Here is a 42,753-nt window from a genome sequence, read left to right as displayed (position 1 = left end):
GGCCTGTTTGGCGTGATTGGTTACCTGTTCATCAAGCTGGGCACAGAACCTGCTCCGCTGCTGCTGGGCTTTATCCTGGGGCCGATGATGGAAGAGTACTTGCGCCGTGCACTGCTGCTCAGCCGTGGGGACTGGAGTGTGTTCCTCACACGCCCCCTGTCAGCCAGTCTGCTGGCCGCGGCCGTGCTGTTGCTGGTCGTGGTGCTGATGCCTTCCATCAAGGCCAAGCGCGAAGAGGCGTTTGTTGAAGATTAATTTTTGAGTCCGTCCTTCCCTTGAACATCCAAACCGCGCAGCACCCACAACGCCTCTCGCTTCACAACGAAGTTCACGCCCGCCCGCCCGAGTCCATGGCTTCGCCCATGGCGCTCTCGCATGTGGTCATGGTCTGCAATGCCGAGCAGAGAGAGGCTAGCCGCGCGCACATTGCCGCCTTGGCGCGCGACCACCATCTGGCCGCGCCGGATGCGGATTCCATTCATATCCGCATGGACCTGGGCTTGTACCGGCTGCGCTGGGAGCTGCACACCGAGTTTGTGACCTGGACCTTCATGCGCCCGATCAGTAACCAGGTGGGCACGGACCGAGAGCCCGAGCTGGCGCTGAACGCCGTGCCCCAGCAGTGGCTGGCCAACCTGCCGGGCGGCTGCCTGGCCAGCCTGCACCTGTGGGTGTTGTCCACCAACGAGGTGGACACGGGTCCCTGGATACGCCAGCTGCTGCACGAGGACACGCTGGTGGCTTCCACGGTGGCCGATGGCTTTGGCGAGGTGTACACCGACTTTGCGGTGCATGCGGACGGTTTTTCTCGCATGGTGCTGCTGGCCGGTGGTGTCACACCGCGGCGCCTGGGGCGCCTGGTGCAGTGCCTGCTGGAGATCGAGACTTATCGCATGGCGGCCCTGCTGGGTTTGCCCGCGGCACGCGATGCTTCGGTGGTGCTGGCATCGGCGGAGCGCGAACTGGCAGAGCTGGCCGAGGCCATTCGCAGTGCCACGCGCGATGACGAGCCCATGCTGCTGGATCGGCTGACACGCCTTGCGGGGCAGGTAGAAAGCCAGCATGCGGCCACGCATTCCCGTTTTTCAGCGAGTGCGGCCTACTTTGAGCTGGTGGACAAACGCATTGAAGACATTGCCGAGTCGCGCCTGGCCGGTATGCAAACCATTGGCGAGTTCATGGAGCGCCGGCTGACCCCTGCGCGCAGCACCTGCGCCTGGTCCAGCCGCCGCCAGGATGCGCTGTCGCAGCGCGTATCGCGCATCAGCAACTTGCTGCGCACGCGGGTGGAGATCGAGCAGCAGCAGAGCAGCCAGGCCCTGCTGGCGACCATGAACAGCCGCCAGGACATGCAGCTCAAGCTGCAGTCCACGGTGGAGGGACTGTCTGTAGCGGCCATTACCTATTACATCGTCGGCTTGGCTAGCTACTGGGCGAAGGCCGCGCAGCACTGGGGCTGGCCCTGGAGTCCGGAGCTGACGGCTGCGGCCGCCATTCCGGTGGTGGCGGGCACCGTGTGGTGGTCCCTGCGTCGCCTGCACCACCGGGTGTTTCGGGCGTCATAGGCAAAGTCAATCCGGTTCATTGGATCAATCAAACCAAAACATGGTGTGTAGGCTCTAAGATTCAGGCTGTTCATGTTCAGAACAGCAACTTCTAGAGGAAAACCACCATGTCATTGATCAACACCCAAGTCGTCCCATTCAAGAACGAAGCTTTCCACAACGGCAAGTTTGTGACCGTGACCAACGAGACCCTCAAGGGCAAGTGGAACGTGTTCATCTTCATGCCCGCAGCGTTCACCTTCAACTGCCCTACCGAAGTGGAAGACGCCGCTGAGCACTACGCAGAATTCCAAAAGGCCGGTGCCGAGGTCTACATCGTGACCACCGACACCCACTTCGCCCACAAGGTGTGGCACGAAACCTCTCCCGCCGTGGGCAAGGCCAAGTTCCCCCTGATTGGCGACCCCACCCACGCCCTGACACGCGGTTTTGACGTGCACATCGACGAAGAAGGCCTGGCGCTGCGCGGCACTTTCATCATTGACCCCACTGGCACCATCAAGACGCTGGAAATCCATTCCAACGAAATCGCCCGTGACGTCAAGGAAACTGTGCGCAAGCTGAAGGCTGCCCAGTACACCGCCGCCCACCCCGGCCAAGTGTGCCCCGCCAAGTGGAACGAAGGCGCCAAGACCATTACGCCTTCCCTGGATCTGGTCGGCAAGATCTAAGCCCATCCGGCAAGACGGCAGAGCGCCTTGAGCGCTCACTAGCCGGACAGCGTCCTGGTGCGTGTGCGCCAGGCCGTCCGGCTTTTTTATGCCCAAATTGGGCTGTAGCCCGCGTGTAGTGTGTGCAAGCAGCTACCAAATGAATAGCAAAAGGAATCACCATGCTCGACGACACCCTCAAATCCCAACTCGGCGCCTACCTGGAGCGCGTGACGCTGCCGATCGAGATCGTGGCGTCCCTCGGTGAGGACGACAACTCGGTGGAAATGCGCGACCTGCTGCAAACCATCCAGAGCCTGCGCACCGACAAGATCACCGTCGCCTATGACGGACAGGACGCTCGCAAGCCTTCTTTCACCCTGAAGCGTGCTGGTACTGCCACCAGCTTGCGCTTTGCCGGCCTGCCTCTGGGCCACGAGTTCACCTCGCTAGTGCTGGCCCTGCTGTGGAGCGGCGGCCATCCCCCCAAGGTGGAGCAGGACGTGATCGACCAGATCAAAGCCTTGTCCCCCGCGGATGGCGGTGACTTCAATTTCGAGGTCTACATGAGCCTGACTTGCCACAACTGCCCGGACGTGGTGCAGGCCCTAAGCCTCATGGCCATTCTCAACCCCAAAGTGAAGACGACCGTCATCGAAGGCGGTGCCTTCCAGGACGAAATCAACGCCCGCGAAATCATGGCCGTGCCCAGCGTCTACCTGAATGGCGCACTGTTTGGCAACGGCCGCATGCTGGTCGAAGAAATTGTGGCCAAGCTGGATACTGGCGCTGCTGACAAAGACGCGGCCAAGCTGTCTGCCAAAGACCCGTACGATGTGCTCATCGTCGGCGGTGGCCCTGCGGGGGCCGCTGCAGCCGTGTACGCCGCCCGCAAGGGCATCCGCGTGGGTGTGGCGGCCGAGCGCTTCGGTGGCCAGGTAAACGACACCATGGCCATTGAGAACTACATCTCGGTGCAGGAGACCGACGGCCCCAAGTTTGCTGCCGCACTGGAAGCCCAAACGCGCTCCTACGGCGTGGACATCATGAACCTGCAGCGCGCCGACAAGATCGTGCCCGCAGCCCAGCCTGGCGGCCTGACCGAAGTGGTGCTGGCCAACGGCGGTTCGCTCAAGGCCAAGACAGTCATCCTGTCCACCGGTGCGCGCTGGCGCAATGTCAATGTGCCCGGCGAACAGGAGTACAAGAACAAGGGCGTGGCCTACTGCCCGCACTGCGACGGCCCGCTGTTCAAGGGCAAGCGCACCGCGGTCATCGGCGGCGGCAACTCAGGCATCGAAGCCGCCATTGATCTGGCTGGCATCGTGGCCCACGTCACCGTCATCGAGTTTGCCGACCAGTTGAAGGCCGACGCCGTGCTCGTGAAGAAGCTCAACAGCCTGCCCAATGTGACCGTGCACACCAACGCCCAGACCACCGAAATCACCGGTGCCGATGGCAAGGTGAACGGCCTCAAGTACAAGGACCGCGCCACCGGCGTGGAACACCTAGTGGAACTGGAAGGCGTGTTCGTGCAAATCGGCCTGGTGCCCAACACCGAATGGCTCAAGGGCACGATTGAACTCAGCAAGTTCGGCGAGATCATCGTGGACGCCAAGGGCCACACCAACGCATCCGGCGTGTTTGCGGCGGGCGACTGCACCACCGTGCCGTTCAAGCAGATCGTGATCGCGGCGGGCGAGGGATCGAAGGCGGCGTTGAGTGCGTTTGACCATTTGATTCGGCAATAAGCGGATCACTTGCCCCGTTGACGCTGAGCTTTTTGAGGCGTTGGGTTTGAATGAGAAAGGGCGCTGCGGCGCCCTTTCTCATTGCGCGAGCAGCTATGGTTTTTGTAGCGTATTGATTGGCGACATCGTTGATAAGCTGTCAAGCGGACTTGTTGTGCCTCCGGCAGCCACCGTCAGCACGGGCTTGCTTGTTGCATCGACGCCATGAACGGCAAAGACGTTCTTTGCCAGATCGATTCCAGCCGTTACGATTGCGATGACATCCTCTCTCGGACAAGTTGATGAAAAGTTCGCACTTCCCACCATGGCACTCAGTTGCCGTTAACCGCAACCCTGACGGGTCGCGGCTTGCACGGGACGGGGAAGTCCCTTTCATTCGTTAGGCCGCGCATGAATAACCTGCCTCTCGATCAGTTGCTCTTCGAAATCGAGGACGTTCTGCGAGCGATGCCTCCTTCGCAGAGCCTGGGCAACGACGACTCAGATGTGCTTGCTTGGCTCGGTCGAGCTTCAGCAGCGGTTCATGCATGGAACCCCGCGAAAGCGACTATGTTCTTCGATGGCTACGTCGGGCGCCTGAGCTCCTCAATGGCTCGAGACTACACGCCCGCTATGCGCGGAGTGCTGGTGATGCTGCACCAAGCTCGTCATGACCTTCGAATGAAGACTACCGGCCCGCTCTCGGTGGTTGTAGCAAAAGGCGGTGTCTTTGAGTACTTTGATGAGCTTCGCCGTGTCGTCGAACTTGCACGAACCGACGTGCTCTTTGTTGACCCCTACCTCGACGCTGAGTTCGTCCCCCGCTACTTGCCCTTCGTCGCGAAGGGAGCAGCGGTGAGGTTGCTTGGTAGGGAGAAGATTCCGGCCTTAGTTGCAGCGGTTGGGCTCTTTGCAGCACAACATGGTTTGTCTGCGGCGGTGCGCTCGTCTGGTGGGCTGCACGATCGCTACGTGCTCATCGATGGCTCTGAGTGCTATCAGTCAGGGGCTTCCTTCAAGGACGGTGCGAAGAAGGCCGGGACGACCCTTACTCAGATTACAGACGCTTTCGCAGGGGTGCGCGACACATATGAGGCGCTTTGGACCAGCGGAACAGTTCACCTGTAGCGCAGCGGTACTCTTTGCCGTGCTGAGTGGCCCGGCCGCTTTTGCGGTGTCAGGGGCTGAGTGCGTCGGCGACCAAAAACCTTTTGCGGAGCTGCAGGCTGACAAAAGCTTCACCGTTGAAGGCCCGTTCACGGTTGCGGATATTGAAGCCAAGCACATGATTCAGATTCGAGAGACGGGCAAGCTTGTGCCGTTTGGCAATGCGCAGGAGCGATGGAATACCTTCAAGGGCACAATGCTGGACGGCGATCAGTTCTTCAGTCTGGCTTTTCGTGTCGACCGCTATCAGATGGACGGGCTGGCTCTGATTCACGCTGGCTGCCTCGTGAAATTTCTTTTGGTCAATGCTGATTATTGATCCGGCCCCATGAAGTTTGAACTGCTCTATCACCGCCGACCAGTACGCATCGTTCTTGCAACGGTCATCAGTTATCTGCTGGCCGGTGCCGCAGTCGTTTTATACATAAAGTGGCCGCACTACGAAGGCCATTCTCATGTGCCGTTCAGCGGCTTTCCCGCGTTCTTCGTTTGGTCGCCCGTTGTACCGTATGCCGTTTTGAGCGATCTGTTGGCAGCGCCGCCCAAAAGTCTGGACGCTTGCATCTTATTCTCTGTAGTTTTTTGTACGCTACTTTGGTGTTCAATCAGGCTTTCCCAACCAAGTGCTGCGGCCAAACGGCGCTAAATTCTGTCGCTATGCAGCGCCCGTCAAATCTTTGCCACGACATAAGATGAAGCATCGCCGTCTGTATACCTTTCTTGCTGCCATCGCTTTGCTGCTAGGCATTGGCTTCGCCATTCCTGAGGAACCCCGCATTCCTGTAGCGGGCGCCACCTCGAAAGACTGGAATCCAAAGTCATTCTGGTATGAGCCATGGGGAATTTCCGGCGTGCATAAAGGTATTGATGTGTTCGCACACCAAGGTAGAAATGTTGTATCCGCCGTCCCAGGTGTTGTCCTCTATCAAGGTCGCCTCGGTATTGGTGGCAACGTGGTTGCGGTCCTAGGGCCGAAATGGAGAGTGCACTACTACGCACACTTGGCCGATGCCGATCCGTCGCCCCGCTTCCTTGCCAAGGGGGCGGTGCTAGGTTTGGTTGGAACTAGCGGAAACGCCGCAGGCAAGCCGCCACATCTGCACTATTCAGTTGTGTCGCTCATCCCTCTGCCATGGCGCTTTAGTTCAGAGACACAAGGGTGGAAGAAAATGTTCTTCCTAGATCCAGGTGCTCTGCTGCAAGCTGGCGCCTAATCGTTAGGCCGCAATGGCAACCATGTTTTCAATCCGACCCTTTCAATCCCCGGACTGGCCGTCCCTCTGGCCGATCCTACAATCGGTCTTCGCAACCGGAGACACCTATGCCTTCTCTCCGACTAGTACCGAGGCCGAGATTCACAACACATGGGTCACACTTCCTCAGGCTACCTTCGTTGCCACAACTGCCGCTGGCACTGTCATTGGCACATACATCCTCAAGCCAAACCAACCGGGGCTTGGCAGTCACGTCTGCAACTGCGGCTATGTTGTCGCTGAGTCCGCGCGCGGCCACGGTGTCGCTGCGGCGCTTTGCGAACACTCACAAGCGCAGGCGCGCGCGCTGGGCTACCGATCCATGCAGTTCAACTTGGTCGTTTCCACCAACGTAGTTGCTGTGCGTCTGTGGCAGAAACTTGGTTTTTCCATCGTCGGCACACTACCTGGCGCCTTCAAGCACAGCCGCATGGGCTACGTTGACGCTTATGTCATGCACAAAAGTCTCGTTGTGGACTAACACCTCGAACGCTAACCCGCAGAAGCAAAGCTCTCCCGGAGAGCACTACCATCATTCAAACGACCTTGTTCGTTGGACAGGTTTCACGCATCTATTAAGGTAAGTGCTGCAATCAACACCCGGAGTCAGTTCTCATGAAGTTTTTCCTTTCGTCCGTTTTCGTCGCCGCAATCTTGGCCGTACCTGGTGTCGGCTACAGCCAGGTTGCGGTGTCCCCGAATCCCAACCACGAGCAATTGCTGGCCAGCAGCGACACCAAGTCGGCCGCGAACAAGCGATTGGTTTATGACTTTTGGCGTGAGGTTTTTGAAGGCGGGCACATGGAGCTTGCGGACAAATACATGGCCGAGTCCTACATTCAGCACAACCCGGACGTACCGACGGGCCGAGCCGCTTTTGTCGAGTTCTTTCAGAAGTTCAGCAAACCAAAGGCTATTGAGGCGAAAGTGAAGGCGCCGCTGGTTTCGATCGTTGCAGATGGCGACTTCGTGGTCCTGTCTTTTGTGCGCGAACTGCCCGACCCGAAGGACTCCACGAAGAAGTACACGACGACTTGGTTCGACATGTTCCGTATTGAAAACGGAAAGATTGCCGAGCACTGGGATCCTGCGACCAAACGCTGAGCAATAGATGTCGCATCGAGAGGCGCCATGAATCGCCAGATATTTTTTAAGTTGCTATCTGAGCAACTTTTTCCGCTTCAGAGAGCCGCGTTGAATTCATTGCTAGGTATGGGGCTTTTCCAAATAGTTTCCTGGCATTGGCTGACGAAGTCGACCCCGCTTCTTTAAATCCCCGAGGGGCACTGCACCTCGCACGTATTGCGCATTACCTCGGCAAGACCGCGAAAGCTTTGGGCTTTGCGCGCTCGGGGTTCACCAGGTCGGCCGAAGCCGCAATAAACTTGCGTGTTGATCTCATGGAAGTCATCCGCAATGCGGGTGGCTCCTAACCTCCTCATGGGCCGGACACGCTCCATGGGGCCATCGCCTGTCTGCAGCATCTACATCCATTTCCGTGCCTGTCCGTATCTACCTCGCCCCCATGGAAGGGCTTCTCGACTTTGTCCTGCGTGACATCCTGACCCGCGTGGGCGGGGTGGAGAAGTGCGTGTCGGAGTTCATTCGCATCACGCACTCGCTGATGTCGGAGAAGGCTTTGCTACGCACGGTGCCCGAGCTGGCCCATGGTGCGCGCACCTTTGCCGGCGTGCCGGTGTGGCCGCAGTTGCTGGGGTCGGATGCGGTGTGTATGGCTGAGAACGCAGCCCGCCTGGCCGAGATGGGTTCGCCCGGCATTGACCTCAATTTTGGCTGCCCGGCCAAGGTGGTGAACCGGCATGGTGGCGGTGCCACGCTGCTGCAAGACCCGGAGATCCTGCACACCATCGTGGCCGCGGTGCGCGCGGCCGTGCCGGCCCACCTTCCCGTCACCGCCAAGATGCGACTGGGCTACAACGACGACAGCTTGGCGCTGGACTGCGCGCGGGCGCTGGAGGCCGGTGGTGCAGCCGAGATTGTGGTGCACGCGCGCACGAAGGCGCAGGGTTACCGCCCCCCGGCCTACTGGGACCGTGTGGCCGATGTGCGCGAAGCGGTGCGGGTGCCGGTGGCGGTGAACGGAGAAATCTGGACCGTGGAAGACGCACAGGCGGCCGTGGCGCAAAGCGGTTGCAGCATCGTCATGCTGGGTCGCGGCATCGTGGCGCGCCCCGCGCTGGCGCGCAGTGTTCTGACTGCCATGGGCACGGTAGATGGCAGCATCGCCCAGCCTGGCGATGACTGGAGCTGGGAGCAAATGGGCCCGCTGATGCACGCCTTCTGGCAAATAGCGACGACCCATCTGGAGAAAAAACAGCAGGCCGGGCGCGTGAAACAATGGCTCAACTTGCTGCGCCGCCACTACCCGCAGGCGCAGACGGCGTTTGACGAGATGCGCACCTTGGTCAAACCCAGCGATGTGGAAGCTTGGATGCGCGTAAGAATCCCCCAGCCATGAACATTCACCTCGGTTACCGCCCCAGCTGCATTGGCCGCATCGTCGAGCTACACGCCAGCTACTACGCCCGCACCGCAGGCTTTGGTGTGTCGTTTGAAGCCAAGGTGGCGTCCGGTCTGGCGGCGTTTTGCCTGGACTACCAGCCGGACCGCGACGGCCTGTGGTTGGCGGAACAAGACGGCGTGATCCATGGCTCCATTGCCATTGATGGATCGCACGCTGCAGAGTCCGGCGCGCACCTGCGCTGGTTCATCACCTCAGACGCCTCACGCGGCCAGGGCGTGGGCTCACAGTTGCTGGAAGCTGCCCTGGCGTTTTGCCGGGCGCGTGGCTACCGGCAGGTGCACCTATGGACGTTTGATGGCCTGCACGCGGCACGGCACCTGTACGAAAAGCATGGCTTCACGCTGACCCGCAGCCAACAGGGCACGCAGTGGGGCAAAGAGGTGACAGAGCAGCTGTTTACATGCCAAATAGGCCTCTAGCCCCCGTCGATATTGCGCGAGCAGCTCCTGAATTCGTAGCAAGCGGCGCCGGACGCTAGGCCCACAAGCTCTCCAGTCCCTCTACTGGCACAAAGCGTTTGTTGCGGATAGCCAGCCGCGTGGGGCCGGGCAGGGCGCGTGCGGGCACCGAGTGCCGCGGGTCGCCGGGGTAGCAGAGGATGACCTCGCCGTTGTCGCTGAAGTTCTCCGGGCAGACGCAGGGCGGTGTCTGTTGCCGTGCGGTGTACAGTGCCTCGGCGGCACTGGCATAGCGCGCCAGGTGTGCCAGGCTCATGATCTGCGGCGGCGCCATTTCAATCTCGCCACGGTGGTAGCGCAGCAGCGCTTCCTTGGGGGTAAGCCAGATGCTGGCCGTGGTCTCGAAGTTGTCGTGGCTGGCCTCCTGGTCCGCGGGCGCCCGCGCCAGAAAGAAGCGGGTGTCAAAGCGCTTTTTGCTCAGAGCCGCCATGCGCGGTGTGATCCAGCGACTCCAGGGCACCAGTGCACTGGCTTGTAGCATGGGGCCCGATGCTGCCACCCAGGCTTGCCAGTCTTGGGGCTCAGGGCTCGCCGGGCGCGTGGTACCAGCGGCCAATAGCACGCCAGCCTCTTCAAACAGCTCGCGCAGCGCTGCCACATAGAGGCCGGCCGCAATGCCACCACCAACTTCAGGTTCGCTCAGCTGCTGGGCGAGCACTTCGGCGGACATATCCAGAGCACTCACGGCGGCGGGGGAACTGTCATGCGCGTCCAGCTTGCCGCCGGGAAACACATAGGCCTCACCAAAGGTGTCTGAGAGGCCGCTGCGTTTCATCAAAAACACTTCCAGGCCTGCTGGGCCATCGCGCAGCAGCACCACGGTGGAGGCATCGCGCGGCGCGCCAGTGGCGGGTTCAAGCATGTCATGCATGGGACTGTCTTTTCTCTTGTGTTTTTTAGTGAGCGATTGCTTGAATTAAAGTACGTGCAGCTGGCAGGGGCTATACGCACAAGCCCCTAGCCTGATCCAACAACCCGAGGAGACAAGCAATGCATCTGGATTTCAAAGGCCGTGTGGCCATCGTAACGGGCGCGGGCGGCGGTTTGGGCCGCCAGCATGCGCTGGCCCTGGCCGCCCGCGGTGCCAAGGTGGTGGTGAATGACCTGGGCGGTGCACGTGATGGCTCGGGCGGCTCATTGTCGGCGGCCGAAGCGGTGGTGGCCGAAATACGGGCGGCCGGTGGCGAAGCCATGGCCAATGGTGCGTCCGTCACCGACTTTGAGGCGGTGCAGGCCATGGTGAAGCAGGCAGTGGACGCCTGGGGCCGTGTGGACATTCTGGTGAACAACGCAGGTATCTTGCGCGACAAAAGCTTCTCCAAAATGGAGGTGAGCGACTTCCGCCTGGTGGTGGACGTGCACCTGATGGGCGCCGTGCACTGCTGCAAGGCCGTGTGGCCCTATATGAACGAACAAAAGTACGGGCGCATCCTGATGACCACGTCGTCGTCGGGCCTGTATGGAAACTTTGGCCAGAGCAACTACGGCGCGGCCAAGCTGGCGCTGGTGGGGCTGATGCAAACCCTGTCGATTGAAGGCGCCAAGAACAACATCCGCGTGAACAGCCTGGCCCCCACAGCCGCCACACGCATGACCGAAGACCTGATGCCGCCCGCCGTGCTGGAGGCGCTCATGCCCGAAGCCGTGGTACCCGCCATGCTGGTGCTGGTGAGTGAGGATGCGCCCACCCGCACCACGCTGTGTGCCGGTGCCGGCAGTGTGGAAGCGGCCCACATCACGCTGACCCAGGGCACCTGGATCGGCCTGGATGCGCAAAGCCCGGAGCGTCTGGCCGCCCAGCTGTCGGAGGCGCTGGATCGCAATGGCGAAGCCGTGCCGCAAAGCGGTGCAGCGCAGGGCGCACAAGAGGTGAGCAGGGCGTCCGCGCGACTGGCGCGTTGACCTACAGCGCACCTGCTGCGGTGGGCGCCGCCTCTTCCGGCACGCGTGTGGCGCCTGACTGCGCCAGCGCGCGCCGCTCGGCCACATCCATCACGGCCGTGGGGTCGGTTTCCAAAGCACTTTTGTGGGCAATGCCAATGCCGAAGCGCGGCTGGAAGGTGTGGTTGGCATCTTTGATGCCCAAAATCTTCAGCGGCCGGGTCAGCACGGCGCGCAGCCGTAGCACCATGCGCTCCACTTCCTGCGCGTTCTTCACGGCAGAAATCACCACCACAAAGCAGCGCGGGTGGTACAACCCGACCACGTAGCGAAAGCCCACCGCACGCCGGATACGCGCCGTCATGGCTTGCAGGATTTGTTGCTCCACGCCGTGCCCGGCGGACTCACCCAGCTCATACAAATTGCCCAGATGCAGGCACACCACCGCGCATTCCCGCTTCAGGCGGGCGCTGCGCCAAAAGGCATCGTCTACCTTGGATACGAGGACCGAACCGGTGTGCAGGCCCGTGGCCGGGTCGGTGCCGGAGGCTTTTTTGGTCAGGCGAATCAGCTGCTTGTTGACGCGGTTGCGCTTTACGGTGAGGCCCGTGATCAGCAAGAAGTGGCACAGCGTGCAAAACGCGATCAATGCCGTCAGGGGCCAGCTCAGCGCGCCGGGCGACAAAGCCTGCCCGAACATGCCCACCACCATGGCCACCAGGAACAGGCAGGCCAACACCATCCAGCGTGCCAGATCGTCACCCAGCAGGGCTGCGCGGATGGTGATCACCAGCCCCACCAAGGCGCCCAGTGTGCTCAACATGCCGGCGACCAGCAGGGGCGACGTGCTATGGGGGTCGTCCCCATACAAGACATACGCCGTAGCCACCACCGCGGTCGCAATCAGGCCCAGGGAGACGAAGACCATGCTGCGGTAGACCGCGCGGTCGTCGCGCTTCACCCCCAGCCAGAGGCCCAGGTAGGTCAGCGCCAGCGCACCGCTCAGCGGCGCCATGCTGACTTTCATCACCTCCATGGTCAGTTCAGGAATCTCAGGAAACAGCTGACCCGCCAGGCCCGACATGATCACGCAGCTCCAGCCGGTCAGCAATACAAAGACCAGCGCGCGCCAGGCACCCACGGTGGGATTGATCACCAGGTCGGACAGGGCCACGATGGTCAGGGTGAGAAATCCCCCCAACATGCAGGACCAGACAATGAGTTCCGAGGTATCCATCGGCGGCATTATTCCATCCGCGAGCAATAAATGGCGGCCTGTGGTACCTTTGCGCCCCACAGAAAGAGGAAGGGCCCCTAGGCATGGACAGTAATCAAGTGGCCTTGAGCGCCCTGACAGCACAGCGTTTGCGCGGTATCCGCCGGGGCGTGGAAAAGGAAAGCCTGCGTGCGCTGCCCAGCGGCCTGCTGGCCATGACGTCGCACCCCCAGGCCCTGGGCTCGGCACTTACCCACCCGCACATCACCACCGACTTCAGCGAATCCCAGGTGGAGCTGATCACCAGTGTGCACGCCGACCCCGATGCCTGTGTGGAGCAGCTCACCCAGATCCAGCAGTTCACGCTGCGTGCCATGGGCGATGAGCGCCTGTGGGTGTCCAGCATGCCCTGTTGTTTGCCCGAAGACGATGCCATCCCTATTGGCCAGTACGGCAGCTCCAACGTAGGGCAATCCAAGAGCGTGTACCGCATGGGTCTGGGCCACCGTTACGGCCGACGCATGCAAACCATCTCGGGCATCCACTACAACTGGTCGCTGCCTGATGTGTCCAGCGAGCAGTACTTTGGGCTGATTCGCAACTTCCGCCGCCACGCCTTTTTGCTGCTGTACCTGTTTGGCGCTTCACCCGCCGTGTGTTCGTCCTTTGTGGCCGGGCGCCAACACCAGTTGCAGCCCCTGAGCAGCGGCACCATGTACCTGCCCTATGCCACCTCGTTGCGCATGGGGCGCCTGGGTTATCAGAGTGATGCGCAGTCGTCCCTGGCCGTGAGTTACAACAGCCTGGAGGGCTATGCCCACTCGCTGCACGGTGCCCTGACAAAGCCTTACGCACCCTACGAAGCCATTGGCGTGAAGGCTGCGGACGGCAGCTACAACCAGCTGGCCACCACCCTGCTGCAGATCGAGAACGAGTTCTACGGCACCATCCGCCCCAAGCGCGTCACCTTTGCGGGCGAGCGCCCGCTGCATGCGCTGCGCGAGCGCGGTGTGGAGTACGTGGAAGTGCGCCTGATGGATCTGGACCCGTTCGAGGTGGTGGGCATCAACAGCCAGACCATGCGCTTTCTGGATGTGTTTTTGTTGCACTGCCTGTCGTCGGTCAGCGCGCCTGATACGCCGCAGGAAATTGCTGCCGTCGCGCGCAACCAGCATGCGGTGGCCGAGCGGGGCCGCGAGCCTGGTTTGCAACTGCAGCGCGGCGATGCCATGGTGGAGTTGAAGGCCTGGGGCGAAGAGCTGTTGAGCGGCATGCTGCCCTACGCGCAGGCGCTGGACGCAACCCATGGCGGCAGCCAGTACCAGGACGCCTTGCGCGCTGCAGAGCACGGCCTGCAGCACCCCGACACCTTACCCTCAGCCCGCGTGTTGCGCGAGATCACGGAGCGCCATGAGGGCTCGTTCGTGTCCTTTGTGCGGGCGCAGTCGGAGCAGACGCGTGCGGCCATGCTGCAAGCGCCGGTGGCGGCGGACGCAGCGGCCGGCTTTGCTGCAGAGTCACAGAAATCGTGGGATGCGCAACGCGCGATTGAGGCGGCCGACACCATGCCCTTTGGCATCTACCTGCAGGAGTATTTGGCTCCGCGCAGGTTGCAGGCCCAGTCGATCAAGGCCGTGCTGGCCTGATCGACTTTCGCCGCCGCTGAATTAGGCGGCTTTGCGAGCGCGTGTGGCCGTCTTGGCCACGGCGCGTTTTGCAGACGCCACTTTGGCCTTGGTCTTGGAGCCGGCAATCTTGCTCACCAGCGCGCCACTCTTGGCTTCGATCTTGGACGCCACGTTGTTCACGGCCACAGCTGCGGGCACAGCGGCTACTGCAATGGTGTTCAGGGTGGTCAGACCGGTGGATTTTTCAAAGCGGCTGGCGTTGGCTGCCATTTGTTCCAGGCCCTTGCCGGCCAGTGCCACAGCCTTGTTCACCGCAGTGTCGGCACCGTCAGTGGTCAGGGTCACGCCCTGGGTGTACAGCGAGGTGACTTTCTTCTGGGCAGCCAAGGCATTGGTGCGCACTTCGGTGCTGATGCGATTGCCGGCCTTCTTGACGGCAGCGGCCCAGGACTGGTCCACATAACCCACGGCGCGGGCATTGCCCACGCGGTAGGCGTTGATCACGTTCTTGGCGGTGTTGCCGTAGGACTCGATCAGTTCGTTGGTGACGGTGGACAGCTTTTTGTTGGCCATGGAAAACTCCTGCAAGGTAGGTTGAATAGAAAGCACTGCCTTGCATTCTCCAAAGGCCGCCTAGTGAAGGCACCTTAAATCCTGCGTCTATCCTAGAGCTAGCTGCCTAAGTTGCGCAGCTCTTCAGCCTGCCGCGTGGCCACTGAGACAACCGGCGACGTCCGCGCCCGGCATGGGTTTGCCATGCAGATAGCCCTGGATCTCCTCGCAGCCCATGTCCTGCAGCAGTGTGTGCTGGGCCTGGGTTTCCACGCCCTCGGCAATCACGCTGAGGCCCAGGCTGTGTGCCAGCGAGATGATGGCCTGGGCAATCACCTGGTCGTCGCGGTCGGTACAAATCTGGCGCACAAACGACTGGTCGATCTTCAACACGTCCAGCGGAAAGCGCTTGAGGTAGGCCAGGCTCGAATAGCCGGTGCCAAAGTCGTCAATCGCCAATTTCAGGCCCATAGCCTTGAAGCGGCGCAGCAACTCCAGCGTGTGGTGCAGGTCCAGCATGGCTGTGCCCTCGGTGATTTCCAGCTCCAGTTGCTGTGCGGGCAGGCCCGAGTTTTCCAGCGCCGCCTCCACGTGGCGGAACAGCTGCGGGTCACCAAACTGGCGCAGCGACAGGTTGACAGCCACACGCAGCGGTGGCGCTCCTGAAGGTCGCAGCGCCTGCCAGGCCACGGCCTGTTGGCAGGCCTGCTGCAGCATCCAGGCGCCCATGCCCACGATCTGGCCGTTGTCCTCGGCAATGGGGATGAACTTGGCGGGCGACACCAGGCCTAGCGTGGGGTGCTGCCAGCGCATCAGCGCCTCAAAACCCTTGACCGCACCGCCCTGTGCCAGCACCTGGGGCTGGAAGAAAGCGGCCAGTTCTTGCCGGTCCACCGCGCGGTGCAGGTCGTTGTGCAGGCGAAAGGCCGAGCTCAGGTCGGGTGCGGCGCTGGCGTCGTGCACAGCAATGTGCTGGCCCGGTTGCGCACGCGCAGCGGCCAGCGCCAGGTCCAGCCGCGCCAGCACCACCTCGGGCCGGTCGTCGGTGGCAATTTGCGTGCACACGGCCACCGAGATGGTGGGGAAGTGCTCATCGCCCGCCACCGATACAGACTGTGCCATGGCGCCCAGCAGGTGGTTGGCGATGACGGAGTGCGACAAACCCTCAGGCCAGCGCGGGGCCAGCACAGCCAGCCGGTCGTCACCCAGGCGCGCCAGCACGCAGCGCCCGGCCTGGGCCATGGGGGCGGTTTGGGTGAGTGCAGCCAGTCGCCGTGCCAGAGCACCCACGCACGCATCCAGCGGGCCGGCGCCCAGCACCTGGGCCATCTGCGCCAGGTTGTCCAGTCCCACAACCAGCAGCACCAGTGCCTCCTGCGGCTCTGGCGGGGCGCTCAGCGCATCGTTAAGCAGCAGCAGAAAGTGCGCGCGGTTGGGCAGGTCGGTGGCGGGGTCGTAGTGCAGCAGGTGGTGGGCCTGTTCCACACGCCGTTTGCTGGCCGTCTGTTGGGCCGCGGCTTTGTCCAGTTGCGCCTGAATGCAGGTCAGCAGCTCGTCGCGCTGGAAAGGCTTGGTCAGGTAGTCGTCGGCACCCAGATTCATGCCCTGGCGCACATCGCCGCGGTCGGCCTTGGCGGTCAGCAGCACGACGGGTATGTGTGCCACGGCTGCATCGGCGCGCAGGGCGCGCACCAGCTCGTGGCCGGTCATCTCGGGCATCATCACATCGCTGAGCACGATGTCGGGCAGCTCCGTCCGAATCAGTTCCAGCGCCTCCCGTCCGTTGGGGGCGGCGAACACGGTAAAGCCCTCCATGCGCAGCAGCAGGCTCAGGTTGTTGCGGATGTCGGTCTCGTCTTCCGCAATCACAATTCTGGCGCTCATGCAGACGGCCCTTCGGCGCCACCGGAATGGCCCAGGCGCACAGTGAAACTGGTGCCCTGGCCCGCCGCACTGGCCACTTGGATGCTGCCACCGTGCAGATCCACCGAGTTCTTGACGATGGCCAGGCCCAGGCCCGTGCCCTGGATCTCGCCCACATTGCTGGCGCGGTGGAAGGATTCGAACAGGTGCGGTATTTCCTCGGTCGGAATGCCAATGCCCTGGTCGGACACCTGCATCACCACCTGATCGGCCTCGCGCCGCATGGTGAAGCGCACCTCGCCGCCCTGGGGGGAGTACTTCATGGCGTTGGACAACAGGTTGCCAAAAATATGGCCCAGCAACTTCTCGTCATACAGGCCGGTGGCGGGCTGCACATCAAAGTCGGTGACCAGGGTGCAGCGGCAGTCGGGGTGCTGGGTTTTGGCGTCTTCCACCAAGGTGTGGCCCAGGGCCACCAGGTCCAGCAGCGTGGGTTTGAATTCCAGCATCTGGGCCTCGGCCTTGCCCAGCAGCAGCACACGGTCCAGCATGCGCGTCATGCGCTGCACGCCGTTCTCGATGGTCTGGATCACGTCGATCTTGTCGGACGCCGGCATGCGGTCACCGTAGTACTTCAGCAGCTCGGCCGACGACAGGATGGTGGCCAGCGGCGTGCGGAACTCATGGCTGGTCATGGCCACGAAGCGGCTGCGCAGCTCGTTGAGTTCCTTCTGCTGCTCCAGCGCGAAGCGCGTGCTCTGCTCTGCCTTGATGCGCTCGGTAATGTCCAGCAGGGTCCAGATCACGCCCGAGTCGGGGTCGGCCGCACGCACGCGGCTGCCCGCCATCTGCACCCAAAACACCTCGCCGTTACGCCGCTTGAGCTGGCGCTCGTTGGAGAAGCTGCCGGTGGCCTGCAGGGCCACGCGTTGCTCTTCGCCCCAGCGCGCCCAGGCTTCCAGGTCGGTGTGCACCATGGCGGTGGACTGGCCCAGCAGTTCTTCGCGGGTGTAGCCCACCATCTCGGCGTACTTGTCGTTCACCCACTGGTGCTTGCGGTCCACCGACAGCACGATGCCGACCAGCGCGCTGTGCAAAATGGCCTCGCGTTCAGAGGACGTGCGTTGCAGGTCCACCTCGGCCTGCTTGCGCTCGGTGATATCAGAGAAAAAGGTGAGTGTGCCCGGCGTGCCATCCCAGGGCACGACGGTCACGCCGATGTCGATCCATCGCACCACGTTGTCGGGCAGCAGCAGGCGGATCTCGTAGCGGTTGGGCACGTCTTCACCGGCCAGGCGGCGCTTGCGGCGGTCGTCCACCAGGGCGCGGTCGTCGGGGTGGATGCGGTGCAGGTAGCCTTCACGCAGCATGTCCTCGCGCGTCATCTGTACCAGCTCGGCGGCGCGGTGGTTGGCAAACACAAAGCGACCATCCTGCACGACCAGCATGCCTTCGCCCGAGTGCTCGATCACTGCACGGTAGCGCTCTTCCGACCGCTGCAAGGCCTCGGCGATTTGCTTGCTCTCGGTGATTTCCGAGAAGAAAGTCAGCGTCGCCATGCCGCCTTCCCAGGCTACGGGCGTGGGGCGGATGTTGAGCCAGCGCACCACCCCATCGTGGCCGATGTGGCGTGCCTCGTAGTGGCGGGCAATCTCCTGGCCGCTGGCCAGGCGCTGGCGCAGCTCCAGCACATCGGCTTGGTCGTCGGGGTGGATCCACTCCACCGGGTCGGAGCCAATGATTTTCTCGTTGGGCACGCGCAGGATCTGGCTGGCCTGCTGGTTGGCAAACACGATGCGGTTGTACTGCGCCACAAACATGCCTTCGCCCAGGTGTTCCACCACCGAGCGGTAGCGCTCCTCGGAATTGCGCAGTGACTCTTGGGCCTTGCGGCGCTCCGTCACGTCGCGGATGGAGGCGCCAAAGCCCTGGCCGCGTTCGTTGTTGATGTTCCATATTGACAGCTCGATGGGGAACAGGTGGCCGTCCTTGTGCAAGGCTTCGATCTCGATGATGCGGTTCAGCACCTGGGCATGGCCGGTCTGCAGAAACCGGCGCATGCCGTTCTCGTGTGCATCACGAAAACGATGCGGAATGACGAGTTCGGACATGCGCCGGCCCACGGCCTCGTCACGTGTCCAGCCCAGCACGCGCTCGGCGCCGGGGTTCCAGTCGGTCACAAAACCCTCGGTGTCCATGCCCAAGATCGAATCAGGCGCTGATCCCAGCAGGCCCTGCAGGTGGCTTTCGCTTGCCTGCAGTTGGCGCAGGGTTTCGCTCAGTACCTCGGGGGTCAGCGGCGCGCTGCTGTCAGGGGCGTGGGGCAGGCTCATGGGCTGGGTACCGGTGGCAGGCCCAGCGCGTGGTGCACGCGCCGCTCCAGCAGCGCCGCGGTAAAGGGCTTGAGGATGAAGTCGGTCACGCCACCGTCGATCGCGCTTTTGACAAAGCTTTGCGCGTTTTCGCCGGTGATCATGATGAAGGGCAGCAGGGCGTAGGTGGGCTCCTGGCGCACCCGCTCCAGCAGCTCGCGCCCGGACATCTTGGGCATGTTCCAGTCGCACAGCACCAGGTCGAACGACTGCGCCTGGATCAGTCGCCAGGCTTCTTCGCCATTGCGTGCCAGCGTGATGTTGGTGAACCCCATGGCGCCGAGCAATCGGCGCACGATGTTGCGCATCTCTTCCATGTCTTCCACCAGCAGCAGGCTGGCGCTTAAAAGTGAATTCACGTGCGGACGCCCCCTGATTCCTCTTGTTCGGCAAAGTGTAGCCTGCTCCCCCGCTCGGCGGAATGCGGGTTGGCCCCCAATCTGCCCGACAATCCTGCCCTGACCCTTCACCTACACAAGAAAGAACGCGCGCATGGCCATTCAGTGGTTTCCCGGGCATATGCACCTGACCCGCAAGGCGATCCAGGACCGCATCAAGGCCATTGACGTGGTGATCGAGCTGCTGGATGCCCGCCTGCCCGGTTCCAGCGCCAACCCCATGCTGGCCGAGATGACCGCCGGCAAACCCGCGCTCAAGGTGCTCAACAAACAAGACCTGGCCGACCCCGCGCGCACGGCGCTCTGGCTGGCGCACTACAACGCCATGCCCGGCGTGCGCGCGCTCCCGTTGGACGCAAGCATGACCACGCCCGCACGTGCGTTGGTGGCCGCCTGCCACGAGCTGGCCCCGAACCGCGGCGGCATGGCCAAGCCCATGCGCGTGCTGATCTGCGGTATTCCTAACGTGGGCAAGTCCACCCTCATCAACACGCTGAAGGGCAAGCGCGCGGCCAAAACCGGCGACGAGGCCGGCGTGACCAAGCTGGAGCAGCGCATCACCATTGCGGACGACTTCTACCTGTACGACACGCCCGGCGTGCTGTGGCCGCGCATCATCGTGGCCAAGAGCGGCTACAACCTGGCGGCCAGCGGCGCCATCGGCAAGAACGCGTTTGACGAAGAAGAGGTGGCCCTCGAATTGCTGGACTACCTGCGCCAGCACTACGCGGCCGAGCTGGAGGCACGCTACAAGCTGACCGGCGTGGCGGAACAGAGCGACGAGCAACTGCTGGAGGCCGTGGGCCGCAAGCGTGGCGCGCTGCAAAGTGGCGGCAAGATCAACCTGCAAAAAGCTGCCGAGATCGTTATCCACGACTTCCGCGCCGCCGTGCTGGGCCGTGTCAGCCTGGAGACGCCTGAGGAATTCGCCCAATGGCTGGCCGCGGGCCAGAAGCTGGACGCCGAGCGCCAGCTGAAGAAAGACGCCATCGAGCTGGACCGCCAGATCCGCTTCAAGAAAGTCCCCCGGCCGCCCAAGGCGAAGGATGAGGATGAAAGTGGCCTCTAGCCCTCGTGGAATATGCGCGAACAGCTCCTGAATTTATAGCAAACCCATGTGCATCAACTTCCAGCCTGCTGCCAATCCGGCCTTTATGACCGAGCGCCTGGGGCCGCTGGAGCCGCCTGTGGGGCAGTGGCCGCAAGATATTTACCCCGGCTATGTGGCCCCCGTGGCGGTACGCCGCCGCCAAGGTGCCAGCACGGCGGCGCTGCGCCTGGCCCAGTTTGGCCTGGTGCCGCACTGGTGTTCTGACGCTGCGCAAGCGCGCGACATCAGCCGCAAGACCTACAACGCACGCAGCGAGACGGCCGCTAGCAAGCCCAGCTTTCGCAGCGCCTGGGCAGCCGGCCAGTGGGTGCTGGTGCCGATGGAATGCTTTTTTGAGCCTTGCTGGGAGGACGCGCCCGCCAACGGCGGCCGCCCCACACGCTGGCGTATAGGCCGCGCCGATGGCCAGCCCTTTGCCGTGGCCGGCCTGTGGGACCGCTGGACCGACCCCGCCTCGGACGCGCAGTCGGGCAGCTTCACGGTGCTCACGGTCAATGCCGATGGCCATGCCGTCACCGGCCGCATGCACCGCCCCGACGAAGAAAAGCGTATGCCCGTGATCGTGCCGCCCGCGCACTACGCCGATTGGCTGAACGCCAGCCCGGCGCAGGCCCTGGACCTGATGCGCGCCGCGCCTGCCAGCGAGTTGACGGCCGCACCTGCGCCGCTGAACCCTGATATTCCCGCCCCACCGCAAACCCTGCCGCTTTTTTAGGAAAGGCTCTCCATGCCCCAGTCCCTCACGCCCAGCACCGATTGGAAAGAACAAATCGCGCCCAACGAAGACCAGCTCTACGCGGGCTACGGCCAGCAGTTTGCCGAGCTGCAGGCGCGCAAGTCCAAACAATACGGCAACGGCCGCGCCCTGCACCGCAAGCAGTTGCTCGCGGTGCAGGGAGAGCTCGAAGTGCTGAACGGCTTGCCCGCGTTTGCGCAGCAGGGCCTGTTTGCCAAGGCGGCCAGCTACCCCGTATGGGTGCGCCTGTCCAATGGCGGCATGGACCGTGCCAGCGACCGCAAGCCCGACATTCGCGGGTTTTCCATCCGGGTGCTGGGTGTGCAGGGTGAGTCGGCCCTGGGCGGCCCTTGCAAGAGCCAGGACTTCGCCTTGATCAACCAGGAGGTGTTTGCATTTCCCAAAAGCGGCGAATTCGTGGACTTTGTGGTGGCGGCCTCGAAAGGCGGTGGTGCCCTGATCAAGCACCTGTTTGCACGCTATGGCGTGCTGGGCGGGCCTGCGCGATTGCTGAAAACCATCAAGACCTTTACCAAGCCCTTTGGCGGCTTTGCGGCGCAGACCATGTTCAGCGCGGCGCCTATCGCTTGCGGGCCCTTTGCCGTGCGCGTGCGCCTGGTGCCCGCCGCAGCCAACGGTGCGGGCGTGCAGGGCACGCAAGACGATTGGGGTGCCGAGTTTTCCGGTCGGCTCCAGCAGAAGGCGCTGCAGTGGGACCTGCAACTGCAGCCTTATGTGAACGAGACGCTGACGCCGATTGAGGATGCTTCGGTCAACTGGCCCACGCCGTACACCACCGTGGCGCGCCTGACGCTGCCGATGCAAGACACGGGTGGCGCCGTGGCCCAGGCCTTTGCCAAAGAGGTGGAGTCTGCCGTGTTCGACCCCTGGCAGGCCATGGCCGCGCACCGCCCCCTGGGCGATGTGATGCGCGCCCGCAAGGCCGTGTACTTCGTCAGCCAGCAGGGCCGCGGCGCGGTTTAGCCTATGTATACCGAAGACGATTTGCTGTCGGCCGTGCAAGCGGGTGCACTGAGTGCCGACGCGGCCGATGCCTTGCGCACGCATGCAGCCAGCCGCCGCCGAACACCGATAGTGGACGAAGAACATTTCCGCCTAGTCACCGGTTTTAACGACGTTTTTGTGGTGATCGCCTGCGTGCTGATGCTGGTCTCGGTGGCCTGGATCGGCAATGCGGCAGCCCATTGGGTGGGCAGTCTGGCGGTGGCCGCTTGCGCCTGGGGACTGGCCGAATTCTTCGTGCGCAAGCGCCACATGGCCTTGCCCGCCATCGTGCTGCTGGTGGCGTTTGTGGGCGGCTTGTTCAACTCTATATTTGGCGTGGCCGGCGATGGACAGGGTCTCATGGTGGCCGCCGGCGCCTTGCTGGCAGCCGTGGGCGCGTGGCTGCATTGGCAGCGGTTTCATGTCCCAATTACGGTGGCCGCAGGCTGCGCGGCTTTGGTCGGCGCAGTGTGGGCACTGCTGTTGAAATCTTTCCCGGCACTCTTTTCCTGGATGTCGCTGGTGATTCTGGCGGGCGGTGTTGTCGTGTTCATCGTGGCATTGCGCTGGGATGCCTGCGACACCCAGCGCAAGACCCGCCGGGCGGACGTGGCGTTCTGGCTGCATCTGCTGGCCGCGCCGCTTCTGGTGCACCCGCTGTTTGCCATGTTGTCCATTGCAGGGGGCACCATTGCCCTGTGGCAGGCCCTCGTCGTGTTACTGGCCTATGGGGTCATTGCCGTGGTGTCGCTGGTGATTGACCGACGCGCGCTGATGGTGTCGGCCTTGGGCTATGTGCTCTACACCTTCAGTGCTTTGCTCAAGCAGTATGGCAATGTGGGTCTGGGCTTTGCCATCACCGCGCTGGCGTTGGGCGCGGCCTTGCTACTGCTGTCTGCGTTCTGGCACCGCACGCGCAGCGCGCTGCTGCGCAAAGTGCCCCTGGCGGTGCAGCGCTACATTGCGCCGTTGCAGTAAAGACCTGCCGCCCCAGTTTAGCCGGCTGTTGGCGTCGACGTCACCAGCCAGGCCAGCACTTGGGCCTGCAGTGCGGCGGCGCGGTCCACCATCACCCAGTGGCCGCAGGCATAGTCCTGCACGGTGCTGCCCGGCGTGGTGCTCAGGGTGTGCAGCCACTCGGGTGAATGGAACATGAAGAGCTTGCGCGTGCCATAGACATACAGCATGGGGCAGTGCGGCCGCACTGGTGCCGTGCGGCGCAACCCGCCGGCCACACCCAGCCATACCATGGCGTAAGGGGCGTTCATGTGCCAGCCAATGTTGGCCTGCGGCGCGGGGCAGCGCATGGCGCGTGCCATCCAGCGGGTCATGCGGTTGGCCAGACCGGTGGCGCCCAGTATGCCCACGCCCCATGCCAGCGCCAGCCAGAACTGGTAGGTCAGAACCTGCATTTTTTGCCCGCCCGAGAGCGAGCGCCGGAAAGCTCCGCTGTTGTGGTCGCCAATGTCGATGCCCACGATGCGCGCCACCCGCTGCGGGTGGCGCGCGGCCAGCTCGTAGCCGAAGATGCAGCCCCAGTCGTGCAGCAGAAGCGTCACCGGTTGGCCCGGGCTGACTGCATCGACGATGGCCAGCAGCTGCGCCGTCATCTGGGCCAGCGAGCGTGTGACACCCGTCGGTGGCGTCTCAAAGCCGGGCAGAGTGAAGCGCACACAACGGTAGTGCGGTGTCAGTGCCGCCACCATGCCGTCCCACAGGCGGTAGGTGTCGGGCCAGCCGTGGATCATCACGATGGTGTGCGGGCCGGTGCCCTCCACAAAGACTTCCGTGCCGTGAATCTGGAGCGTGCTGTGTGCCATGGATGAACTGCCTTGCTATTGAATGAGGAGCATCTTGCGCATATTTCTAGAGGGCTGCAGCCCGAAAGAATGCCACACGCGCGGCGTCGGAGGGGTGGGAGGAAAACGCGATGCCCAGCCAGGGGTCTTCCACGCTGGGCTTTTCGGCTTCCTTGTCCGTATCGCCCTGGTGGGGTTTGCCGGGGTTGCGCTGTGCCTCCAGCTTGTCAAACAGGGTCACCATGAGCGCAGGCGACAGGGCGGCAGATTTGAGAAAGCGCACGGCGTGCACATCGGCCTCGTGCTCGGCCTGGCGCGAGTAGGCGGCCTGGCCCATGAGCACGGGAACAGCGGCCAGCAGCGAGCTGAAGTCTCCCCACACCAGCGCCCCCAGACTGCCCAGCACCCCGGCCTGCACCACCATGCGCATGCCATGGCGGTGTTGCACATGGCCCAGTTCGTGGGCCAACACGGCGGTCAGCACGGCCGCGTCGCCGTCCACCAACTTCACCATTTCATCGGTCAGCAGAATGGTGCCGCCGGGCAGGGCCAGGGCGTTGGCGCCAATGCGCTGGCCATGGCGGAACTCCAGCTTCCAGGCCGGCACGCTGCCCGCGGGTTGGCGTGCCACGGCCTGGGCGAAGGCGTCGCGGATGCGTTGCTGGTCTGCCAGCGGCAGTTGGGCGGATGACATTAGTCCGTCCAGCGCTTGCAACGTAGAGTCGCCAATGGCCGCATCCACGCTTTGCGGCGTGGCGGCCACTACAGCCTGGGCCACCAGCGGCAGGCCCCATTGCTGCAGCCCTACCACCAGCGCCATGAGCACGGCCACGCTGCCCGCCACCCAGCGCCAGTTCTGCTGCATTTTCACAACGATGGATTCGCCCAGCCCCTGGGCTTGGGCCCAGGCGTCCCAGGCTACGCTGTCTTCGCTTTGCACCAGGCCGCCACTGGCCAGGTGCGCCACGCGCATGCCGTGGCGCGTGCGCTCGGGCCAGTCCACCGACTGGGCGGGCACGCTTAGCGTAATACCTGCACCTTCGATGTGCAGCTGGCCCGCCACCACGCGGATGCGCACCGGGTGCGCACGGCCACTGTGGCCATCAAAATAGGTGGCGTCCAGCTCCATGCTTTATAGGCCGACGTCCAGGCCGAAAAAGTCACCCGCAGCGTCGCCCGCGGCTTCCACGTTGGACGCCTGTGCATCGGCCACCAGCAGTGCGGGGTCGATGCGGGTTTTGACTGTCACTGCCTCCAGCCGCAGGCGGGTCACGGCCACCATGGCGAATGGCCAGTACAGGCCCAGCGTGATGATGATCAGGAAACAGTTTTTTAGGTTCAACCACAGCATGGATTTGAAGCCGAGTGCGCTGACAAAGCGCAACTGGACATTGCCGGTGCGGGTCCACACCAGGTTTTGCAGGCGCGAGATGCTGTAGGGTTGAATGCAGAGCATGGCCACGACCGCGAACAGAAAGCCCGCGATGACAAGCGCGATGATCGCGCCAATCTCCGCTTGCTTGAACGAGGGGGCCAAGCCGAAGACCAGCACGCCGACCAGTGCGGCAGGCAGGGAGAAAACCAGCAGGCCGATCCCCATCACTTTCAGTGCGAGCAGGTAGAACGAACCCACACTGGCTTTGAAGGTGGTTTGCAGGTTGCCCAGTGCGTAGTGGTTGTGTTGGTACTGCTTGATGTTCCAGAAAATCCAGGGGGCGACCAGCAGGCCACTCAGACCCACAATGCCCGCCACCAGTAGGTAGGTTTGGACGTTGTGGACCTCATCAACACCCATGGCCCTCGCTCCTACCAGCACCATGCCAGGGATGAAAATAGGCAGCATGGCCCGGTAAGCCCCCGCCAGCGAACCGCGAAAACTGAAGCGCAGCCCGCGCCAACTGGTGTTGGCCAGGCGGAACTGGAGGGATGACTTGAACAGTGCAGGCCACAGCAAGGCCACCACGATCAGCGCCACAAAGCCTGCCGTGGCCGAAAACTTGCCGGCCACCGAATACAGCCCGAACAGCACGCACACCAGCACATACCCCTTAAACATCTTCAGCGGCTTGCCGTGAAACCCCAGCGGCTGGTCGTCTACCAGCGTGTTGCCCATGAAGTAGCGCAGCTTGCGTGCACGCGCCCACGGCAGGTAGAGCGTGAGCGTGACAATGGTGAGCAGCAGGTTGACGATCCAGATGCGGAAGTATTCGCTTCCAGAGCCTGTGAAGCGCAGGCGCAGCAGGTTGGTAGAAGGTGGCGCGGCCACCAGGGTGTCTTGGGCGTCCAGTGCATCGATGGCATCAGGCGCGTCCAGGCCGTTGGGTTGTGTCATGGGAGTCCTCCTTGAAAGTGAATGGGGCCTGTGGCGGCCCTCTGTTTTCCAGGGGGATCATATAGCGGCTCGGGGAGCGGCTCAGGGACGGGATTTCAGCTCCGCATCCAGGGTGTCCCACAGTTCACGTTCGGTCAGCGGTGTCTCCGGAGGTAGGTAGGGGTTGGTCAGGTCAAACACGCGCCGACCCGCCAGGTTCAGGTCGTTGAGCAGTGATTTTTTGAAGGTCTGGTAGCGGCGTTCAAACTTGCCGTTTTTCATCAGCAGGCGCAGGCCTTCCTCCACGCGTTGTGACAACCGGTCGCCCTCGGGGTTACGGGCAAAAAAGTAATAGCGCGGAAGCGGGTAGTACAGCAGCAGCTTGTTCTCGATGGCCAGGCCGGGGAACACCTTGCTGCCCGCGGCGAACTCGGGGCCGACTTCATTCACACCGCGCCCTGGCCAATGCTGAAAGTTTGCAGCTGCGCCTGGGTGCGCACCGTGTCCAGCCGATGCTGGGTGCTGGCCTTGATCAGGAACAGGCGGTAGCCGGTCAGCCCCTTGTCCAGCGGAATGCGGATGGGGTTCAGCACCTGCTCACGCGCCACGCTGGTGGTGCGCGTCATCACCGTGATCTCGCTGCCGTTGGTCAGCAGGATCTCGGCGCGCCCCGCGTTCATTTGCCGCGCGTAGGGTGTCAGGGTGTAGGGCCCCCACTTGTGCGCCGTCTCATCCAGCGCGGCTTGCAGCAGCTCCCAGTAGTAGTTCATGCGCACATCTGCGCCGCTCTCGGGGGGCGGGTAGACATAGCGCATGGGCTCTGCCGCAGCCGCCAGCAGCGGCAAGGCCAAGGCCAGCAGCGCGTTGGCCACGCGCGATCGCAACGACGGAATCATTCTTCGGTCTCGGGTGCCGCATTCGAACCAGTGTAGGCCAGAAGCAGGGCGCCGCGCTAGCGGGAATACGCCTTGCGCGAACCGTCTTCAAACAACTCGTCGTCGCTGACCTGTTTGCCAGCCTCGTCCCAGAGGCGCTGGCGCTTCACGTTGCCCTTGTCGTCGTAGTGTTCTTCCAGTTCGAGCTTGCCGCTGTCAAAGTAGGACTTATGCACACCCACGGGGCGTTCGCCATAGCGCCCATCCAGCGCGTAGCGGCCTTGGGCGCGCAACAGGCCCTTGTCGGAGAAGCGCTGGCTGTCGCGCATCTCGGTATTGCCTTCCAGTGTGTAGACGTCTTTGCTTTGCGGCTGGCCATTCAGGTAGAAGCTGGCTTCGCTGGCCAGGCGGCTGCGCCTGCGCCCGCCCATGTCCACCAGCGTGTAGAGACGCTCGCGCACCAGAGTGCCGCTGGCGTGGTATTCGGATTCGCGCAGCAGTGCGGCAGGTTTCTCGGCCTCGCTCCACAGCTTCTCGCGGCGCTTGCTGCCGTCGTTATCAAAAAAGCGCTCGATGCGGTTGTTGCCTTGGCGTTCTTCTTCATCCTGGGGCTTGCCGTTGCTGTAGAAGCTGGTGGCTTTTTGTACCACGCCGGCCAGCAGGGTTTGGGTGCTGCGCACCTTGCCTTCGTCGCTGTAGGTGGACACGGTGCTGGCCTTGCCACCAAAGCCGCACAGCGCGGCGTCATCCACCTGCGGGGCCAGCAGTGGTTTGGGGCCGCAGCGCAGGGCGGCCAGTTGCTTGGCAGGCGTGTACTGCACCGAGGCGCTTTCGCGCTCGTTCTCCGCCACCCAGTCCACGCGCTTGAGCGTGCCGTCGTCGTACCAGGCGCGGCGCAGGCCGCGCGCGTTGCCGTTCACATTGGTGAATTCCAGCACCAGTTTGCCGTTGGTGGCCCATTCGCGTTCCAGGCCCTCGTGCGGGCCGTTGGCGGTGATGGTGAATTCCTTGTAGAGCTGGCCTTTACGGTAGTAGCGCGACAGGCCCACGGAGTCACCGTTGCGCAGTTCGTACTCGCGCTCCATCTCGCCGGTGTCGCGGTCTTTGCAGCGCAGCATGCCGCTCAGGCCTTTGGTCGCGTTGCCGTTGTTGGTGTCGATGGGTTTGCCGTTGAATTCGCAGTCTTGCACGGCCAGTGCCATGGTGCCTTGGGCCAGAAGGGCGGCCGTCAGCAGGCCGCGCAGGAGGGAGGTTTTCATGTGGACGATTTGTAACAAAAAAGGAATTGTGGCCCCCGCAGTATGTGCGACAGCCGCTGTACAAATGGTAGTAGGAAGTTAGGGTGAACATGTCTCTTGCTTCGCTGACCCAGATCAAAGACCATATTGCAGCCGGGTTGCAGCATGGAGGCTTGTTTCAAACTTACCTTGCGAGGCTCTTATGTTCAAACATATTCTTTTGGCGACGGACGGATCGACGTCTTCCGCCCATGCGGCTGCACTAGCGGTGGGCCTGGCCCGTACCCATGGCGCCAGGTTGACTGCGCTGTATGTGGCCGACCCCTACCCGTACATGGGTGTGGGAGAGATCAACCCCATGGGCCTGCAGGCGTACACGGCAGCAGGCCAGCAACTGGCGGCCCAAGCCCACGCGCAGGTGGATGCGCTGTGCCGCAGTGGCGGTGCGCCGGTGGCACTGCAGGCCCGTTTGGTGGAAGACTCCACTGCCGTGAATGGCATTGTGCAAACGGCGCAGACCGAGGGGGCGGACTTGATCGTGGTGGGCTCCCACGGCCGCTCTGGTGTAGCGCGCCTGGTGCTGGGCAGTGTGGCCGGCAAAGTGGTGGCGCAAAGCCCGGTGCCAGTGCTGGTGGCGCGCTAAGCACCTGCGCTTGAAAAAGGCCGCAGGGCCTCCAGTTACAGGCTTACACCAACGCCTGTGATCGGAGCCCTGTGGCCTTTTTTGTGTTTTGCCTTGCCGCTGCGCTGCTGCTGGCGGGCCTATTGGGTTATCCGCGCTGGCAGCGTTGGCGCCGTTACCGCCTGCAGCAACAGCCGTTTCCCCCGCACTGGCGCAAGGTGCTGCGCCGCCGCGTGCCGCTGGTGGCGCGCCTGCCGGCAGACCTGCAGTTGCAGCTGAAAAAGCACATGCAGGTGTTTGTGGCCGAAAAAACCTTCATTGGTTGCGCCGGTCTGCAGGTGACCGAAGACATGCGCGTGGTGGTGGCCGCACAGGCTTGTCTGCTGCTGCTCAACCGCCCGGGCGCGGCCAGCTACTTTCCCCAAGTACGGCAAATCCTTATGTACCCCGGCCCTTTTGTAGTGAACCGCAGCCACACCGATGGGGCCGGTGTGCAGCAGGAGCAGCGCCAGGCGCTGGCCGGGGAGTCGTGGTCGCAAGGGCAGGTGATTCTGTCGTGGCAGGACACACTGGAGGGCGCGGCCACGCCCGACGACGGCCGCAACGTGGTGATCCACGAGTTTGCCCACCAGTTGGACCAGGAAAACGGCCAGGCCATAGGCGCACCCTTGCCCGCCTGGGGCGACGCCCAGCACAATGCCAGGCGTTGGAAACAGGTGTTCTCGGACGCGTACGAGCACCTGCGCGGCCAGGCTTTCATGCACGAGCAGGGCCTGCTGAGCCACTATGGGGCGCAAGACCCGGCGGAGTTCTTTGCCGTGGTGACCGAGGTGTTTTTCGAGCAGGGCCGCGCGCTGGCTGCCGAGTACCCGGCGCTGTACGCCGAACTGCGTGGTTATTTCAAGGTTGACCCCGCGACCTGGTAGTTCCTTGGGTGGGGCGGCACAATGCTTGCTCCATGCCCGACATGAACACCCTTACCACCCCGGTGCACACGCATACGCTGTTTGAAGACGCGCAGGCCATCTTCACCGGCACGCTGTTCGTCAGCCTGGCGCTGATTCTGTTTGGCCAGGCGGGCCTGTTGACCGGTGGCACGGCGGGCGTGGCCTTTGTGCTGCACTACGCCACGGGCGTGAGCCTGGGCAAGCTGTTCTTCCTCATCAACCTGCCGTTCTATTGGTTTGCCTGGCAGCGCATGGGGCGCGAGTTCACGCTCAAGACCTTTGTGGCCATTACCTTTCTGTCGGCCATGGCCGAGTGGTCGCCACGCCTGTTTGCCATCGAGCGGCTGCACCCGGCCTATGCCGCGGTGCTGGGCGGGCTGCTGTTGGGCTCGGGCTGCCTGTTTCTGGCGCGGCACCGCGCCAGCCTTGGCGGCGCCACCATCGTGTCGCTGTACCTGCAGCAGTCGCGCGGCTGGCGCGCCGGCATGGTGCAAATGGGCATGGACTGCACCATCGTGTTGCTGGCCCTGACCGTGGTGGACCCGGTACGTGTGGCCTATTCGGTGCTGGCCGCCGTGGTGATGAACCTGTTCATCGCCGTCAACCACCGGCCCGGGCGCTACGCGGTGCTGTAGCGCCAGTTTCCATTTACCTGGCTGGCAACTGGGTCTGCAGCAGGCGCAGCACATTGCCGCCCATGAGGTCGGCCACATCGTTCTCTGAGAATCCTGCCTCCAGCAGGCCCTGGGTAATGAGCACCAATCCCGTGGTGTCGAACGCGGTTTTGGTGGCGCCGTCAAAGTCCGAGCCCAGGGCCACATGCTTCACACCGGCCATGTTCACCGCGTAGCGGATGGCTTTCACGATGGCCGTGGTGTCCAGCCCGCAGACCGCGCCCTCAAAGTAGCCAATGCCGATGACGCCGCCCGTAGCGCCAATGGCCTTGATGTGGGCATCGCTGAGGTTGCGCGGGCCGGGGCAGGTGCCTTGTACGCCCGTGTGCGACACCAGCACTGGGCGCCGGGTCATGGCCAGCACGTCGTCAATCACCTTGGGCGAGGCGTGGGCCAGGTCCACCAGCATGCTTTTCTCCTGCAGCCGCGCCACCACCTGCTTGCCAAAGGGTGTGAGCCCGCCTTTTTCCAGTCCGTGGGCGGAGCCACCCACCTCGTTGTCGAAGAAGTGCGTCAGGCCCATGATGCGAAAGCCCGCGTCGTACATGGTGTCGATGGCTTCCAGCTTGCCTTCAAGCGGGTGCAGTCCTTCGGTAGCCAGCACGGCGATGAGCTTGCCGCCCGCAGGCGCTGCACCCTGGGTGAGGGCGGCCAGTTCCGCCTGGCTATGCACCACTTGCATGGCGCCCTGGCTATTGGCGGCGGCCCGGTGCAGCTTCTGGCTCTGGTACAGCGCGCGCTGCAGCAGGCTGTTCCAGGTGGCCGGTGGCCAGCGCTGGGCCATGGCCAGTATGGTGATGCTGTCTGTGTCCGAGCCGTTGCGCTCAAAGTTCAGCCCCTTGGGGGACTTGGTCACCGTGCTGAAAACCTGCAGGCTCACCTTGCCCTCCTGCAGGCGTGGCAGGTCGGAATGGCCATAGCGGTAGCGGGTCAGCAGATCGCGTGACCACAGCAGCGCATCGTCGTGCAGGTCGGCCACAAACAGCCGGTTGTGCAGCGCTACTGCGCGTGCGCTGGCCGTGTACGGCGCTGCCAGGGCCACGCCGTTCATGCGCTGGTCCACTATGCGGGGCAGGGTGAAGAAAATGCCCGCACCCAGGGCGAGCAATACGGCAATAGTGAGGAAAAGTTTGCGTTTCACGGTATCTCCTGTGTTTTCTTCTTGAGTCTGGATTGTTGCGTGCGTACACTCGCAGCTCCAGATAAAAACAAACACACTGGACTAGACAGGGAGTCGACCATGAAAAAGATCAAACCAGGGCTGGGGCAAGCCCTTTTGGCAATGTGTCTGGCTGGGGCGTGCGCTCTGGCCCATGCGACGGAGGCTGTGCCCGCTACCGTTCGCCAGGATGTAGGCACCCTGCTGCCCTTGTTTGCCCCCACTCGCGTAGAAGCCCACTTGGCCAAAACCCCGGGGGTGGTGGTGGTGCAACTCACCTCATTCGAGACCACCTGCTCGTTCTGCATCCGCGGCAACCCGACCTTTGAGGCCCTGGCCAAAGACAGCGTGAACGACGCCCAATTCATCCGCGTGATTTACCGCCCTTGGACCGGCGTGGGCCAAGACCCGTTTGCCAAGGCCCTGGGCGTGGGCGGCCTGCCGGTGTATTTGACCTACCAGGACGGCAAGCTGCTGCGTCGGCACGACGGCATTGGCACCCAGGCCGAACTGCAAAAGGACTTGCTGGAAGGCCTGCGCTAGGCAGGCCTTCACGGCTTAGTTAGCGCCCACAAAGGCGGCCAGTGCCGCGGTGTCCATCGCACCGGTGTTGCTGACCACGGTGCCTGTCTTGCTGTTTTTTGCCACCACATAGGGGACCGACTCCACCGCCAGGCTGTTGAACAGCACGGTGTTGGCCTTGATGGTGGCTTCCAGCTCGGGCGCCACGCTGGCGGGCAGCGGCGCACCGCCCGTACCCGCGAGGATGGAGGCCTCATGCGCCGACATGAATTCGGCCGGACTGCTGGCGCTCAGGATGGCGGCGCCCTGCGGCGCGCTCTTGCCGTTCAGAAACGACACCGGCACCCACACAAATTTCACCTTGCCAAGCAGCGGCTGTGATGCCTGCCACAAGTGGCCGCAGTGCGGGCACTGGGGGTCAAACAGCACATACACCGGGTTGGCGCTCATCAGCGCGCCCACGGTGAAGCCCTTGCCCTCGGCCGCAATCTTGTCGTAGGCCTGCGCCGCTGGCATGCCGCCGGCCGCCGCTTTGGCGGGGGCGTTGTCTTGTTGCGAGCAGGCTGCCAGGCCCAGAGCCAAGGCAGCGGCCAGGGGCAGGGCCATGAGGTTGCGGCGGGACAGGTGGGCGGTGGTGTGGTGCATAGGGTGACGGTAAAAGAAATCAACAAGTATGGAGTGTGCCCGGGCGCAGAAGGTTCCCCGGTTGGTCATTTCGCAGGCACGGCCTGCAAACCCAGCATTGGCGCGGGTTTTATGGCTTGTGAACATAGTTATCCACAAAGTGGCACACAGTCTGGGTGGGTAACTTGTGGCCCATGGAAAACGACTTCTCCACATACACAAATTTGTAATGATTGATACCACAAATTTTTCTGCCATTGGCAAATACGCCAACTATTTGCGGCGCTGCATCATGAAGTGCCTAATATTTGGGCGTCGTGTTGAAAGCCCCAACTGGCGCGGCTCCCAGCAGTTGTGCGGTGGGTTATCCACAACGTGGCCCACATGAACACGGGGTAAGTTTTTTAGTCGTCAAACAGGCCCGGCCCGCCAAACTGGGCCCGCTCGGCCAGCAGCATGCGCAGTTTGGTGGACACGCCGCCCGGGGCCGAAAAACCGCCCGCACCACTGTGCGCCGCCAGGATGCGGTGGCAGGGCACCACGGGCGCAAACGGGTTGGCGCCCAACGCCTGGCCCACGGCGCGGGCCGCACCGGGCTCACCCAGTAGCCGGGCCAGCTCGCCATAGGTCAAAGTCTCGCCTGGGGGAATGCGGCGCGCCAGTTCGTACACGCGTTGGTGGAACGGCGGCACGCCCGTCATGTCCAGAGGCAAGTGAGACAGATCGGTGGGCTCGGTGGGGTGGCCCTCCAGCAGGGCCACGATGGCGTCGATGGCGGTTTGCACCTCGGCGGGGGCAGCGGCCTCGGCACAGTCGGGGAAGCGCTGTGCCATGCGGGCCCGGGTGGCGGCCTCGTCCGCCTCGGGCAGTTGCACCCCGGTCAACCCGGCCGCACCCCAGGCAATGCCGCAGGTGCCCAACGGGGTGGGAAACACGGCATAGGCGAGGGTGGCCATGGACGGGAAGTGCTAAATACCCTGGCTTTGCAGCGTGACCAGGCCCTTGGGGGTTTTCAAAGTGGCGGTCAGGTTGGCCGGGCCGGTGGCGATGTCGATGCCCGTCAGGCCCATGGCGTCATAGGCGGCTTGCAGCTTGTTGGCCGTAGGGTGGGTGATGGCAATGCTTTGCAGCGTGACGCCCGAGCGCGGCAGGCTGTTGCGCGGGTGCAGGCGCAGCGGCTCGGCGTCGTCCGGCTTGCCCCACTGGATCAGGCTGGGGAGCGTGCCGTTGAACAGGCGCTGCCCGTCTTCGCGCACGGTGATCTGCCACTGCAGCAGGCCGCGGCGCGAGTGGCGGCTGGCGGGCATGGCGGGGCCGCGGTCAATCTCCAACACTTTCAGCGCGGCGCGTGCGGCGCGCATGTCGTCGGTGTTGGCCACAAAGTGCACCAGGCGCGGCTCGGTGGCTACGGCGGCTTGCAGGGCGGCGTCGTCCAGGTCAAACCAGCGGCGGGTGGGCGCGTTGGCCGGGCGCTTGGCGCCGGGGTCGATAGCGATGATTTCAAAGTAGGCCAGCGGGTGCGCGGGCGTGGCGATTTTGAAGAGGCGGTTGTGGGTTCCGTACTGCGGGTGTTCGCCGCCCGGGGCAGGGGTGATGCCCAGCGTGGCTTCGCACCACGCCACGCCCTGTTCCAACGAGGCGGCGGCGACTACCAGATGATCGATTTGTGTTTTCATGGTTTGACCATACCACCTCGCCCCTCAATTATTTCAGTTCCACTTGAGGTACACCCAGGCCGTGAGGATGAGCCCAATGCCCCACAGCAGCCAGGTTTCCTGCGCGGCGTAGGGGTAGAGCATCAGGGCAATACCAGTCCAGACCAGCACCGGCTGCGTGGTCTTGCGGCCACGCCGAAACGCGATGTAGCCCACGATGCCAAACAGCAGCGCGCCCACCAGGTAGGCGGGGCTCGGCAGCACCAGGCCCATGGATTCGAGCGCCTTCAGTTCTTCATTCATGCCGCATTTTCACCCCGGCGCCGCGCACCTCCAAGCGCACTTCGTCCAGCACCTGGCCCTTGGCATCGGTAATCTGCACCACATGGCGCCCAGGCCACAGGGCCCACTGCGCGGTGTTGCCCTTGGCCAGCGGCTTGCCGTCCATCAGCCAGCGCAGGTTGCTGCCTTCGGCCTGCAGCGTCAGGCGCTGGCGGTTGGGGGGGATGTCGGGGTCCAGCGCGATGATGGTGCCGGTGGTGGGCGCGGTGATGCGGGCCGTGGGCGCAGCGCCATTCTTTAAGACTTTTTGGCCTCTAGCCCCCGTAGCCATTGCGCGAGCAGCTCCTGAATCCATAGCAAACGCAGTCTGCTGCGTGCCCTCCACAAACCACTCGGTGCGCGCGGCCTCCAGGCTCGGCGCGTTGTCAGCGCTGGCAAACTGCACGGCTTTTTGCACCACGCCTGTGGGCGGCTTGGGCGCGCGGCTGGGCTGTTTGGCGTGCAGAAAATTCATTACCGCGGCCCAGATCGGCGCCGCACCCGTGGTGCCGCTCACGTCCCACATGGGCGCGCCGCTGGCGTTGCCCACCCACACGCCTACGGTGTAGCGCTGCGAGTAGCCCAGCGCCCAGTTGTCGCGCATGTCTTTGCTGGTGCCGGTTTTTACGGCGGTCCAGAAGCGCGTGGCCAGCACGCTGTCGGTGCCGAAGGTGCGGGCGCGTGCCAGCGGGTCACTCATCACGTCACCCACGATGAAGGCTGCGCGCGGGTCCAGTGCCTGGGTGGCGGGCGCTGCTTTGCCGGGCAGCAGGGTGGTGGGGCTGATGCGGCCCCCAGTGCCCAGCGCGCGGTAAGCATTGGTGAGGTTCAGCAGCGAAACCTCGGCGCTGCCCAGCGCCAGGCTGTAGCCGTAGTAGTCGCCACTTTCTTTGAGCGGCAGGCCCAGGCGCACCAGCTGTTTCTGGAAGGCGTCGGGCGACACCATCACCAGCGTGCGCACCGCGGGCACGTTGAGCGATGCACCCAGCGCCGTGCGGGCCGACACCCAGCCCTTGAAATGCCGGTCGTAGTTCTGCGGGATGTAGAGGCCGCCCGTGGTCTGGATCTGCGTGGCCGAGTCTTCTAACAGCGAGGCGGCCGTGATGCGCCGTTCGGCAATGGCCTGCGCGTACAAGAAAGGTTTGAGCGTGGAGCCGGGTTGGCGCAGCGCGGTGACCGCGTCCACATCGGCCGCGTTGCTGAGTGGCCCGCTGGACCCCACCCAGGCCAGTACCTCGCCCGTGGCGTTGTCCAGCACCAGCAGGGCCGCGTCTTCCACATGGCGGCCCGCCAGTTCGCGTACATGGGTTTGCAGCGTTTGCACTGCAAAGCGCTGCAGCGGCGCGCGCAGTGTGGTGGTGATGCGGTGGGCGTTGTTGGCGCCGGACCGGGCCAACTGGCTGGCCACATGCGGCGCAATGCCTTCACTGGCCGCGTAGTCGCGCCGCTGCAAGGCGCCGGCTACAAACAGATCCATGGCGTCGCAGTTGGCGTTGCCGGCGGGCTCCAAGGTCTTCATCACGCTGCAGGCACGCTGCACCACTTGTGGCTCTTTGGCGTTGGGCGCGCGCACCAGGGCGGCGGCCACGGCGGCCTCGCGGTTGTCCAGGCCGTGGGCGGCCTTGCCAAACAGGGTCTGGCTCAGCGCGTCCATGCCGACCAGCTCGCCGCGAAACGGCACCAGGTTCAGGTAGGCCTCCAGGATCTGGTCCTTGCGCCATCCACGCTCCAGGCTTTGCGCCGAAAAGGTTTGGCCCAGCTTCTGCGCCACGCTGCGCCCACCGCTGCCGCGCTTCAGGTCCTCGTCCATCAGGCCCGCCAGCTGCATGGTGATGGTGGAGGCACCGCGCGTCTTGGTGTTCCACAAATTGCCCCAGGCCGCTGCGGACACGGCGCGCCAGTCCACCCCGCTGTGTTCGTAAAAGCGCTTGTCCTCCGACAGCACCAGTGCCGTGCGCAGGGCAGGGGATACATCGGCCAGCGCCACCCACTGGCCGCGCCGCACGGTAGCGTCGGTGCGCAGGCGATGCAGCAGCTCGCCCTGGCGGTCCAGAATCAGTGTGTCGGAAGACTGGTAGCCGGCCTTTACTTCATTAAAAGTGGCTGCAGCCCCCGTGGAATATGCGCTAGCAGCTACCAAAAAAGTAGCAAATGCTTTGACTGACAGCCGCAAAAGCCGTTGGCCACCCCGGCCCTCTGCCCCTGTAGCCTTGGTGACCCTACGCCGCTCTGGGGTGGGCGCGTCCTCGTAAACTGGTTTTGTTTGCAACTTATCCGTCCCCACCTGTATGTCCCACGCTGCTCCGTTGTTCCAGCCCTTTACGTTCAAGGGCCTCACGCTCGCCAACCGCATTGTCATGGCACCCATGACGCGGTCGTTTTCGCCCGGCGGTGTGCCCACCGAGCAAGTGAGTGAGTATTACCGCAAGCGCGCCGCGTCAGCCGTTGGTTTGATTGTGTCGGAGGGTACGGTGGTGCAGCGCCCATCCGCCGCCAACGACCCCGATGTGCCGCGCTTCTGGGGCGATGCAGCCCTGGCCGGCTGGCAAGACGTCATCAACACCGTGCACAGCGCCGGTGGCGTGATGGCACCCCAGCTCTGGCATGTGGGCGCCGCGCGCAACCCCGGCAGCACCTGGACCGCGCCACCCCCGGTGGATTCGCCCTCCGGCCTGTCGCGCCCCGGCAAGCAGTTTGGCGCGCCCATGAGCGATTCGGACATTGCCGACACCATCGCCGCCTTCGCCAAGGCCGCAGGCGCCGCCAAGCGCCTGGGCTTTGACTGCATTGAATTGCACGGCGCCCACGGTTACCTGATCGACCAGTTCTTCTGGGACGGCACCAACCAGCGCGATGACCGCTTTGGTGGCAGCGACCTGGTGGCGCGCGGCCGTTTTGCGGCCGACATCCTGAAGGCTGTGCGTGCCGAAGTGGGGCCCGACTATCCAGTCATCATCCGCCTGTCGCAATGGAAGCAGCAGGACTACAGCGTGCGCATGGCGCAAACGCCCGACGAGATGGCCGCCTGGCTGCAGCCCTTGGCCGATGCGGGCGCCGACATCTTCCATTGCTCGCAACGCCGGTTTTGGGAGCCCGAGTTTGATGGCTCGGATTTGAACTTTGCTGGTTGGGTCAAAAAGCTCACCGGCCGCCCCACCATCACCGTGGGCTCGGTGGGCCTCAGCGGTGAGTTCATCGCAGCCTTTGGCGGTGAAAGCTCCAAGCCCGCGTCGCTGGACGAGCTGCTGCGTCGCTTTAACCGCGGTGACTTTGATTTGGTGGCCGTGGGCCGCGCACTGATCAGCGACCCGGACTGGGCGCTGAAAGTGCGCGATGGGCGGATGGCCGAACTGTCGGACTTTTCGCCGGCGGCGTTGGTGAGTTTGGTGTAATCCGTAGCTGCACAGAAAGAATTATTTATGACTCGCTACCTTATTGCGCTTTGTCTCGGTTCCGCTTTGGCCCTTGGCGGTTGCTCGAGCTATTCGCCATCGGTTCCAGAGAACTATGCGGGGCCCAGGGCACAGCTGGTCGACTCGGCAAAAATCTACAGCACCTCTAAGGCGGATTTTTTTGTTGCGGAGCGCGTAGATGACGCGCGCATCGTGGATAGTTTGTTGGAGACCAGAGTGGTCAATCGCGGGCGTGGCATGTCGATGGCTCCGAAGATTCTGGAGCGAGCATTGGTTGCTGAGCGCCCCGTCAAGATCCATGTCAAGGCAAGGACCGAATACGCGGCACCTATCCAGGCTTTGACCAGTACGGTTTTTCAAGTGACGGGTGTTATCGAATTCACGCCAAAGGCGAATGCCCGTTATGCCGTGAATGGCGAACTGGGCGACAGTTATTCCGCTGTGTGGATTGAGGACATTGACAGCAAGGTAACCATGGGCAACAAGATCGAAGCCCAAGGCTCTGCGAAGCTAGGAATACTCGAGAAGTAGTACGGCTGAGGCAGTTCTCTAGAGCAGAAAGAGCGCAGCCAACCCCAACACCGCAGGCACGGTCTGGATGTACAAAATACGCACCATCACCGTCGCCGCACCCCAAATACCCGCCACTGCCACACACGCCAAGCCATAGGTGGCAAAGGCTTTGGCAATGGCTGGATCGGGCAAGACCAACGCCAGCAGCAGAGCCACCGCCAGAAAGCCGTTGTAGCAACCCTGGTTGGACATGGCCACGGCGCGGGACTCCACCTCGGCCTGTGGAATGCCAAACACCTTGGCGCCGCGTTTCTTGAACAGCACGGTCTCCAGCAGGAAGATGTACACGTGGATCAGGCAGACCAGTGCGACGAGGATTTGGGCGGCGATATGCATGTCAGATGACCGGTTGGTTGAAAGTGCGTGGAGAATACATAATCACGTTATGTTTGTAAAGAAACCTGCTGTCTCCCGTGTTACCCATGACTGAAACCCCCGCTAAACGCGACGGTCGCAAAGAAAACGCCAGCGCCACGCTGGCCGCGCTGCAGTATGCTGCGCTGCGCTGGTTCAGCGAACAGGGCTTTGAGAAGGCGCCGGTCGGCAGCATTTGTGCCGATGCAGGTGTGACCGTTGGGGCGCTGTACCACCACTACGGCGACAAGAAAGGCCTGTTCGCCGCTGTGGTGGAGCAGGTGGACGCGCAGCTGGTGCAACAGGCCCTGGCCGCGCGCCAGGCTGTCGTCGACAACGGTGGTAGCCCATGGGATGCGTTTCTTGCGTCCATCGACACCGTGTTGCAGGCTGGGGCCAATGCGCCACTGCGCCGGCTCATGTTGGTGGAGGCCCCTGCGGTGTTGGGGGCGCAGGTGTGGGGTGAAATTCGGCAGCGACAGGGGCTGGGCGCAATGCGTGCTCAGATTGACGCTCTGCAAGCGCATGGTATTTTTCGGGGGCACGATGCCGAGCGGCTGGCCCGCATCATCCTGGGGGCGCTGTATGGCGCAATGGACTCACTCCCCGCTGATGACGCCAACGTGCCCGCGGCGCTGGACGATACCAAACGCTGTTTGGTCGCGATGCTGGAAGGGCTGTTTCGGGGGTAAAAGCTTAATGATGATCCATTTAAAAACACAAAAACTAATCATTGCAATGCTGCTGTGTGCTGCAAGCTCTGTGGGGGCTTTAGAGCTTCAGCATCAACGTTTTAGCGATGATGAAATTTTCTCGGCCGTCGTCAACAAGTTTAAGAAGCCACTTCTGCATCGGTTTAATTCTGCCGCTGCGGGCGAGCGAAAACCTCTGTTGGTGCTAGGCTCAAAACTGACATTCAGTACGAAAATAAAATCTCAATCATTTATCCACTTGACGCAGCAAGAGCTGGTTGCGCAACAACAGGCGGTTTTTATATTGGTAACCAAAGCGCACCCGGATCTTAAGCGGAACGCGCTGTATGTTGAATACGACATACCGAGCAATGCCTCGTATGGCGTGTTAAAGGTTTATCCTGAAAACGGCGTGCTGGTGGCTGAAATTGAGGACAGTTATCGATCGTCCTCCGGTGCCAGAGCTACTTACGGTAAGTTGTACGACGGTGTGGCTTGTCGGGACAACACAGAAATGGCCTACCGCTGGAATTACTATGAAGACAACGGCTTGAGTGGGCGTTGCCTTGATACGATGTTTACAGAGTTTATGGACTATTTCAGCCGCTGAAATACTGGCCAGCGAAACGCAGGCCTGAGCAGATCCAGCGCGCGGCACACCAGCCAGCCGCACCCGTAGGCCACCAGGTCCCACACGTCGAAGGTGGTGCCCAGCGCAATCCGCAGAACGCGGTGCAGCGCCGTCTGGTCGTGCAGGCCCAGCACGTCGACCATGCCCAGGCCTTGCAGGCCTTCGATCGCACACGCAAACAACAGCGCCCACAACGCCAGCCGCGCAGCCGACTGCGCCACGCAGGTCCGCAGCAATGCGTACACCAGTACCACCACCAGCACGTCGCCACCAAAGCCGCGCAGTACGCCCTGCGGCGCATAGCGGGCGATGGCCACTTCGACGGCCAGCAGCGCCAAGGCTGCGAGCAGCCACTGGGGTCGGAAGGTGCCGATGTTCATTGCGCTTCAGGCTGAGCGGCAGAGGTGGAGTTGGGTGGGCTCTGCAGTCGGCTGTACCAGTCCACTTTGCGCGTCAGCATCATCACTGCGGTCAGCACGGCGAAGAGGGCCAACGTACCGACCACCAGCGCTGTCTGCTCCAGTTGTAGCAGCATATACAGCAGGCCATACAACGTGGCAATGCCCGCGCCGAAGGGCAGGCCGCGCTTCCAGCTGTGCAGCATGTGGCTTGCGTAGTAGCTAAGCAGCAGCACACAGGCGCTGGCGCCGATGGCATAGGCGGCGTCAAACGGCAGGTGCTCGGACAGGCTCACCAGCAACAGGAAGAAGATGCTGATCGCCGCGCCCACCAGAAAGTACTGAACCGGGTGTACGCGCAGACCGCGCATGAATTCGAAAAGGCCGACCGCCACAAAGGTCAGCACGATGAACAGCAGACCGTATTTGGTGGCCCGGTCAGACAGCGAGTAGGTGTTGATGGGGTCGATAAAGCCTAGTCCCAGGGTTTCCACGCAGTCTGTGCCACCGGCCACCGTAGCGGTTGCCGCTACCGCGTCGCTGGGGCTGTCATGGATGGATCCGCCCATGCTGTTGCCATTGCACAGTGCACCTTGGCCGAGTACCGATTGCTGCGCATTGCTGGCCAACGCGGAGATACGCCAGCTGGCCTCAAATCCTTTTTCGCTGATGTTGCGCTCTGAGGGCAAGAACTGACCGATGAAGCTGGGGTGCGGCCAATTGGAGGTCAGGTGGACCTCGGTGGCGCTGCCCACGGGCACGAAGTTCAGGCTTTCGGTGCCGAGCAGCTCCAGTTCTACCTCGGCCACCAGCGGGGCATTGGCTTGGATGTGGTTGGGCAGGTTGGCCTGGATGCCACGAGGGTAAGTGGGGTGAGGCGTTCCAGCCTGCACCTCCTGCGTTGCGCCGTTGATCTTGACCTCGGCCTGGCGGATGCCGCGCGCGTCGGATAGCGCCAGCATCAGCACCGGGGAGTCGCATTGCACTTTCGAACCGGTGTTTTGCCGATCCATGACCACCGCTTTCAGGTTAGCCCATTGTGCAGTGATGTGTGATTTGTAGGTGTAGACCTGGGTGGCATGCAGCCCCCGTGCGCGGGCTTCTACTTGGCTGGTGCCATCCACTGCCAGGCTGCTTGGGGCCACGGCCAGGGTGAATTCGCGGCGCTGGTGCACTGGACGTTTTTCGTTGTCGGACACGTTCCATTCCTCGGTGCATCGCATATGCACCAGTGGTCCCAGCAGCGTCTGGCTGCCGGCCAGGCTGCTGGCCACGCTGTCTACCACGCTCTGGTGCCGCTCCTGACGTTCGTGTACCAGATTGGTAATCTGGTCCAGCCCTAGCAGCAGCAAGATCGCCACCAACAGCAGCCCGGCAAACTTGCCAAAAATCACAGCCTTCATTGTTCGCTCCTTGTTGAAGACTGCGAGTCTAGGGGCCGACGATGAAGTGAAAGTGAAGTCTGTGAAGTGAGCGTGAAGTGGCGGCGCAGCTGGATGCTAAGGCAGGGGTGCATGGTACATTCGCGCCTCCTATCGACTCCCGCTGAGATCGAATGTCAGAAGCCACTCATGCGAAACACACGTCTCATCGTAGTCCTGTCATTGCTATTGAGCACGCTGCTCATCGTAGGCGCATTGGTATGCGCGCCTGGAATGAAGTTTCGTTATCTTTCGGGCATGGAACGCTTGGCGGGAGTGCTCATATTCGTCTTGTTCAGTTGGCCATGGGTGGTCGCGTTTTTTCTGGCAAACAAACCACGCGCATGGCTTGGCGCAAAGGTCTTCGCATGTGCCGCAGTCGTAGGTGCGGCAC

47 protein-coding genes and 1 pseudogene (1 of these 48 cut by a window edge) are annotated in these 42,753 nt (G+C 62.9%); 27 read left to right on the top strand and 21 right to left on the bottom strand.

The window, feature by feature from the left end:
- The 12 genes and pseudogenes from AC1DZ5_RS16985 to AC1DZ5_RS16930 form a co-directional block, all read left to right on the top strand.
- Positions 1–255 (top strand): annotated as a pseudogene (locus tag AC1DZ5_RS16985) (tripartite tricarboxylate transporter permease); the annotation flags it as partial.
- Positions 256–275: 20 nt separating this feature from the next.
- The gene (locus AC1DZ5_RS16980; protein ID WP_477891156.1) at positions 276–1,565 is read left to right on the top strand and encodes a DUF3422 family protein; all 1,290 of its coding nucleotides are present in this window, start codon (positions 276–278) and stop codon (positions 1,563–1,565) included.
- Between the two features lie 107 nt (positions 1,566–1,672).
- A complete protein-coding gene (gene ahpC / locus AC1DZ5_RS16975; RefSeq protein WP_477891154.1) occupies positions 1,673–2,236 on the top strand; it encodes an alkyl hydroperoxide reductase subunit C in 564 nt (187 codons plus the stop codon).
- 161 nt (positions 2,237–2,397) lie between these two features.
- The gene (gene ahpF / locus AC1DZ5_RS16970) at positions 2,398–3,966 is read left to right on the top strand and encodes an alkyl hydroperoxide reductase subunit F (RefSeq protein ID WP_477891152.1); all 1,569 of its coding nucleotides are present in this window, start codon (positions 2,398–2,400) and stop codon (positions 3,964–3,966) included.
- 390 nt (positions 3,967–4,356) lie between these two features.
- Positions 4,357–5,073, top strand: a complete 717-nt coding sequence (locus AC1DZ5_RS16965; RefSeq protein WP_477891150.1) for a hypothetical protein — start codon at positions 4,357–4,359, stop codon at positions 5,071–5,073.
- Complete coding sequence (locus tag AC1DZ5_RS16960; protein WP_477891148.1) at positions 5,036–5,431, top strand: hypothetical protein; 396 nt, start codon at positions 5,036–5,038, stop codon at positions 5,429–5,431. The genes AC1DZ5_RS16965 and AC1DZ5_RS16960 overlap by 38 nt, the downstream gene beginning before the upstream one ends.
- Before the next feature lie 9 nt (positions 5,432–5,440).
- Complete coding sequence (locus AC1DZ5_RS16955; RefSeq protein WP_477891146.1) at positions 5,441–5,758, top strand: hypothetical protein; 318 nt, start codon at positions 5,441–5,443, stop codon at positions 5,756–5,758.
- Between the two features lie 46 nt (positions 5,759–5,804).
- Entirely contained in the window at positions 5,805–6,326 is a 522-nt protein-coding gene (locus AC1DZ5_RS16950) for a M23 family metallopeptidase (protein WP_477891144.1), read from the top strand.
- 13 nt (positions 6,327–6,339) lie between these two features.
- A complete protein-coding gene (locus AC1DZ5_RS16945; RefSeq protein ID WP_477891142.1) occupies positions 6,340–6,846 on the top strand; it encodes an N-acetyltransferase family protein in 507 nt (168 codons plus the stop codon).
- Between the two features lie 134 nt (positions 6,847–6,980).
- Complete coding sequence (locus AC1DZ5_RS16940) at positions 6,981–7,469, top strand: nuclear transport factor 2 family protein (protein WP_477891140.1); 489 nt, start codon at positions 6,981–6,983, stop codon at positions 7,467–7,469.
- 421 nt (positions 7,470–7,890) lie between these two features.
- On the top strand, positions 7,891–8,844 hold the full coding sequence (locus AC1DZ5_RS16935) for a tRNA dihydrouridine synthase (protein WP_477891168.1): 954 nt from the start codon (positions 7,891–7,893) through the stop codon (positions 8,842–8,844).
- Entirely contained in the window at positions 8,841–9,329 is a 489-nt protein-coding gene (locus AC1DZ5_RS16930) for a GNAT family N-acetyltransferase (RefSeq protein ID WP_477891138.1), read from the top strand. The genes AC1DZ5_RS16935 and AC1DZ5_RS16930 overlap by 4 nt, the downstream gene beginning before the upstream one ends.
- Before the next feature lie 55 nt (positions 9,330–9,384).
- Here AC1DZ5_RS16930 and AC1DZ5_RS16925 read toward each other — a convergent pair whose 3' ends face one another.
- On the bottom strand, positions 9,385–10,239 hold the full coding sequence (locus tag AC1DZ5_RS16925; protein WP_477891136.1) for an NUDIX hydrolase: 855 nt from the start codon (positions 10,237–10,239) through the stop codon (positions 9,385–9,387).
- Positions 10,240–10,358: 119 nt separating this feature from the next.
- On the opposite strand from AC1DZ5_RS16925, the gene AC1DZ5_RS16920 reads away from it, so the two are divergent.
- Complete coding sequence (locus AC1DZ5_RS16920; protein WP_477891134.1) at positions 10,359–11,270, top strand: SDR family oxidoreductase; 912 nt, start codon at positions 10,359–10,361, stop codon at positions 11,268–11,270.
- Between the two features lies 1 nt (position 11,271).
- Here the strand turns inward: AC1DZ5_RS16920 and AC1DZ5_RS16915 are convergent, their stop codons facing one another.
- Positions 11,272–12,495, bottom strand: coding sequence for a GGDEF domain-containing protein (locus AC1DZ5_RS16915; RefSeq protein ID WP_477891132.1), 1,224 nt, complete (start codon positions 12,493–12,495; stop codon positions 11,272–11,274).
- A gap of 74 nt (positions 12,496–12,569) precedes the next feature.
- On the opposite strand from AC1DZ5_RS16915, the gene gshA reads away from it, so the two are divergent.
- Positions 12,570–14,111 (top strand): glutamate--cysteine ligase, encoded by a 1,542-nt coding sequence (gene gshA / locus AC1DZ5_RS16910; RefSeq protein ID WP_477891130.1) that lies wholly within the window; start codon positions 12,570–12,572, stop codon positions 14,109–14,111.
- 21 nt (positions 14,112–14,132) lie between these two features.
- Here the strand turns inward: gshA and AC1DZ5_RS16905 are convergent, their stop codons facing one another.
- The 4 genes from AC1DZ5_RS16905 to AC1DZ5_RS16890 all read right to left on the bottom strand — a co-directional run bounded on the left by AC1DZ5_RS16905 (position 14,133) and on the right by AC1DZ5_RS16890 (position 19,239).
- Entirely contained in the window at positions 14,133–14,666 is a 534-nt protein-coding gene (locus AC1DZ5_RS16905) for a hypothetical protein (RefSeq protein WP_477891129.1), read from the bottom strand.
- A gap of 123 nt (positions 14,667–14,789) precedes the next feature.
- Complete coding sequence (locus tag AC1DZ5_RS16900) at positions 14,790–16,529, bottom strand: putative bifunctional diguanylate cyclase/phosphodiesterase (protein WP_477891128.1); 1,740 nt, start codon at positions 16,527–16,529, stop codon at positions 14,790–14,792.
- Entirely contained in the window at positions 16,526–18,841 is a 2,316-nt protein-coding gene (locus tag AC1DZ5_RS16895) for a PAS domain S-box protein (RefSeq protein WP_477891126.1), read from the bottom strand. Before AC1DZ5_RS16895 ends, AC1DZ5_RS16900 begins: the two co-directional genes overlap by 4 nt.
- Positions 18,838–19,239, bottom strand: coding sequence for a response regulator (locus AC1DZ5_RS16890; protein ID WP_477891124.1), 402 nt, complete (start codon positions 19,237–19,239; stop codon positions 18,838–18,840). Before AC1DZ5_RS16890 ends, AC1DZ5_RS16895 begins: the two co-directional genes overlap by 4 nt.
- Before the next feature lie 133 nt (positions 19,240–19,372).
- Between AC1DZ5_RS16890 and ylqF the strand changes: the two genes are divergently transcribed.
- From ylqF to AC1DZ5_RS16870, 4 genes are read left to right on the top strand one after another with little or no spacing between them, the layout of a single operon-like run.
- Complete coding sequence (ylqF, locus tag AC1DZ5_RS16885) at positions 19,373–20,347, top strand: ribosome biogenesis GTPase YlqF (RefSeq protein WP_477891122.1); 975 nt, start codon at positions 19,373–19,375, stop codon at positions 20,345–20,347.
- 46 nt (positions 20,348–20,393) lie between these two features.
- Positions 20,394–21,104 (top strand): SOS response-associated peptidase, encoded by a 711-nt coding sequence (locus AC1DZ5_RS16880; RefSeq protein WP_477891120.1) that lies wholly within the window; start codon positions 20,394–20,396, stop codon positions 21,102–21,104.
- A gap of 12 nt (positions 21,105–21,116) precedes the next feature.
- Positions 21,117–22,109, top strand: a complete 993-nt coding sequence (locus tag AC1DZ5_RS16875; protein WP_477891118.1) for a catalase family protein — start codon at positions 21,117–21,119, stop codon at positions 22,107–22,109.
- A 3-nt stretch (positions 22,110–22,112) separates the two neighbouring features.
- Positions 22,113–23,108 (top strand): hypothetical protein, encoded by a 996-nt coding sequence (locus tag AC1DZ5_RS16870; protein ID WP_477891116.1) that lies wholly within the window; start codon positions 22,113–22,115, stop codon positions 23,106–23,108.
- Between the two features lie 17 nt (positions 23,109–23,125).
- Here the strand turns inward: AC1DZ5_RS16870 and AC1DZ5_RS16865 are convergent, their stop codons facing one another.
- The 6 genes from AC1DZ5_RS16865 to AC1DZ5_RS16840 form a co-directional block, all read right to left on the bottom strand.
- A complete protein-coding gene (locus AC1DZ5_RS16865; protein ID WP_477891114.1) occupies positions 23,126–23,950 on the bottom strand; it encodes an alpha/beta fold hydrolase in 825 nt (274 codons plus the stop codon).
- Between the two features lie 46 nt (positions 23,951–23,996).
- Positions 23,997–25,058, bottom strand: a complete 1,062-nt coding sequence (locus tag AC1DZ5_RS16860) for a M48 family metallopeptidase (protein WP_477891112.1) — start codon at positions 25,056–25,058, stop codon at positions 23,997–23,999.
- A gap of 3 nt (positions 25,059–25,061) precedes the next feature.
- Positions 25,062–26,261, bottom strand: coding sequence for a YjgN family protein (locus AC1DZ5_RS16855; RefSeq protein ID WP_477891110.1), 1,200 nt, complete (start codon positions 26,259–26,261; stop codon positions 25,062–25,064).
- An 81-nt stretch (positions 26,262–26,342) separates the two neighbouring features.
- Positions 26,343–26,690 (bottom strand): hypothetical protein, encoded by a 348-nt coding sequence (locus tag AC1DZ5_RS16850; protein WP_477891108.1) that lies wholly within the window; start codon positions 26,688–26,690, stop codon positions 26,343–26,345.
- Complete coding sequence (locus tag AC1DZ5_RS16845; protein ID WP_477891106.1) at positions 26,687–27,136, bottom strand: hypothetical protein; 450 nt, start codon at positions 27,134–27,136, stop codon at positions 26,687–26,689. The genes AC1DZ5_RS16850 and AC1DZ5_RS16845 overlap by 4 nt, the downstream gene beginning before the upstream one ends.
- A gap of 56 nt (positions 27,137–27,192) precedes the next feature.
- A complete protein-coding gene (locus AC1DZ5_RS16840; protein ID WP_477891104.1) occupies positions 27,193–28,374 on the bottom strand; it encodes a toxin-antitoxin system YwqK family antitoxin in 1,182 nt (393 codons plus the stop codon).
- Between the two features lie 181 nt (positions 28,375–28,555).
- Here AC1DZ5_RS16840 and AC1DZ5_RS16835 point away from each other — a divergent pair, with 181 nt between their 5' ends.
- The 3 genes from AC1DZ5_RS16835 to AC1DZ5_RS16825 all read left to right on the top strand — a co-directional run bounded on the left by AC1DZ5_RS16835 (position 28,556) and on the right by AC1DZ5_RS16825 (position 30,557).
- The gene (locus AC1DZ5_RS16835) at positions 28,556–28,996 is read left to right on the top strand and encodes a universal stress protein (RefSeq protein ID WP_477891102.1); all 441 of its coding nucleotides are present in this window, start codon (positions 28,556–28,558) and stop codon (positions 28,994–28,996) included.
- Between the two features lie 71 nt (positions 28,997–29,067).
- The gene (locus AC1DZ5_RS16830) at positions 29,068–29,901 is read left to right on the top strand and encodes a M90 family metallopeptidase (RefSeq protein WP_477891100.1); all 834 of its coding nucleotides are present in this window, start codon (positions 29,068–29,070) and stop codon (positions 29,899–29,901) included.
- 41 nt (positions 29,902–29,942) lie between these two features.
- Positions 29,943–30,557 (top strand): DUF6198 family protein, encoded by a 615-nt coding sequence (locus tag AC1DZ5_RS16825; protein WP_477891098.1) that lies wholly within the window; start codon positions 29,943–29,945, stop codon positions 30,555–30,557.
- Positions 30,558–30,570: 13 nt separating this feature from the next.
- Here AC1DZ5_RS16825 and AC1DZ5_RS16820 read toward each other — a convergent pair whose 3' ends face one another.
- A complete protein-coding gene (locus AC1DZ5_RS16820; RefSeq protein WP_477891096.1) occupies positions 30,571–31,737 on the bottom strand; it encodes a dipeptidase in 1,167 nt (388 codons plus the stop codon).
- Positions 31,738–31,836: 99 nt separating this feature from the next.
- Here AC1DZ5_RS16820 and AC1DZ5_RS16815 point away from each other — a divergent pair, with 99 nt between their 5' ends.
- Positions 31,837–32,298, top strand: a complete 462-nt coding sequence (locus tag AC1DZ5_RS16815; RefSeq protein WP_477891094.1) for a TlpA family protein disulfide reductase — start codon at positions 31,837–31,839, stop codon at positions 32,296–32,298.
- A gap of 15 nt (positions 32,299–32,313) precedes the next feature.
- Here the strand turns inward: AC1DZ5_RS16815 and AC1DZ5_RS16810 are convergent, their stop codons facing one another.
- The 5 genes from AC1DZ5_RS16810 to pbpC form a co-directional block, all read right to left on the bottom strand.
- Positions 32,314–32,922: a DsbC family protein gene (locus tag AC1DZ5_RS16810; RefSeq protein WP_477891092.1), complete on the bottom strand. Its 609-nt coding sequence runs from the start codon at positions 32,920–32,922 to the stop codon at positions 32,314–32,316.
- A gap of 383 nt (positions 32,923–33,305) precedes the next feature.
- Positions 33,306–33,857 (bottom strand): methylated-DNA--[protein]-cysteine S-methyltransferase, encoded by a 552-nt coding sequence (locus AC1DZ5_RS16805; RefSeq protein WP_477891090.1) that lies wholly within the window; start codon positions 33,855–33,857, stop codon positions 33,306–33,308.
- Between the two features lie 12 nt (positions 33,858–33,869).
- Positions 33,870–34,577, bottom strand: coding sequence for a VOC family protein (locus AC1DZ5_RS16800; RefSeq protein WP_477891088.1), 708 nt, complete (start codon positions 34,575–34,577; stop codon positions 33,870–33,872).
- Positions 34,578–34,610: 33 nt separating this feature from the next.
- A complete protein-coding gene (locus tag AC1DZ5_RS16795; protein ID WP_477891086.1) occupies positions 34,611–34,859 on the bottom strand; it encodes a hypothetical protein in 249 nt (82 codons plus the stop codon).
- The gene (pbpC, locus tag AC1DZ5_RS16790; protein ID WP_477891084.1) at positions 34,852–37,017 is read right to left on the bottom strand and encodes a penicillin-binding protein 1C; all 2,166 of its coding nucleotides are present in this window, start codon (positions 37,015–37,017) and stop codon (positions 34,852–34,854) included. Before pbpC ends, AC1DZ5_RS16795 begins: the two co-directional genes overlap by 8 nt.
- Before the next feature lie 148 nt (positions 37,018–37,165).
- Here pbpC and AC1DZ5_RS16785 point away from each other — a divergent pair, with 148 nt between their 5' ends.
- Positions 37,166–38,269, top strand: coding sequence for an NADH:flavin oxidoreductase (locus AC1DZ5_RS16785; RefSeq protein ID WP_477891082.1), 1,104 nt, complete (start codon positions 37,166–37,168; stop codon positions 38,267–38,269).
- A gap of 27 nt (positions 38,270–38,296) precedes the next feature.
- Positions 38,297–38,821, top strand: a complete 525-nt coding sequence (locus tag AC1DZ5_RS16780) for a hypothetical protein (RefSeq protein ID WP_477891080.1) — start codon at positions 38,297–38,299, stop codon at positions 38,819–38,821.
- 18 nt (positions 38,822–38,839) lie between these two features.
- Here the strand turns inward: AC1DZ5_RS16780 and AC1DZ5_RS16775 are convergent, their stop codons facing one another.
- Positions 38,840–39,199: a DUF1304 domain-containing protein gene (locus AC1DZ5_RS16775; protein WP_477891078.1), complete on the bottom strand. Its 360-nt coding sequence runs from the start codon at positions 39,197–39,199 to the stop codon at positions 38,840–38,842.
- 86 nt (positions 39,200–39,285) lie between these two features.
- Between AC1DZ5_RS16775 and AC1DZ5_RS16770 the strand changes: the two genes are divergently transcribed.
- Both AC1DZ5_RS16770 and AC1DZ5_RS16765 read left to right on the top strand, forming a co-directional pair.
- Positions 39,286–39,909 carry a TetR/AcrR family transcriptional regulator gene (locus tag AC1DZ5_RS16770; RefSeq protein WP_477891076.1) on the top strand — a complete coding sequence of 208 codons (624 nt, stop codon included), beginning with the start codon at positions 39,286–39,288 and terminating at the stop codon, positions 39,907–39,909.
- Between the two features lie 7 nt (positions 39,910–39,916).
- Entirely contained in the window at positions 39,917–40,519 is a 603-nt protein-coding gene (locus tag AC1DZ5_RS16765) for a hypothetical protein (protein WP_477891074.1), read from the top strand.
- Here AC1DZ5_RS16765 and AC1DZ5_RS16760 read toward each other — a convergent pair.
- Together AC1DZ5_RS16760 and creD are read right to left on the bottom strand one after the other, a co-directional pair.
- The gene (locus tag AC1DZ5_RS16760) at positions 40,504–40,920 is read right to left on the bottom strand and encodes a DUF2809 domain-containing protein (protein WP_477891072.1); all 417 of its coding nucleotides are present in this window, start codon (positions 40,918–40,920) and stop codon (positions 40,504–40,506) included. The genes AC1DZ5_RS16765 and AC1DZ5_RS16760 overlap by 16 nt on opposite strands.
- A complete protein-coding gene (creD, locus tag AC1DZ5_RS16755) occupies positions 40,917–42,341 on the bottom strand; it encodes a cell envelope integrity protein CreD (RefSeq protein WP_477891070.1) in 1,425 nt (474 codons plus the stop codon). Before creD ends, AC1DZ5_RS16760 begins: the two co-directional genes overlap by 4 nt.
- Positions 42,342–42,593: 252 nt before the next feature.
- Between creD and AC1DZ5_RS16750 the strand changes: the two genes are divergently transcribed.
- Positions 42,594–42,753, top strand: the 5' portion of a protein-coding gene (locus AC1DZ5_RS16750; protein WP_477891068.1) for a hypothetical protein. The gene runs 164 nt beyond the window's last position; the window shows 160 of its 324 coding nt (coding positions 1–160); it begins with the start codon at positions 42,594–42,596; its stop codon lies beyond the right edge, outside the window.

This window comes from Rhodoferax sp. P1_F3 (assembly GCF_056405715.1).
Note: the sequence above shows the minus strand (reverse complement) of the source record. Positions and strands in the feature narration are given on the sequence as shown.

Bases quoted from the DNA above. Each gene is read 5' to 3' on its own strand.
- AC1DZ5_RS16880 (WP_477891120.1), top strand. From the start codon at position 20,394: ATGTGCATCAACTTCCAGCCTGCTGCCAATCCGGCCTTTATGACCGAG.
- AC1DZ5_RS16920 (WP_477891134.1), top strand. From the start codon at position 10,359: ATGCATCTGGATTTCAAAGGCCGTGTGGCCATCGTAACGGGCGCGGGC.
- AC1DZ5_RS16840 (WP_477891104.1), bottom strand. From the start codon at position 28,374: ATGAAAACCTCCCTCCTGCGCGGCCTGCTGACGGCCGCCCTTCTGGCC.
- AC1DZ5_RS16945 (WP_477891142.1), top strand. From the start codon at position 6,340: ATGGCAACCATGTTTTCAATCCGACCCTTTCAATCCCCGGACTGGCCG.
- AC1DZ5_RS16775 (WP_477891078.1), bottom strand. From the start codon at position 39,199: ATGCATATCGCCGCCCAAATCCTCGTCGCACTGGTCTGCCTGATCCAC.
- AC1DZ5_RS16925 (WP_477891136.1), bottom strand. From the start codon at position 10,239: ATGCATGACATGCTTGAACCCGCCACTGGCGCGCCGCGCGATGCCTCC.
- AC1DZ5_RS16860 (WP_477891112.1), bottom strand. From the start codon at position 25,058: ATGGAGCTGGACGCCACCTATTTTGATGGCCACAGTGGCCGTGCGCAC.
- AC1DZ5_RS16760 (WP_477891072.1), bottom strand. From the start codon at position 40,920: ATGAACATCGGCACCTTCCGACCCCAGTGGCTGCTCGCAGCCTTGGCG.
- AC1DZ5_RS16800 (WP_477891088.1), bottom strand. From the start codon at position 34,577: ATGAAAACACAAATCGATCATCTGGTAGTCGCCGCCGCCTCGTTGGAA.
- AC1DZ5_RS16780 (WP_477891080.1), top strand. From the start codon at position 38,297: ATGACTCGCTACCTTATTGCGCTTTGTCTCGGTTCCGCTTTGGCCCTT.
- AC1DZ5_RS16835 (WP_477891102.1), top strand. From the start codon at position 28,556: ATGTTCAAACATATTCTTTTGGCGACGGACGGATCGACGTCTTCCGCC.
- AC1DZ5_RS16905 (WP_477891129.1), bottom strand. From the start codon at position 14,666: ATGGCCAACAAAAAGCTGTCCACCGTCACCAACGAACTGATCGAGTCC.
- AC1DZ5_RS16815 (WP_477891094.1), top strand. From the start codon at position 31,837: ATGAAAAAGATCAAACCAGGGCTGGGGCAAGCCCTTTTGGCAATGTGT.
- AC1DZ5_RS16785 (WP_477891082.1), top strand. From the start codon at position 37,166: ATGTCCCACGCTGCTCCGTTGTTCCAGCCCTTTACGTTCAAGGGCCTC.
- AC1DZ5_RS16810 (WP_477891092.1), bottom strand. From the start codon at position 32,922: ATGCACCACACCACCGCCCACCTGTCCCGCCGCAACCTCATGGCCCTG.
- ahpC (WP_477891154.1), top strand. From the start codon at position 1,673: ATGTCATTGATCAACACCCAAGTCGTCCCATTCAAGAACGAAGCTTTC.
- AC1DZ5_RS16770 (WP_477891076.1), top strand. From the start codon at position 39,286: ATGACTGAAACCCCCGCTAAACGCGACGGTCGCAAAGAAAACGCCAGC.
- ylqF (WP_477891122.1), top strand. From the start codon at position 19,373: ATGGCCATTCAGTGGTTTCCCGGGCATATGCACCTGACCCGCAAGGCG.
- AC1DZ5_RS16765 (WP_477891074.1), top strand. From the start codon at position 39,917: ATGATGATCCATTTAAAAACACAAAAACTAATCATTGCAATGCTGCTG.
- AC1DZ5_RS16895 (WP_477891126.1), bottom strand. From the start codon at position 18,841: ATGAGCCTGCCCCACGCCCCTGACAGCAGCGCGCCGCTGACCCCCGAG.
- gshA (WP_477891130.1), top strand. From the start codon at position 12,570: ATGGACAGTAATCAAGTGGCCTTGAGCGCCCTGACAGCACAGCGTTTG.
- AC1DZ5_RS16940 (WP_477891140.1), top strand. From the start codon at position 6,981: ATGAAGTTTTTCCTTTCGTCCGTTTTCGTCGCCGCAATCTTGGCCGTA.
- AC1DZ5_RS16900 (WP_477891128.1), bottom strand. From the start codon at position 16,529: ATGAGCGCCAGAATTGTGATTGCGGAAGACGAGACCGACATCCGCAAC.
- AC1DZ5_RS16915 (WP_477891132.1), bottom strand. From the start codon at position 12,495: ATGCCGCCGATGGATACCTCGGAACTCATTGTCTGGTCCTGCATGTTG.
- AC1DZ5_RS16935 (WP_477891168.1), top strand. From the start codon at position 7,891: ATGGAAGGGCTTCTCGACTTTGTCCTGCGTGACATCCTGACCCGCGTG.
- AC1DZ5_RS16950 (WP_477891144.1), top strand. From the start codon at position 5,805: ATGAAGCATCGCCGTCTGTATACCTTTCTTGCTGCCATCGCTTTGCTG.
- AC1DZ5_RS16855 (WP_477891110.1), bottom strand. From the start codon at position 26,261: ATGACACAACCCAACGGCCTGGACGCGCCTGATGCCATCGATGCACTG.
- AC1DZ5_RS16955 (WP_477891146.1), top strand. From the start codon at position 5,441: ATGAAGTTTGAACTGCTCTATCACCGCCGACCAGTACGCATCGTTCTT.
- AC1DZ5_RS16845 (WP_477891106.1), bottom strand. From the start codon at position 27,136: ATGATTCCGTCGTTGCGATCGCGCGTGGCCAACGCGCTGCTGGCCTTG.
- AC1DZ5_RS16795 (WP_477891086.1), bottom strand. From the start codon at position 34,859: ATGAATGAAGAACTGAAGGCGCTCGAATCCATGGGCCTGGTGCTGCCG.
- AC1DZ5_RS16960 (WP_477891148.1), top strand. From the start codon at position 5,036: ATGAGGCGCTTTGGACCAGCGGAACAGTTCACCTGTAGCGCAGCGGTA.
- creD (WP_477891070.1), bottom strand. From the start codon at position 42,341: ATGAAGGCTGTGATTTTTGGCAAGTTTGCCGGGCTGCTGTTGGTGGCG.
- AC1DZ5_RS16875 (WP_477891118.1), top strand. From the start codon at position 21,117: ATGCCCCAGTCCCTCACGCCCAGCACCGATTGGAAAGAACAAATCGCG.
- ahpF (WP_477891152.1), top strand. From the start codon at position 2,398: ATGCTCGACGACACCCTCAAATCCCAACTCGGCGCCTACCTGGAGCGC.
- AC1DZ5_RS16870 (WP_477891116.1), top strand. From the start codon at position 22,113: ATGTATACCGAAGACGATTTGCTGTCGGCCGTGCAAGCGGGTGCACTG.
- AC1DZ5_RS16930 (WP_477891138.1), top strand. From the start codon at position 8,841: ATGAACATTCACCTCGGTTACCGCCCCAGCTGCATTGGCCGCATCGTC.
- AC1DZ5_RS16805 (WP_477891090.1), bottom strand. From the start codon at position 33,857: ATGGCCACCCTCGCCTATGCCGTGTTTCCCACCCCGTTGGGCACCTGC.
- AC1DZ5_RS16825 (WP_477891098.1), top strand. From the start codon at position 29,943: ATGAACACCCTTACCACCCCGGTGCACACGCATACGCTGTTTGAAGAC.
- AC1DZ5_RS16965 (WP_477891150.1), top strand. From the start codon at position 4,357: ATGAATAACCTGCCTCTCGATCAGTTGCTCTTCGAAATCGAGGACGTT.
- AC1DZ5_RS16865 (WP_477891114.1), bottom strand. From the start codon at position 23,950: ATGGCACACAGCACGCTCCAGATTCACGGCACGGAAGTCTTTGTGGAG.